Source organism: Novosphingobium acidiphilum DSM 19966, assembly GCF_000429005.1.
Taxonomy (GTDB): Bacteria; Pseudomonadota; Alphaproteobacteria; order Sphingomonadales; family Sphingomonadaceae; genus Novosphingobium; species Novosphingobium acidiphilum.
In genome coordinates, this window is record NZ_AUBA01000008.1 from 56,600 (window position 1) to 111,217 (window position 54,618).

Annotated in this window: 59 protein-coding genes and 1 pseudogene (2 of these 60 only partly in view); 29 read left to right on the top strand and 31 right to left on the bottom strand. The window is 64.2% G+C overall.

What is annotated here, in order from left to right:
* The 5 genes from tilS to G404_RS20060 all read right to left on the bottom strand — a co-directional run.
* Positions 1–354: the 5' portion of a tRNA lysidine(34) synthetase TilS gene (gene tilS / locus G404_RS0108780; protein WP_245584460.1), read on the bottom strand. Its footprint begins 510 nt before the window's first position; 354 of the gene's 864 nt are visible here — the first part of the coding sequence; its start codon is at positions 352–354; its stop codon lies off the left edge, out of view.
* 73 nt (positions 355–427) lie between these two features.
* Positions 428–1,447, bottom strand: a complete 1,020-nt coding sequence (locus G404_RS0108785) for a tetratricopeptide repeat protein (RefSeq protein WP_051280447.1) — start codon at positions 1,445–1,447, stop codon at positions 428–430.
* An 87-nt stretch (positions 1,448–1,534) separates the two neighbouring features.
* Positions 1,535–2,584 carry a helix-turn-helix domain-containing protein gene (locus G404_RS0108790; RefSeq protein ID WP_084601186.1) on the bottom strand — a complete coding sequence of 350 codons (1,050 nt, stop codon included), beginning with the start codon at positions 2,582–2,584 and terminating at the stop codon, positions 1,535–1,537.
* Between the two features lie 123 nt (positions 2,585–2,707).
* Entirely contained in the window at positions 2,708–4,987 is a 2,280-nt protein-coding gene (gene ptsP / locus G404_RS0108795; protein WP_028640751.1) for a phosphoenolpyruvate--protein phosphotransferase, read from the bottom strand.
* A 187-nt stretch (positions 4,988–5,174) separates the two neighbouring features.
* The gene (locus G404_RS20060; RefSeq protein WP_084601188.1) at positions 5,175–5,333 is read right to left on the bottom strand and encodes a YdcH family protein; all 159 of its coding nucleotides are present in this window, start codon (positions 5,331–5,333) and stop codon (positions 5,175–5,177) included.
* Positions 5,334–5,593: 260 nt separating this feature from the next.
* Here G404_RS20060 and G404_RS0108810 point away from each other — a divergent pair, with 260 nt between their 5' ends.
* The 4 genes from G404_RS0108810 (at position 5,594) to nadA (ending at position 8,443) form a co-directional block, all read left to right on the top strand.
* On the top strand, positions 5,594–5,791 hold the full coding sequence (locus tag G404_RS0108810; RefSeq protein ID WP_028640752.1) for a YdcH family protein: 198 nt from the start codon (positions 5,594–5,596) through the stop codon (positions 5,789–5,791).
* 115 nt (positions 5,792–5,906) lie between these two features.
* Positions 5,907–6,410 (top strand): DUF1465 family protein, encoded by a 504-nt coding sequence (locus tag G404_RS0108815; protein ID WP_036520867.1) that lies wholly within the window; start codon positions 5,907–5,909, stop codon positions 6,408–6,410.
* A gap of 65 nt (positions 6,411–6,475) precedes the next feature.
* Positions 6,476–7,417, top strand: a complete 942-nt coding sequence (locus G404_RS0108820) for an MBL fold metallo-hydrolase (protein ID WP_051280449.1) — start codon at positions 6,476–6,478, stop codon at positions 7,415–7,417.
* 39 nt (positions 7,418–7,456) lie between these two features.
* A complete protein-coding gene (gene nadA, locus G404_RS0108825) occupies positions 7,457–8,443 on the top strand; it encodes a quinolinate synthase NadA (RefSeq protein ID WP_028640755.1) in 987 nt (328 codons plus the stop codon).
* On the opposite strand, the gene G404_RS0108830 is transcribed toward nadA, so the two are convergent.
* Complete coding sequence (locus tag G404_RS0108830; RefSeq protein WP_245584461.1) at positions 8,440–9,294, bottom strand: DMT family transporter; 855 nt, start codon at positions 9,292–9,294, stop codon at positions 8,440–8,442. The two genes, nadA and G404_RS0108830, sit on opposite strands and share 4 nt — an antisense overlap.
* Before the next feature lie 143 nt (positions 9,295–9,437).
* On the opposite strand from G404_RS0108830, the gene G404_RS0108835 reads away from it, so the two are divergent.
* Positions 9,438–10,541, top strand: coding sequence for an alkene reductase (locus tag G404_RS0108835; RefSeq protein WP_028640757.1), 1,104 nt, complete (start codon positions 9,438–9,440; stop codon positions 10,539–10,541).
* Between the two features lie 51 nt (positions 10,542–10,592).
* Entirely contained in the window at positions 10,593–11,471 is an 879-nt protein-coding gene (locus G404_RS0108840) for an HpcH/HpaI aldolase/citrate lyase family protein (RefSeq protein WP_028640758.1), read from the top strand.
* Positions 11,472–11,474: 3 nt separating this feature from the next.
* Here the strand turns inward: G404_RS0108840 and G404_RS18610 are convergent, their stop codons facing one another.
* Together G404_RS18610 and lipB are read right to left on the bottom strand one after the other, a co-directional pair.
* The gene (locus tag G404_RS18610; protein ID WP_156906249.1) at positions 11,475–11,801 is read right to left on the bottom strand and encodes a hypothetical protein; all 327 of its coding nucleotides are present in this window, start codon (positions 11,799–11,801) and stop codon (positions 11,475–11,477) included.
* Positions 11,792–12,457 (bottom strand): lipoyl(octanoyl) transferase LipB, encoded by a 666-nt coding sequence (gene lipB / locus G404_RS0108850; RefSeq protein WP_156906250.1) that lies wholly within the window; start codon positions 12,455–12,457, stop codon positions 11,792–11,794. Before lipB ends, G404_RS18610 begins: the two co-directional genes overlap by 10 nt.
* Before the next feature lie 200 nt (positions 12,458–12,657).
* Between lipB and G404_RS18615 the strand changes: the two genes are divergently transcribed.
* Positions 12,658–13,485: a hypothetical protein gene (locus G404_RS18615; protein WP_245584462.1), complete on the top strand. Its 828-nt coding sequence runs from the start codon at positions 12,658–12,660 to the stop codon at positions 13,483–13,485.
* Here G404_RS18615 and G404_RS0108860 read toward each other — a convergent pair.
* Positions 13,463–14,089: a class I SAM-dependent methyltransferase gene (locus G404_RS0108860; RefSeq protein ID WP_028640760.1), complete on the bottom strand. Its 627-nt coding sequence runs from the start codon at positions 14,087–14,089 to the stop codon at positions 13,463–13,465. The genes G404_RS18615 and G404_RS0108860 overlap by 23 nt on opposite strands.
* 162 nt (positions 14,090–14,251) lie before the next feature.
* Between G404_RS0108860 and G404_RS0108865 the strand changes: the two genes are divergently transcribed.
* Positions 14,252–15,583, top strand: a complete 1,332-nt coding sequence (locus tag G404_RS0108865; RefSeq protein ID WP_245584463.1) for an MFS transporter — start codon at positions 14,252–14,254, stop codon at positions 15,581–15,583.
* On the opposite strand, the gene G404_RS18620 is transcribed toward G404_RS0108865, so the two are convergent.
* On the bottom strand, positions 15,558–16,487 hold the full coding sequence (locus G404_RS18620) for a CDP-alcohol phosphatidyltransferase family protein (protein WP_036520870.1): 930 nt from the start codon (positions 16,485–16,487) through the stop codon (positions 15,558–15,560). The genes G404_RS0108865 and G404_RS18620 overlap by 26 nt on opposite strands.
* Before the next feature lie 323 nt (positions 16,488–16,810).
* Between G404_RS18620 and G404_RS0108875 the strand changes: the two genes are divergently transcribed.
* Both G404_RS0108875 and G404_RS0108880 read left to right on the top strand, forming a co-directional pair.
* Complete coding sequence (locus G404_RS0108875) at positions 16,811–17,911, top strand: inositol-3-phosphate synthase (RefSeq protein ID WP_028640762.1); 1,101 nt, start codon at positions 16,811–16,813, stop codon at positions 17,909–17,911.
* An 87-nt stretch (positions 17,912–17,998) separates the two neighbouring features.
* The gene (locus tag G404_RS0108880) at positions 17,999–18,763 is read left to right on the top strand and encodes a phosphocholine cytidylyltransferase family protein (RefSeq protein ID WP_028640763.1); all 765 of its coding nucleotides are present in this window, start codon (positions 17,999–18,001) and stop codon (positions 18,761–18,763) included.
* Here the strand turns inward: G404_RS0108880 and G404_RS0108885 are convergent.
* Both G404_RS0108885 and G404_RS18625 read right to left on the bottom strand, forming a co-directional pair.
* A complete protein-coding gene (locus G404_RS0108885) occupies positions 18,760–19,698 on the bottom strand; it encodes a 2-hydroxyacid dehydrogenase (RefSeq protein ID WP_028640764.1) in 939 nt (312 codons plus the stop codon). The two genes, G404_RS0108880 and G404_RS0108885, sit on opposite strands and share 4 nt — an antisense overlap.
* 7 nt (positions 19,699–19,705) lie before the next feature.
* Entirely contained in the window at positions 19,706–20,290 is a 585-nt protein-coding gene (locus G404_RS18625) for a DUF2141 domain-containing protein (RefSeq protein WP_245584464.1), read from the bottom strand.
* A 275-nt stretch (positions 20,291–20,565) separates the two neighbouring features.
* On the opposite strand from G404_RS18625, the gene rpe reads away from it, so the two are divergent.
* The 5 genes and pseudogenes from rpe (at position 20,566) to G404_RS18635 (ending at position 25,622) form a co-directional block, all read left to right on the top strand.
* A complete protein-coding gene (rpe, locus tag G404_RS0108895) occupies positions 20,566–21,258 on the top strand; it encodes a ribulose-phosphate 3-epimerase (RefSeq protein ID WP_036520942.1) in 693 nt (230 codons plus the stop codon).
* 137 nt (positions 21,259–21,395) lie between these two features.
* On the top strand, positions 21,396–23,183 hold the full coding sequence (locus tag G404_RS0108900) for a heparinase II/III family protein (RefSeq protein WP_084601206.1): 1,788 nt from the start codon (positions 21,396–21,398) through the stop codon (positions 23,181–23,183).
* Between the two features lie 24 nt (positions 23,184–23,207).
* Positions 23,208–24,797, top strand: a complete 1,590-nt coding sequence (gene purH / locus G404_RS0108905) for a bifunctional phosphoribosylaminoimidazolecarboxamide formyltransferase/IMP cyclohydrolase (RefSeq protein ID WP_028640767.1) — start codon at positions 23,208–23,210, stop codon at positions 24,795–24,797.
* Positions 24,798–24,802: 5 nt separating this feature from the next.
* Positions 24,803–25,087: pseudogene (locus tag G404_RS20980) on the top strand (acyl-CoA thioesterase domain-containing protein); the annotation flags it as partial.
* A 112-nt stretch (positions 25,088–25,199) separates the two neighbouring features.
* Positions 25,200–25,622, top strand: a complete 423-nt coding sequence (locus G404_RS18635) for a thioesterase family protein (RefSeq protein ID WP_028640769.1) — start codon at positions 25,200–25,202, stop codon at positions 25,620–25,622.
* Here the strand turns inward: G404_RS18635 and G404_RS20845 are convergent.
* From G404_RS20845 to G404_RS18640, 9 genes are all read right to left on the bottom strand, one after another.
* A complete protein-coding gene (locus G404_RS20845; RefSeq protein WP_028640770.1) occupies positions 25,619–26,272 on the bottom strand; it encodes a cell wall hydrolase in 654 nt (217 codons plus the stop codon). The two genes, G404_RS18635 and G404_RS20845, sit on opposite strands and share 4 nt — an antisense overlap.
* A gap of 213 nt (positions 26,273–26,485) precedes the next feature.
* The gene (locus G404_RS0108925; protein WP_028640771.1) at positions 26,486–26,821 is read right to left on the bottom strand and encodes a DUF1491 family protein; all 336 of its coding nucleotides are present in this window, start codon (positions 26,819–26,821) and stop codon (positions 26,486–26,488) included.
* Positions 26,822–26,829: 8 nt separating this feature from the next.
* Entirely contained in the window at positions 26,830–27,291 is a 462-nt protein-coding gene (locus tag G404_RS0108930; RefSeq protein WP_028640772.1) for a PTS sugar transporter subunit IIA, read from the bottom strand.
* 183 nt (positions 27,292–27,474) lie between these two features.
* Positions 27,475–28,074, bottom strand: coding sequence for a ribosome hibernation-promoting factor, HPF/YfiA family (gene hpf, locus G404_RS0108935; protein WP_028640773.1), 600 nt, complete (start codon positions 28,072–28,074; stop codon positions 27,475–27,477).
* Positions 28,075–28,107: 33 nt separating this feature from the next.
* The gene (gene dnaQ / locus G404_RS0108940; RefSeq protein ID WP_028640774.1) at positions 28,108–28,815 is read right to left on the bottom strand and encodes a DNA polymerase III subunit epsilon; all 708 of its coding nucleotides are present in this window, start codon (positions 28,813–28,815) and stop codon (positions 28,108–28,110) included.
* Positions 28,816–28,946: 131 nt separating this feature from the next.
* Positions 28,947–29,546, bottom strand: a complete 600-nt coding sequence (gene coaE, locus G404_RS0108945) for a dephospho-CoA kinase (protein ID WP_028640775.1) — start codon at positions 29,544–29,546, stop codon at positions 28,947–28,949.
* Positions 29,543–30,421: a shikimate dehydrogenase gene (gene aroE, locus G404_RS0108950; protein ID WP_028640776.1), complete on the bottom strand. Its 879-nt coding sequence runs from the start codon at positions 30,419–30,421 to the stop codon at positions 29,543–29,545. Before aroE ends, coaE begins: the two co-directional genes overlap by 4 nt.
* Positions 30,418–31,026 carry a Maf family protein gene (locus G404_RS0108955; RefSeq protein WP_036520948.1) on the bottom strand — a complete coding sequence of 203 codons (609 nt, stop codon included), beginning with the start codon at positions 31,024–31,026 and terminating at the stop codon, positions 30,418–30,420. Before G404_RS0108955 ends, aroE begins: the two co-directional genes overlap by 4 nt.
* Positions 31,027–31,028: 2 nt before the next feature.
* Positions 31,029–31,916 (bottom strand): pyruvate, water dikinase regulatory protein, encoded by an 888-nt coding sequence (locus G404_RS18640; protein ID WP_084601210.1) that lies wholly within the window; start codon positions 31,914–31,916, stop codon positions 31,029–31,031.
* A gap of 353 nt (positions 31,917–32,269) precedes the next feature.
* Between G404_RS18640 and hemE the strand changes: the two genes are divergently transcribed.
* A complete protein-coding gene (gene hemE, locus G404_RS0108965; RefSeq protein ID WP_028640778.1) occupies positions 32,270–33,298 on the top strand; it encodes a uroporphyrinogen decarboxylase in 1,029 nt (342 codons plus the stop codon).
* Position 33,299: 1 nt separating this feature from the next.
* Here hemE and G404_RS0108970 read toward each other — a convergent pair whose 3' ends face one another.
* Positions 33,300–34,781: a hypothetical protein gene (locus tag G404_RS0108970; RefSeq protein WP_084601190.1), complete on the bottom strand. Its 1,482-nt coding sequence runs from the start codon at positions 34,779–34,781 to the stop codon at positions 33,300–33,302.
* Positions 34,782–35,089: 308 nt separating this feature from the next.
* On the opposite strand from G404_RS0108970, the gene G404_RS0108975 reads away from it, so the two are divergent.
* Both G404_RS0108975 and rho read left to right on the top strand, forming a co-directional pair.
* Positions 35,090–35,533, top strand: a complete 444-nt coding sequence (locus tag G404_RS0108975) for a CopD family protein (RefSeq protein ID WP_036520876.1) — start codon at positions 35,090–35,092, stop codon at positions 35,531–35,533.
* 160 nt (positions 35,534–35,693) lie between these two features.
* Positions 35,694–36,950, top strand: a complete 1,257-nt coding sequence (rho, locus tag G404_RS0108980; RefSeq protein WP_028640781.1) for a transcription termination factor Rho — start codon at positions 35,694–35,696, stop codon at positions 36,948–36,950.
* Positions 36,951–37,008: 58 nt separating this feature from the next.
* On the opposite strand, the gene G404_RS0108985 is transcribed toward rho, so the two are convergent.
* A complete protein-coding gene (locus tag G404_RS0108985; RefSeq protein ID WP_028640782.1) occupies positions 37,009–37,395 on the bottom strand; it encodes a nuclear transport factor 2 family protein in 387 nt (128 codons plus the stop codon).
* Positions 37,396–37,471: 76 nt separating this feature from the next.
* Positions 37,472–38,167 carry a dienelactone hydrolase family protein gene (locus tag G404_RS0108990; RefSeq protein WP_028640783.1) on the bottom strand — a complete coding sequence of 232 codons (696 nt, stop codon included), beginning with the start codon at positions 38,165–38,167 and terminating at the stop codon, positions 37,472–37,474.
* A 115-nt stretch (positions 38,168–38,282) separates the two neighbouring features.
* Here G404_RS0108990 and G404_RS0108995 point away from each other — a divergent pair, with 115 nt between their 5' ends.
* The 7 genes from G404_RS0108995 (at position 38,283) to G404_RS0109025 (ending at position 45,458) form a co-directional block, all read left to right on the top strand.
* Positions 38,283–38,537 carry a DUF6489 family protein gene (locus tag G404_RS0108995; RefSeq protein WP_028640784.1) on the top strand — a complete coding sequence of 85 codons (255 nt, stop codon included), beginning with the start codon at positions 38,283–38,285 and terminating at the stop codon, positions 38,535–38,537.
* A 52-nt stretch (positions 38,538–38,589) separates the two neighbouring features.
* Positions 38,590–39,876 carry a tRNA uridine-5-carboxymethylaminomethyl(34) synthesis GTPase MnmE gene (gene mnmE, locus G404_RS0109000; RefSeq protein WP_211230759.1) on the top strand — a complete coding sequence of 429 codons (1,287 nt, stop codon included), beginning with the start codon at positions 38,590–38,592 and terminating at the stop codon, positions 39,874–39,876.
* 65 nt (positions 39,877–39,941) lie between these two features.
* Positions 39,942–41,786 (top strand): tRNA uridine-5-carboxymethylaminomethyl(34) synthesis enzyme MnmG, encoded by a 1,845-nt coding sequence (gene mnmG / locus G404_RS0109005; RefSeq protein WP_028640786.1) that lies wholly within the window; start codon positions 39,942–39,944, stop codon positions 41,784–41,786.
* Positions 41,783–42,442 (top strand): 16S rRNA (guanine(527)-N(7))-methyltransferase RsmG, encoded by a 660-nt coding sequence (gene rsmG / locus G404_RS18645; RefSeq protein ID WP_051280429.1) that lies wholly within the window; start codon positions 41,783–41,785, stop codon positions 42,440–42,442. Before mnmG ends, rsmG begins: the two co-directional genes overlap by 4 nt.
* A 2-nt stretch (positions 42,443–42,444) precedes the next feature.
* Positions 42,445–43,221 carry a ParA family protein gene (locus G404_RS0109015; protein ID WP_028640787.1) on the top strand — a complete coding sequence of 259 codons (777 nt, stop codon included), beginning with the start codon at positions 42,445–42,447 and terminating at the stop codon, positions 43,219–43,221.
* The gene (locus tag G404_RS0109020) at positions 43,218–44,195 is read left to right on the top strand and encodes a ParB/RepB/Spo0J family partition protein (protein WP_028640788.1); all 978 of its coding nucleotides are present in this window, start codon (positions 43,218–43,220) and stop codon (positions 44,193–44,195) included. Before G404_RS0109015 ends, G404_RS0109020 begins: the two co-directional genes overlap by 4 nt.
* Positions 44,196–44,303: 108 nt before the next feature.
* Entirely contained in the window at positions 44,304–45,458 is a 1,155-nt protein-coding gene (locus G404_RS0109025; RefSeq protein ID WP_028640789.1) for an acyl-CoA dehydrogenase family protein, read from the top strand.
* Positions 45,459–45,497: 39 nt separating this feature from the next.
* Here the strand turns inward: G404_RS0109025 and G404_RS0109030 are convergent, their stop codons facing one another.
* Positions 45,498–45,983, bottom strand: coding sequence for an Lrp/AsnC family transcriptional regulator (locus G404_RS0109030; protein WP_028640790.1), 486 nt, complete (start codon positions 45,981–45,983; stop codon positions 45,498–45,500).
* Positions 45,984–46,088: 105 nt separating this feature from the next.
* On the opposite strand from G404_RS0109030, the gene G404_RS20340 reads away from it, so the two are divergent.
* The gene (locus G404_RS20340; protein ID WP_156906251.1) at positions 46,089–46,283 is read left to right on the top strand and encodes a hypothetical protein; all 195 of its coding nucleotides are present in this window, start codon (positions 46,089–46,091) and stop codon (positions 46,281–46,283) included.
* Positions 46,280–47,194: an EamA family transporter gene (locus G404_RS18650; RefSeq protein WP_245584466.1), complete on the top strand. Its 915-nt coding sequence runs from the start codon at positions 46,280–46,282 to the stop codon at positions 47,192–47,194. Before G404_RS20340 ends, G404_RS18650 begins: the two co-directional genes overlap by 4 nt.
* 19 nt (positions 47,195–47,213) lie before the next feature.
* Here the strand turns inward: G404_RS18650 and G404_RS18655 are convergent, their stop codons facing one another.
* Positions 47,214–47,600, bottom strand: a complete 387-nt coding sequence (locus G404_RS18655; protein ID WP_156906252.1) for a hypothetical protein — start codon at positions 47,598–47,600, stop codon at positions 47,214–47,216.
* A gap of 196 nt (positions 47,601–47,796) precedes the next feature.
* Positions 47,797–48,288, bottom strand: a complete 492-nt coding sequence (locus tag G404_RS0109050) for a GAF domain-containing protein (protein ID WP_028640791.1) — start codon at positions 48,286–48,288, stop codon at positions 47,797–47,799.
* Between the two features lie 72 nt (positions 48,289–48,360).
* On the opposite strand from G404_RS0109050, the gene G404_RS18660 reads away from it, so the two are divergent.
* Complete coding sequence (locus tag G404_RS18660) at positions 48,361–49,824, top strand: PQQ-dependent sugar dehydrogenase (protein ID WP_084601193.1); 1,464 nt, start codon at positions 48,361–48,363, stop codon at positions 49,822–49,824.
* A gap of 3 nt (positions 49,825–49,827) precedes the next feature.
* On the opposite strand, the gene G404_RS0109060 is transcribed toward G404_RS18660, so the two are convergent.
* Complete coding sequence (locus tag G404_RS0109060) at positions 49,828–50,649, bottom strand: ATP-binding protein (RefSeq protein WP_028640792.1); 822 nt, start codon at positions 50,647–50,649, stop codon at positions 49,828–49,830.
* 9 nt (positions 50,650–50,658) lie between these two features.
* Positions 50,659–52,380 carry an acyl-CoA dehydrogenase family protein gene (locus tag G404_RS0109065; RefSeq protein WP_028640793.1) on the bottom strand — a complete coding sequence of 574 codons (1,722 nt, stop codon included), beginning with the start codon at positions 52,378–52,380 and terminating at the stop codon, positions 50,659–50,661.
* A 110-nt stretch (positions 52,381–52,490) separates the two neighbouring features.
* On the opposite strand from G404_RS0109065, the gene G404_RS0109070 reads away from it, so the two are divergent.
* Complete coding sequence (locus G404_RS0109070; protein ID WP_036520880.1) at positions 52,491–53,447, top strand: L-threonylcarbamoyladenylate synthase; 957 nt, start codon at positions 52,491–52,493, stop codon at positions 53,445–53,447.
* A 30-nt stretch (positions 53,448–53,477) separates the two neighbouring features.
* Here the strand turns inward: G404_RS0109070 and G404_RS0109075 are convergent, their stop codons facing one another.
* Positions 53,478–54,212: a GIN domain-containing protein gene (locus G404_RS0109075; RefSeq protein WP_084601195.1), complete on the bottom strand. Its 735-nt coding sequence runs from the start codon at positions 54,210–54,212 to the stop codon at positions 53,478–53,480.
* 128 nt (positions 54,213–54,340) lie between these two features.
* Positions 54,341–54,618, bottom strand: the 3' portion of a protein-coding gene (locus G404_RS0109080) for a CarD family transcriptional regulator (RefSeq protein ID WP_028640796.1). Its footprint extends 247 nt past the window's final position; 278 of the gene's 525 nt are visible here — the last part of the coding sequence; its start codon lies off the right edge, out of view — the gene reads right to left on this strand; the stop codon is at positions 54,341–54,343.

Below are 54,618 nucleotides of genomic sequence, written 5' to 3' on the forward strand. Positions count from 1 at the left end.
CAGCCCTGCCCCGCGGTTCATCCGCATGATCAGTGTTTCGGCCTGGTCGTCGGCATGATGCGCCGTAACCAGCGCGCCAAGCCCGCGGTTATGCGCCCAGTACTCCAGGGCGCGATAGCGCGCGTTCCGCGCCCTTTCCTGCACCGCAGTGCCCGCGGCCAGCGTCAAGGTCAGCGTGGCGTGGGCAACACCGCGCGCGGAACAAAGCTGCGCGACCAGGGCGGCTTCGGCTGCGCTTTGCCGACGCAGGCCATGATCGACCGTGGCCACCGCGATTTGCGCGGGGCCAAGGACATCGCAGGCCAGCACCAGCAGGGCGATGCTGTCGGGACCGCCCGAAACCGCCAGGCCCACCGGTCCGGATCCTGGCCAAACCTGCGCCCAGTCGGCGGCGAACCGCGCGGCGGCCGGGTTCAGCGCGCGCACATCAATGGCAGGTTACCGTCTTGATCACGGCTTCGTACTGGCCTTTCAGACGGCCTTCGGCTTCGCCTGGATAGTCCTGGTGAAACTGCGCCAGCACATCGCACGCGCGCTTGACCAGTTTGTCCCGGCTTAGCGCGATGCCCAGATAAAGCAGGCTGTCGGGCGCACGGTCAGCCGTCTTGTCGGCCAGATAGTTTTGCAGAAACACCGGTTCTGCAGACCGCAACCGGTTGTCATCGAGATAGGCGCGCCCAAGCAGATTGCGGGCATAGCTGATGCGTTTGTGCTTGGGATATTGCTGGACGAAATCGACCAGCACGGCCTCTGCCTCGGGCAGAAATTTGGCCTCCCACAGGCGATAGCCATAGGTATAGGCATCCTCGCCCTTGTCGTCGGTCGACGGGCGCACGATCGCGGCCACGGCCGCGGCACGGTCTGCAGCGCCAGGCGACGAGGGCGCCGCTGTGGCATCGATCGCCTTGGCCGGCGTCTTCGCCGCACCTTTGCCCGGTTTGGCTGGCGCAGGGTCGGGCACGATGTCGGGCACAGGCGTCGGCGTTGCGTTTGGGGGGGGCGCAGCCGCGGCCGCCTGGGTGGTTTCAACCGCGTCGATCCGCGATTCAAGCTTGGCCAGACGGTTCTGGCCATCTTCGCTCGACGCGGTCAACGCCTTCAGCTGCGCCTCGACCGCGTCCATCCGGGCCATCAGATCACCCAGTGCTGCACCGTTGCCGGTTGGCGCAACCGCAGCGGCTGCGGCCCCGCCGGGGGTGATCTCGGGCGCAAATACCTTGCCCGCGCCATCGGGAAATACCTTGCGCTGCACAGCGCGCAATTCGCCCTCGATGCGGCGCAAACGCGCCTCGGTCGTTTCAGGCGCGGGTGTCTCGGCGTGGGCGACGACCGGCATTATCCCGATCGGCGTGGCACAGGCCGCGATCAGGGCGGGCAGCAGCACCCGCACGAGCGAGCGTGAAGGGCCGCGCGCGATGCTGTCACGAAGCGGCAAAAGGCTGGACATGGACACTCCCGGTGGATCGATGATCGGATCGAACGAACCGGGCCATTTTGGCGCAGCCACACCGCGAAGTCGAGTGTGGTTGCAATCTTACTGTGGGCCGCCGGTCGTGGTCGGGGCTGGCATAGGGGCGGACGGTCCGTTCGGTTCGGCCGCAGAAGGCACCGCTAGCGGGGCAAGGCCGATCGGATCGGATGATTGCGCATGCACCGTGCGATGGCGTGGCGCGACCGGCACGGTCGTTGCGGGCAGGCGGGCGGCACCCGCATCCGTCGCCGTGGGCGGCGTTGCCGGTGCCTGTGGCCGCGCCAGCAAGGCCTGCGCCGTCACCGCCAGATCGCGCACCATGCCGCGATGATCGGACAGCGGCGCCACGACCCGACCGCCGACGGAGACAGTCAGCGCTTCAGGACGACCGGTCCACACCTTGGGCTCGAACGCATCGGCGGGAACGGTATAGCTTTCCCCCTTGGCGAGCACCTTTTGCATCAGTTGCTGGCCGTGGCCGTCGTAGAATTTGACCCACACGTTATCGTCGCGCGCCGTAAATACCACCGGGCCATTGGCCACAGGTGGCGGGGCAGCGGGTTTTTGCGCAGCTGGCGCGACGGGCGCCGGATCGGGCAGCGCCAGCGATGGCAGGTCGGCGGCGGGCGCGTAATAGCTGCGCCAGAACACGCCCCCGGCAGCGATCACCGCCAGGAACAGTGCCAACGCCAGCCAGGTCAACAGGCGCGATGGCGTCTTGGCCGGATCTTCAACGTCAAACTGGTGCACCATCCGGGTTGCCGGGTTGGGCACATCGGCGTCAAGTTCGTTGCGGGCAAGCCTGGCCAGATCCGCCTCATCCAGCCCGACGACCCGGGCGTAGCTGCGGACAAAGCCAAGCACATAGGGCCGCCCCGGCAATGCGGCGAGATCGCCGCGATCAAGCGCAGTGATGTGGCGTTCGGTGATGCGGGTGCGGGCGGCGATATCCGCGGTGGTCAGGCCCAATGCTTCGCGCGCGGCACGCAGCCGCGCACTGGCTGTCGCCGGCGTGATGATCGCGACCGTCGCGCCGACCGGTTCATGCAAAGCCGGGCCCTGATGGTCGTCGTGATCGCCGATTCTGGCTACGGCGTCGCGCGCGTGGTCCATTATTTTTTGCAACCCTTGGAATTGTGGGAATCCCTTACGCAGGCTTGGTTGCATTACGAAGAATGTCAACGGGATTCGCGACACAAAGGCGCCTGATTGCGCTGTTTCGTGCCCTGACAGTGGTTAATCGCAATCGATTGCCCGCGCCGCGGCCCATTCGGTCAGGACGGCACGCATGTTTTCGGGCGGTGCCTTCAACCAGCCGGCCATGGCCCCGCGGATTTCGCCAAGATCGACTTTGCTGACCAGTTCCTTGATCGGCCCCACCGCCGCAGGTGTGATCGACAGCCGCGTGATACCCAGACCCAGCAGAGCCAGCGCCTCGAGCCTGCGCCCGCCCATTTCGCCGCACACGGTGATATCGGTGCCAAACGGCGCGACCGTCGTCACCACCCGATGCAGGAACCGCAGGATCGCCGGGGACACCCAGTCATAGCGTTCGGCCAGCTTGGGATGCCCGCGATCGGCGGCAAACAGGAACTGGGTCAGATCGTTGGTGCCGATCGACAGGAACGACAGGCGCGGTGCCAGCACGTCAAGCCATTCGGCAATCGCGGGCACCTCGACCATCGCGCCATAGCGAATCGCCTCGGGCAAAAGCTTTTTCTGCCGCTTCAAAAAGGCCAGCTGGCTTTCGAACACCGCCTTTGCCGCATCAAATTCCCACGGTTCGGTGACCATCGGGAACATCACGTTCAAGGTGCGGCCGCCGGCGGCTTCGAGCAGAGCGCGCGCCTGCACTTTCAACAGCCCGTCGCGTTCCAGCGCAACGCGCAGCGCGCGCCAGCCCATCGCCGGGTTTTCTTCCAGCGCGGCATTGTCCTGCCGCAGATAGGGCAGAACTTTGTCCCCGCCGATATCGACCGTGCGAAACACCACCGGACGATCGCCGGCCACATCCAGCACATCGCGATAAAGCCTGGTCTGGCGTTCACGCGCGGGCAGCGTGGCCGACACCAGAAACTGGAATTCGGTGCGGAACAATCCGATGCCGTCGGCCCCGGTCATGTTTAGCAGCGGCATGTCATCGCGCAGCCCTGCGTTGATCATCACCGTCACCCGGTGGCCGTCGCGCGACACCGGTTCCACATCGCGCATCGCGGCATAATGCGCCTGGCGCTGCCGGCTGCGGATAAAGCGCGCCTCGAACGCCTCGATCATGGTGGGCGAAGGACGCACATCGACCACGCCGTTATCGCCGTCGATCAGCAGGTGATCGCCATCGCGCAGCTTTCCGCGCAGGCCGCGCAGCCGTCCGATCACAGGAATGCCCATGGCCCGCGCCACGATCACCACATGCGCGGTCAACGAACCTTCTTCGAGAATCACACCTTTCAACCGGCGGCGGTCGTATTCCAGCAGTTCGGCCGGGCCCAGATTGCGCGCGACCAGAATCGCATCGCCCTTGAGGCCTGCGCTGGCGGCTGTGCCCAACTGGCCCGATACGGTACGCAGCAGCCGGTTCGACAGATCCTCAAGATCGTGCATGCGATCTGCCAGCAAGGGATCGTCGATCTTGCGCATGCGCATGCGGGTGCGCTGCTGCACGCGCTCGATCGCCGCCTCTGCGGTCAGGCCCGAATCGATCGCTTCGTTGATCCGTCGGCCCCAGCCTTCGTCATAGGCAAACATCTTGTAGGTCTGGAGCACCTCTTCGTGCTCTCCTCCCACGCCGAATTCGGCCTGGTTGGCCATGCGGTCGATCTGTTCGCGCATCTTGTCGAACGCCAGATAGACCCGCTGGCGCTCGGCTTCGATATCGTCGGCCACGACCTGTTCGATGTTGACCCGCGGCTGGTGGAACACCGCCGTACCCGACGCGATGCCTTTGACCAGGGCCATGCCCTGCAACCGCTGGGGCTCTGTGCTCAGCGCGCCCGAACCCAGAAAATCGTCTTCGTCGATCAACCCGGCATTGGCGATCAGTTCCGACAGCACCATTGCCACGGTCTGCAACGCCTCGATCTCGACCTCTTCATAACGGCGCGGTTCGACATGCTGGACTGCAACCACACCCACCGCGCGTTCGCGCCGCACAATCGGCACCCCGGCAAACGAATGAAAGCGTTCTTCACCGGTTTCGGGCCGAAACGCGAAATCGGGATGAGCGGTGGCTTCGGCCAGGTTGAGCGTTTCGATATTGGCGGCAATCGTGCCGACCAGACCTTCGCCCACAGCCATGCGCGTCACGTGGACCGCCTGCTGGTTCAGGCCGCGCGTGGCAAACAGTTCCAGCATGCCTTCGCGCAGCAGATAGATCGAACAGACTTCGCTGTTGAGATTTTCGCCGATGACCTCGACGACATGGTTCAGCTTGGCCTGCGCGCCGCTGCGCGATGCCATAATTTCATGCAGCGAGGTCAGAATTGCCCTCGCGGCGGTCGTGGCGTTCTGCATGGCCATCGTGATGGCCTAGAGCATCGTGCGAAAAAGTGGAAACCGGTTTTTTTCGGTGGCCGGGAACGGATCGCAAAAAACCGGATCGCAAACAAACGCGTGTGATCGCACCACGCCGTTTTGGCGAAGCCCGGCGCATGGTGCGCCGGGTGGGTTGATCGGTTCTGGTGCAATCAGCGGGCGGTCTGCCGCATCAATGCAATTGCGACAGCGCCTCCTTGATCTTCAGCTTGCGGCGTTTCAATTCCATCAGCAGCACTTCATCGGGCGATGGTCTGGCCCGTTCTTCGGCAATGCGGCGCTCAAGTCCGTCATGCTTGTTTCGCAAAGCGTTGAAGTGCGTGGATTCCATCCGATGCCTCCTTCGTGGGGAAAAGGTGGCCGGGGCCCGCCGGGGTATCCGGCCGGGTGCCGGTCGCTCCTGCTGCTGCGACTCGATCCAGTGGACAAACCGGTCAGCGGGCGCGTTGTCATGGTCCCACATTCGCCGTATCTTGCAAGCGGTGTCGCGTCGGTACGCAATCTTTTCAGGCCAGGTTGCAAGGTTCTGCCAAGACCGTAGTTTATGCCGACCGTTGGCGTGGAATGTGGGCATCGAGGAGATTGTCTGGGGTGACCGAAGACGAAATGCGCAAGCGGTTGACCGCACTGCGAATGGAACATCGCGACCTCGATGCGGCGATCGAGGCGCTGAGCACGGCAGGATCGACCGATCAGTTACAGATTGCCCGGCTGAAGAAACGCAAATTGCGGCTGAAGGATCAGATCAGCATGATCGAAGACCATCTCATTCCGGATATCATCGCGTAATTTAAGGATTTTTCTCCATCTCGCCGACAAATGCGGCGTGCCAATCCGATACACGCGCCGATCGCCCCGTCATCGCGGGTTGAGCCGTTACGTCACTGGCCGCTATGCGGTCGCCATGACCGGGGTGACGACGATCAATCCGCGCATTGTCGAAGCGCTGTATATCGAGGCACTTGTGCTGTCGGATGCTGCGCGCAGCCGGTTTGACCAGTTGCGCGCACAGGCCGGGTTGCAGCAACGCGCGCCACGCGCCGGCCAATGCGATCACCGCGTGCGCCCCGATGATGTCGAGGTGATGTGCGAAGCGCTGCGCACGACCACGCGCGTGATGCATTGCCTGGCCTGGCTGCTGAACCACCGCGCCTGGTTCGCGGGCGAAATCAGCGCGGTGCAATTGCGTCGTCATGGCCGCCTGATCCGCCATTTTCCCGCGAGCGATCCGCAAATCGTGCGCCGCCTGCCCCACGACCTGGTCGATCTGGTGGATGAAAGCGAGCGCCTGTATGCGCGGATCCAGCGGCTGGAATCGGCCTGGCGCGCCGAACAGCCCGCCCACGCCGGCACGGTCGAACGGCTGCACATCCGCCTGGCAGCGACCAACACCCTGCGCCACGCATAACAACACACATAACAATCCGCGCGTGGCAAGTTGCGCTGCGCAACTTGCGTCCCCATCATGGGATGATGACACAGTCGCCCCCGATCGAGAATCCCCACGACCCCGGCACCTGGCCCACCGGGCGGTCGGTGCCCATGGAGCCGCTGGTGCGACGCGTGCTGGCGCCCAATGCATCGCCCTATACCTTTACCGGCACGCAGACCTATCTGGTGGGCGCGGGCGATGACGTTGCGGTCATCGATCCCGGGCCGGCCGACAGCGGCGTGGCGGGCCATGCCGACACACGCGGCGATGGCCATGTCGAGGCGATTCTGGCCGCAATCGGCCCGGCGCGGCTGACCGCGATCATGTGCACCCACACCCACCGCGATCACAGCCCCGCTTCGCGCGCGTTGCACGCGGCAACCGGCGCGCCGATCGTCGGCTGTGCCCCGCTGATGCTCGATGACGACGGGCCGCGCGCCGACGCCGCTTTCGATCCCGATTATCGCCCCGACCGCGTGCTGACCCATGGCGAACGAATCAGTGGTCAGGGCTGGACCATCGAGGCGGTGGCGACCCCGGGACATACCAGCAACCATCTGTGCTATGCGCTGGTGGAAAGCGGTGCGTTGTTCACCGGTGATCATGTCATGGGCTGGTCGACCAGTGTGGTATCGCCCCCCGATGGCGATATGGCTGCCTATATGGCCAGCCTGTCGCTGCTGCAGGATCGGCCTGACCGGGTCTATTATCCGGCGCATGGCCCCCGGATCGACAATCCGCGCCAGTTTGTGCGCGGGATGATCGGCCATCGCCGCCAGCGCGAACGGCAGATCGTGACCCGGCTGGAAACCGGGCCGCATACCATCCCCGATCTGGTTGCAGGCATGTACAAGGGGCTCGATCCGCGCCTGCTGGGTGCGGCAGGGCGGTCGGTGCTGGCGCATCTGGTCGATCTGGAACGCCAGGGGCGTGTCCTGGCCGAAGGTGAACGCTGGCTTGCCCCCGAAGCCCCGCACGCCTAGATCGCGCTCGATTGCTCTTTTACGACAGGACTTCCCGCCATGACGGCCCAGACTTCCCTGCTTGCCGGCCTCGATCTTCGCGCCGAAATCGACCGACTGCGCAAGGAACGCAATGCGGTCATCCTGGCGCATTATTACCAGCGTCCGGAAATCCAGGATCTGGCCGATTATATCGGCGATTCGCTGGAACTGTCGCGCAAGGCGGCGGCCACCGATGCCGATGTGATCGCATTTTGCGGCGTGCGCTTCATGGCCGAAACCGCCAAGATCCTCAGCCCCGACAAGACTGTGATCCTGCCCGATATGGATGCCGGGTGCAGCCTTGAGGATTCATGCCAGCCCGATCAGTTCCGCGCCTTTCGCGACGCGCATCCCGATCACATCGCGCTGACCTACATCAACTGTTCGACCGAGGTGAAGGCTCTGTCCGACGTCATCGTCACCAGTTCCAGCGCCGAGACGATCCTGGCCAAGATCCCGCCCGAACAGAAAATCATCTTTGGCCCCGACCGGCACCTGGGCGGCTATCTCAATCGCAAGTTCGGGCGCGACATGCTGCTGTGGCCCGGTGTGTGCATCGTGCACGAAGCGTTCAGCGAGACCGAACTGCTGAAGCTGAAAGCGCAATATCCCGACGCGCCGGTGGCCGCGCATCCGGAATGCCCCCCGCACATCATCGATCATGCCGATTATGTCGGATCGACCACGGGTATCCTGAATTATGCCAAGGCGACCCCGGCCCGGACCCTGATCGTGGCAACCGAACCGCACATCATTCACCAGATGCAACTGGCCATGCCCGACAAGCTGTTCATCGGCGCGCCGGGTGCCGACGGCAACTGCAACTGCAACATCTGTCCGTATATGGCATTGAACACGCTGGAAAAACTATATCTGGCGCTGCGCGATCTGACCCCGGTGGTGCATATCGAGGAAGGCTTGCGCCTGCAGGCCAAGAAAAGCCTGGATGCGATGCTCGCCATGGCATCGGGCACCGTCGGCCAAGGCGACCTGGGCGCGCGTTAACGGCGCAATCGGGCAAGCACCAGGGCGCTGGACACCAGAACCATGCCGATGGCATCCAGCGCCGTCGGCTGTTCGTGGAACGCGATCACGCCCACCAGCACCGAAATGGCCGGCTGGGTCAGCAGCGCCAACCCGATCACCAGCGGCGAAAACCGCGTGAGCGAAGCCACCAGCAAACCCTGTCCGACAACCTGGCTGCACAAGGCCAGCGCCAGCACCGGCCACCACACCTGCGGCATGACCGGCTCGCCCAGATAAAGCGCGGTGGCCAGCATGACCGGCGCCGCAAAAACCCCGGTATGGAACACCAGTGCCCAGCTGCCGACGCGGTCCTGCACCGGGCGCAGACAAAGGAAATAGGCAAAATAGAATGTGCCGGCCAGGATGCACAGCAGATCGCCCACCAGCGTGTCGGTGGCGATTTCCAACGATCGGCCAAGCAGGATCATCGCCCCGATCAGCGCGCAGGCCATCGCCGTCAGTTCGTTCATCCGCGGGCGCCGTCGAGCGACCACCAGCCCCCACAGCATCAGGAATATGCTGCCGACATTGCCGAACAGCGTGGCATTGCCCAGCCGGGTGTGGCCGATGCCCAGATGCCATGACGCCAGGTCCAGCCCGAACACCACGCCCGCCAAAACCAGCATCAGCATCACCGGCGCGGGTTGGCCGAATACCCGCTGGCCGCCGCGCCGGGCCAGCCACATCAGCAGTGGCAGCGGCAGGATCAACCGCCAGAATCCCGCCGAGACCGGGCCGCAATCGGCCATGCGCACGAACACCGGGCCAAATGCCATCGCCATATTGCCCAGCAGCAACGCGGCCAGCCAGCGGCCGGGCGTGGCTGGCAAAGCTGCACTTTGCGGTGCCAAGGTTTTTTGTGCAGATCCTGCGGTTGTCATAAGCGGGGCGATTGCCTAGCATAGGTTGCAAATGGAAACGGTTATCGCCCGTGCGATGATCGCTCCTTTCCCATCCAGCAAAAGGCATGTCCATGGTTGATTCGTTGTTCCAGCCGATCCATCTCGGCGCCATCGAGGCGCCCAATCGCATCGTCATGGCCCCGCTGACTCGCGGCCGCGCAGGCGCCGACGGCGTGCCCACGCCGATCATGGCGACCTATTACAGCCAGCGCGCCAGCGCCGGGCTGATCATCAGCGAAGCGACCGGCATCAGCCGCGAAGGTGCGGGCTGGCCCAGCGCCCCCGGCCTGTGGACCGACGCCCAGACCGAAGCGTGGAAGCCGGTGATCGAGGCCGTGCACCAGGCCGGCGGGCGCATCGTTGCGCAATTGTGGCACATGGGCCGCATCGTGCACCCCTATTACCTGGGTGGTGAACCACCGGTGTCGGCATCGGCCACACGCGCGCCGGGTCATGCCCACACGCCCGAGGGAACCAAGGACTTTGAAACGGCGCGTCCGCTTCGGCTTGACGAGATGCCCCGGCTGATCGACGATTATGGCCTGGCCGCTGAAAACGCCAAAAAGGCCGGGTTCGACGGGGTCCAGTTGCACGCCGCCAACGGCTATCTGATCGACCAGTTCCTGCGCAACGGCACCAATCTGCGCGATGACAGCTATGGCGGATCGGTCGAAAACCGCGCGCGCCTGCTGGGCGAAGTGACCGAACGGCTGGTGTCGATCTGGGGCGCCGGCCATGTGTCGGTGCGTCTGTCGCCCAACGGCGATTCGCAAGGCACCGATGACAGCGATCCGGCGGCGATCTTCGCCGAAGCCGCCCGCGTGCTGCAGGCGCTGAACATCGGATTTCTCGAACTGCGCCAGCCGGGCTCGAACGGCACCTTTGGCCGCACCGACGTGCCGCAGCAGGATGCCTTGATCCGGTCGATCTACAAAGGCCCGCTGGTGCTCAACAGCGATTACACCGCCGATGAGGCCGCCGCCGATGTTGCCTCGGGCCGGGCCGATGCCATCAGTTTTGGCCGTCCGTTCATCTCGAACCCCGATCTGGTCGAACGTATCCGGATCGGCGCGCCGTTCGCACCCAATGTCGGCGTGCCGCAGACGTGGTATTTCCCGGGCGAAGCCGGGTATATCGACTATCCGACGCTGGCCGAGGCCGCTACGGACGCCTGACACGGGCTGGCCCGCCGTCACGCGCGGCGGGCCGCTTGCAGGAGGCTTGAAATGACGTCACCCCCGCGGTCCTGGCTGTTCATTCCTGGTGACAGCGAACGCAAGCTGGCCAAGGCGCCCGAAACCGGCGCGCATGCCCTGATCATCGATCTTGAAGACGCCGTGTCCGCCGACCGCAAAGCCGTGGGTCGGGCGATGACCGCGGCGTGGCTGGACAAAGCGGCAGGACAGGTTCCCGAACAACAGATCTGGGTGCGGATCAACGCGGTCGAAACCGGGTTGTGGCGCGAAGATCTGGCCGCGATCGTCGCCGCAGCGCCAGCCGGAATCATGGTGCCCAAGGCCGCAGGGCCCGACCAGATCGCGCTGATCGGCCACGAGCTTGATGCGCTTGAGCGCATGCATGGCGTTTCGCCCAGACACACCCGCATTGTGGCACTGGTCAGCGAAACGCCGCGCGCGGCCGTGACGATCCCGGCCTATGCCGATGCCGAATTGCCGCGTCTGGCCGGGCTGACCTGGGGCGCAGAGGATCTGGGTGCGGCGTTGGGCGCGACACGCAAGCGCGATTCGCGTGGCCGCTGGACCGATGCGTTCCGCCTGGTGCGCGCGCAGACCCTGCTGGTTGCGCATGCCGCCGGGTGCTGGGCCATCGACACGCTTCATGCCGATTTTCGCGACGAGAGCGGCTTGGCACAGATCGCCGCAGACGCTGCCGCCGACGGATTTGCCGGCATGCTGGCCATACACCCCGCGCAAGTTGCGGTGATCAACGGTGCCTTTGCCCCGGACGAAACAAGCCTGGCCGAAGCGCGCGCGATCGTTGCTGCGTTTGCTGCAAATCCGGGATCCGGCACTTTGCAGATCGACGGAAAGATGGTGGACCAGCCGCATTTGCGCGCAGCCAGGGCGCTGTTGGGCCTCGATTAGCGGCTAGTTGGCTGTTGCGGGTGCGTCGGGCTGGGCCGGGGCTGGTGCTGCGGTGTCGGCGGCATCATCGCTGGCGGTGTCGACGGCAAGCCCCTTCGGAGGCGGGGGCGGTGCCAGCAGCGGCTGCGACTGCGTTCGATCGACATTCAGCATCGAATCGCTGATCGTGCCCGGCAGCACTTGTGCGCCCGCCGCCTTGCCCGCAGGTGGCTCCGCACCTTTGCCACAGGCGCCAAGCAGCACCAGCGCAGTGCAAGCCAGAAACCGGAACCGGCGGGCGGGAAAAAGCGTGAACTGCGGCATGAACAGCATTCCGGGCATCAGGGACAAGGCGCATCCAGCTGCGCCAGAAAGGCATCGAGCCGGGCGAGCAGGGCCTTATCCCACGTCTGCGCGTCAACCTCCAGCCCCAGATCGGCCAGACTTGTCACGCCATGGTCGGCTATGCCGCACGGCACGATGCCACCGAAATGCGCAAGATCGGGCGACAGGTTGACCGAAAACCCGTGCATCGTCACCCAGCGGCGGATGCGGATGCCGATTGCGCCGATCTTGGCCTCGGCTCCAGCGGGCCCCCGCGTCCAGATGCCGACGCGGCCCGGCGCACGCCACGATTCGACCCCGAAATCGCCCAGCGTGTCAATCACCCAGCCTTCGACAGCATGAACAAAACCGCGCACGTCGCGTGCCCGATCGCGCAGATCGAGCAGGATATAGCCGATGCGTTGGCCGGGGCCGTGATAGGTATAGCGCCCGCCGCGTCCCGCCTCGACCACGTCAAAGCGCGCATCGAGCAGGTCTTCACGCAGGGCACTTGTGCCTGCGGTGTAGACCGGCGGGTGTTCCAGCAGCCAGACCAGTTCGCGCGCGGCGCCTTCGGCAATCGCGGTGTTGCGCTCGGTCATCGCCGCCAGCGCCTCGCGATAGGGCACGCGGGCGCTTTCGATGCGGATTTCGATATCCCGATCGGGCAACGGCAGGATCATCGCTCCGCTTTGGCGGCGCGCTGTCGCTGGTGCAAGCACGCTTTCACGAAAACCGGTTTCCACGGGCCGCTTCGATGGCCTGGGCGGTGTGGACCAATTCGGCAGCCCCACGGCTGGGGTGGCCCTGTAAAAGGTCCCGGCGGCGTTGCGGAATTGGTCCACGCCGCCTAGAGATGGCGTGAAGAGCGAGGTGTCGAAACGTGGTTACCCTGGACAGCAGCGCCGCATGGCAAACCGCACGCCGTATTGTGTCGGCCAATCGCGATGTGCTTTTGGCGATTGCCGGCGTGTTTTTCCTGATGCCGCAGCTGGTCAACGCGCTGTTGCCCATGCCCCAGGTCATGCCGGGCATGACACCCGAACAGATCGGCGAAGCCTTCACCGGGTTCTACACGAGCAGGCCTTTGCTGTTTCCCGTGTTGCTGCTGCTGACTTTGCCGGGGCTGGTCGGGCACCTGACCATGCTGACGGTGCTGCTTGACCGCGATCGCCCGACAGTGGGTGGCGCGATCCGCACCGGGTTTCAATTTTTGCCCAGCTATCTTGCGGTGCAATTCCTGATCGCGCTGGCCCTGTTTGTCATGCTAGTGCTGGTCACGGGCGTTTTGTCGCTGCTGTTCATTCCGCCGGCCATCGCGTCGGCCATTGCCATCGTCGGGGCGATCTATCCGCTGCTGCGCCTGGTCATGGTCGGGCCTGAAATGATCGTGCGCAAGGTGCCCAATCCGTTTCGTGCGATCGGCTTTGGCCTGGGACGCACGCGCGGCCATTTTACCAGCCTGTTGCTGTTCTTCATGCCCGCGGTTGCGATCTTCGTCGTCATTTTCGGCCTGGTGCTGATCTTTGTGAATCCGCTGCTGGCGCTGGTCGTGCATGGCGAATCGCTGCGTCTGATCAGCGAAGCGATCGCGGCGGTGCTGACCGCAATCGGACAGACGTATTATGCGGCGATCGTCGCATCGACCTATAACCAGCTCGGCCCGGTGGGCGGGCTTGGTGACGCGATCAGCCCTTCCAACCCCAGCTGATCACGCAAGGCGGCAGGTTCACGGGTTCAAAACCCCTGTCGATCCGTTCGAAATAGCCTGCCATCATCTGCCGTGCATGCGTGGTGTATTGATAGACCAGAAACGCCCCGCCCGGGCGCAGCACCCGCCGGGTTGCTGCCATGATTGCAGGGCCGACACCAGGGGGCAGCGTGCTGAACGGCAGGCCCGACAGGACATGGTCGGCATGATCGAAACCGTGCGCCGCGACAATATCCACCACATCTGCGGCCGACCCCAGGACCGCGCTGAACCGCGAATCGCGGATCGTTGCCTGAAGATAGGCAATGAAATCGGGATTGGTGTCGATCACGATCAACACGCCATCGCGCCGCAGCCGTTCGAGCACCGGACGGCAAAATGTGCCGACGCCCGGCCCATATTCGACAAACACCCGGCAATTGCCCCAATCGACCGGTGACAGCACCCGCCGGATCGTGCGCTGCGATGACGGCACCAGCGCGCCAACCATCGCCGGGTGCTGGACAAAGCCTTTCAGAAACAGCGCCATCGGCCCCAGCAACGCGCGCGCCTTGCGCTTGATCCGGGCGGGTAGGGGTTCGTGGGCGAACTGGACTGGCGACATTTTTATTATCACCTTTTGATATGGGGTCATGCCTTCAGGTTTTGCTCGGTCGCAAAAACCGCCCCCCATTGCAAGCCCCACCACGCGATTGCATGACGCGGCCAACCATCCTACCGGGCTTTGCGGTTTCCAACGACACCAATAAAGGAGCGATTGCGCGCAATGAGCGGGGCGGGTGCGGTTGAAGACGGCGCGCAAAGCGTGCCGGCCGGGCGGATGGCGCTGCTGTTTGCGGTCATGCTGATTACGGCGGCGGGCAACACCGCGATGCAGTCGGTGATGCCTTCGATCGGCACGCATCTGGGCATTGCCGATGTCTGGGTCAGCCTGGCCTATTCCTGGTCGGCGCTGTTGTGGATGCTGCTCGCGCCGTTCTGGGCGCGCAGATCCGACCGGCTTGGCCGCAAATCGATGATGTCGTTGGGTCTGGGGGGGTTTGCGCTGTCGTTTGCCTTGTGCGGCACGGCACTGCTGGCGGGATTGCGCGGCATGATCGGCGGGATGACCGCCATCGTGCTGTTTGCGCTGGCGCGTTCGTTGTACGGCACGTTCGGGTCGGCAGCGCCGCCTGCGGTCCAGGCCTATGTCGCCAGCCGCACCGGGCGCGGCGAACGCACCAAGGCGCTGTCGCTGATCGCATCAAGTTTTGGCCTGGGCACGGCACTGGGGCCGGCACTGGCGCCATTGCTGATCCTGCCGGGCGTCGGCCTGATCGGGCCGTTCATGGCATTTACGCTGGGGGCCCTGGGGGTGCTGGTGGTCCTGCGCTTGCGGCTGCCCGATGATACGCCGCACGAGGGCGATCCCGAAAGCCATCCGCCACGCGCGCCCACCCGCACGATCGGCGAACAGGGCGATGGCTGGCATGAAGGCGGCGACGATGCCGACGCTTGTGAAACCGGGCGCCTGCGCTGGGGCGATCCGCGCATCCGGCACTGGCTGCTGGCCGGCATTCTTGGCGGGCAGGCGCAATCGATCATGCTGGGCGTGATCGGGTTTCTTTTGCTCGACCGGCTGGGCCTGCGCCACCAGCCTGACGCCGCCGCAGGGCCGATCGGCCTGGTGCTGATGTGCGGAGCGATCGCCATGCTTCTGGCGCAATGGGGGCTGATCCCGATGTTGTCGCTGGGGCCGCGCATGTCGACGATGCTCGGCATGGGTCTGGTGCTGGCAGGCGTGGTACCGGTGGCGCTGGGCACCAATCTGCATGCCATTGCCACGGGTTTTGCGATCTGCTCGGTCGGATTCGGCCTGTTCCGCCCCGGTTTCACCTCGGGCGCAAGTCTGGCCGTCAGCCTTGGCGAACAGGGCCAGTCTGCGGGAATTGTCGCGGCGGTCAACGGATCGGCCTATATCGTGTCACCGGCGATCGGCGTGTGGTTGTACAACCATTCGCACTGGATGGTCTGGGTGCTGATCGAGGCACTGGTGCTGAGTGTGCTGGTCCTGTTCCTGACCGACCGCAAGGCTACGCGGCAAGCCCCAGTTCCTTGACCACGCGCATCGCGGCGGCGTTTTCGCGACGCACCGCGATCACCAGCAGCACGTTCAGCACCAGCGACTGATAGACGAAGTACCACAGCGGGCTGCCGATCAGCATGGCAATGCCCAGGGTGATCGCGCGCGGATTCGGGCTGAGATACCACAGCATCGACAGCAGCGGGCGTTGTTGGCGCTGCACTTGCGCGCGCACCCGGGCCAGCCGCGTGCCGTCGCCTGCGCGATCTTCGGCAATCGCGGCGGTCACTTCGGTATCGATGGTCAGGGCATGCGGGCTCATCCCCGAAGCCAGCCGCAGATAGCCTGCGACAAACCCGCGCAGGATCCACGCCACGCCGCGCTGGTCCTTGAACAGCTGCCCGTCGGCCTGCGTTGCGTTCTTCAGCCAGGGTACGCCATAGGTCCAATATTGATAGAACCGCCGCTGCACTTCGACGAAATTGGCCTGCGCCACGTGGCTGGCCCCTGCCGCGAGCGCCCAGAACCATGCCCAGCCCCAGCCAAGCGCGGGTGCGAGCACGATCACCAGCAGCACATACAGCACGATATGGCTGGCATAGTCGCAGATCCCGTCGATCAGTTCGCCCAGCGGGCTGCTGCGCCCGGTCAGCCGCGCCAGATCGCCGTCCGCGCCATCGACAACGTGCCAGGTCATATGCAGCAGCATGCCCAGCAGTGGCGCCCAGGGCCATACCAGGCCCCAGACCGGAGCGCGCCAATAGACCACGCCCGCCGCCACCACGAACAATCCGCCCGCCACCGAAACCATGTTGGGCGTAACCGGGGTTGGCGCCAGCGCGCGCGCCAGCCGCCACGCCAACGGGTGGTAAAGATGGTGATTGAGCGAATCCTGCAGTTCGCGCGCGCGGCGCGGCCGTTCGCGGGGGGCTGTCGCCATCGGGTTTCCGTTCATTCTGCGCCGGCCGGGCCAGCAAAACTGGGTGCATCGGCTTGTGGCAAAATCAGCGTGACAAAACAAACCCGCAGACGACGCTACGGTGCATGAATCCCCGATCATGCCCCGGATCGGCGCAATGGTGCGGAGTCGCACCCGGACATGGCCGCGCCAGAGCCGCCACACCGCCCCGCGAAAGCGTCGATGTTTCCACGGTTTGCTTGACAAACGGGGGATTCCGCTTGCATTCGGGCATGATTTCGCAAACTAAGGCACTTTGGTGACAGCCATCCCGAAGTGGTGCCTGTCGAAGAGGACGTGCTTACATGAAGCCAATCAAGGTCGCGGTGATCGGCGTGGGAAACTGCGCCAGCTCGCTTGTCCAAGGGGTTTATTTCTATCGTCAGAACAATTCGGCCGGGGGTCTGATTCACGACCGCATCGGCGGATATGGGGCCGGTGACGTCGAATTCGTGCTGGGCGTCGATGTCGACGCACGCAAAGTGGGCAAGGACATCGGCGAAGCCATCTTTGCCGGGCCGAACTGCACCGCCGTGTTTCACGCCGATGTGCCCCAGACTGGTTCGAAGGTGATCATGGGCCGCATCCTTGACGGGGTGGCCGAACACATGACCGGTATGGGCGATCGCGGGTTCATCCTGGCCGACGCGCCCGAAGCCACGCACGACAGCATGGTCGCCGCGCTGAAGGCATCGGGCACCGAAGTGCTGTTGAACTTCCTGCCCGTCGGATCGCAGACTGCGACCGAATTCTACATGGAAGCAGCACTCGAAGCCGGTGTGGCGGTGGTCAACTGCATGCCGGTGTTCATCGCCAGCACCCCTGAATGGGAAGCCCGTTTTCGCGCCAAGCGCCTGCCGATCGTCGGTGACGACATCAAGGCGCAAATTGGTGCAACCATCGTCCATCGCGTGCTGTCGAGCCTGTTTGGCGCACGCGGCGTAACGGTGGAAAAGACCTATCAGCTCAACACCGGCGGCAATACCGATTTCATGAACATGCTCGACCGCCAGCGGCTGGGCAGCAAGAAGGAATCGAAGACCGAAGCGGTGCAGGCCATGCTGGCACAGCGTCTGGCCGACGAGAACATCCACGTCGGCCCGTCGGACTACGTGCCGTGGCAGAAGGACAACAAGCTGTGCTTCCTGCGCCTTGAAGGCACGCAGTGGGGCAATGTGCCGATGAACCTGGAATTGCGTCTGTCGGTTGAAGACAGCCCCAATTCGGCGGCCTGCGTGATGGATGCCATCCGCTGCTGCAAGGTTGCGCTGGAACGCGGCGAAGGCGGTGCGCTGGTTGGCCCTTCGGCCTATTTCTGCAAGCATCCGCCCCAGCAGTTCAGCGATGATATCGCCGCACAACTGGTCGAGGAATACATTACCGAACCGGCCCTCGCGGCCGAGTAATCCGGTTGAATCCAGACGATCGGGGCGGTGTCGGCATACGCTGACACCGCCTTTTTCGTCTGGGTCAAAATTAGGGGGGACATCCTGATGGATGCGCTGATCATTGCGGCCGGCTATGGCAGCCGCCTGGCATCGATTTCGCCGTCGAAACCGCTGACACCGGTGTGCGATGTGCCGATCATCGAACTGTCGATCCGGCAGGCGATGCTGGCCGGCGTGTCGCGCGTGGTGGTTGTCACCGGCCACGAAGCGGCCCGCCTGGAACTGTTCCTGGCCGATCTGTCGTTGCGGCTGGGCATAGCCATTGTGCCGGTGCGCCTGAACGACTGGTCAACACCCAACGGTCATTCGGTGATCGCCGGCGCCACACGGTGCGACGGCAATTACCTGCTGATGATGGCCGATCACCTGTTCGATGTGGAAATTCTGGCACGGCTGATCACCGAGGCAAAAGACGATTGCGGGCTGTTGCTCGCGATCGACCGGCGCATCGACAGCCCGCTGATCGATCCCGAGGATGCGACCTGGGTCAAAATCGACGACCACGGGCTGATCCGCGATATCGGCAAGACGATCAGCCCCTATGACGCGGTCGATTGCGGGGCGTTTCTGGCCACGCCCGAACTGGCCCCGGCGATCCGTGCGGCCATCGCCTCGGGCAAGGCGGGATCGCTGTCCGAAGGGGTGCAGGTCCTGGCGCAGTACAACCGCGCGGCCACGCTCGACATCGAGGATGCCTGGTGGATCGACATCGACGATCCGCATTATCATGCCCTCGCCGAGAAAACCGCGATGTGGCACTTTGCCCAGGCGCTGGCGGTGACCGGGGTGGTCGACGCCGATCAGCGTTAACGCGTTTCGGCCACCGGGGTCAGCGCGGCGCCCGTGGCAAACCAGGCTGCCAGATTGTCGACCATCATCTGACCCATCGCCTGGCGCGTGATCTGCGAAGCGGAACCGATGTGCGGCAGCAGCACCGCGTTGTCGCAGGCCAGCAAGGCCGCAGGCACATGCGGTTCGTCTTCGAACACATCCAGCCCCGCGGCCAGGATCGTGCGGTGTTGCAGGGCGGTGATCAGCGCTGTTTCATCAACCACGGTTCCACGTGAAACGTTGATCAGCACACCTTGGCGCCCAAGCGCCGACAGCACGCGCGCATCGATCAGTTGCCGCGTGGCCGCACCGCCCGGCACGATCACGATCAGCACGTCGCAGGCCTGGGCCAAAGCTTCGACAGACGCATACCGTGGCCAGGCAACATCGGGCTGGTCGCTGCGGCCATGCCAGGCGATTTCGACGGCAAAGGCATCCAGCCTGCGGGCAACAGCCTTGCCGATCCCGCCCAGTCCGACAATGCCGACGCGCCGGCCGCGCAGCGAGGGCGACAACGCAAATGCACCCTGCACCCAGCGTCCTTCGCGCACAAAGCGTTCCGCGGCAGGAATGCGGCGCAACGTGGCCAGCAGAAGGCCGAGTGTCAGATCGGCCACCTCTTCATCAAGCACGCCGGCCGTGTTGGTGACGACGATGCCGCGCGCTACGGCCAACGCGATATCGATGTTGTCGTAACCGACGCCGAAGTTGGCAATGATCTCCAGCGCCGGCAACCGCGCCAACTGCGCCGCGCCGACAGGCCCCGCCAGCGTGCTGGCGGCCATGCCGCGCACCCGGGCCAGCACCGCATCGGGCACGCCCTGCCACAGCCGGTGCACGGTGAATGCCGCATCCAGCGCCGCCATCGTCACCTCGGGAAAAGGTGCTGCGACCAGGACGTCGGGCGCGTTCACCGCCGGATCATTCGGGATATTTCAGGTGGATTGTCGTCGCCAGATTGGTGCGCGGGATCGAGATACGCACCGAACGGAATGTCGGAAGGCTGGCGATCGTGGGCGGATTGTTGGAAAATCCGAAACCTTCGGTCGGAATGCCGAGCACGCCCGAACGGTTGATGGTGCCCGACATGTCTTCGTCATGATAGACCGCCAGCGCATAGACGCCGGTTTGCGGCAGGAACACGCAGAACCGCGTTGCACCCGCCACAGTCGGGGTGCGCACGACATAAAGCGATCCGTTCTTGATCAGAAACCGGTCGGGGTTGTCGGCATAGACCGTGGTCGTCACCTGGCCTTTGCCGTTCCGCACGCCATCGACGTTGATGTACATCCAGACATTGCTGGCCGGTCCGAGGCAAGGGGGCGCAGCCAGCGCGGGGGCTGCGGCAGACCCGATCATCGCGGCAAGACCCAGCGCACAGACACGCCGGAAGCGAACATTGAGCGCAAGGCTGGGACTGGAAAACCGCACGGTGGAACGCATCGCTGTCAGGGCCCGCAAGCTGGAATGGCCCTGATCCATGCGCCAATCGCGGGTTTCGCGCAAGATCGGCCAACCGCGCCAAATTGTCGCAAACCCGGCACAAATGCACCGCACCGACAACCGACGATCGGGCACCTTGTACGCAACCCATAGAAAACGGCGTGTTTTACGACAGAGCGTGTGGAAAACGCGCGCAACACCGCTTGTGGCGGCAGGACCCCATAGCTATCCGCAGATCTGGAGCAGTCCGGGCATCGGCGCGCCGATGGTGCGTGCCCGGCTGACATGACCGCGCCACCCTTGCCACCGTGGCGCATGAAATGGACCGGGTTGCCACAATGACTGTTCCGTCGGGCGAAGCGCCAGCCAGTTCCGCGCCGCTGATTTCACCATCGATCCTGTCTGCGGATTTTGCGCGGTTGGGCGAAGAAATCCGCGCGATCGATGCGGCTGGCGCCGACTGGGTGCATATCGATGTGATGGACGGCCATTTCGTGCCCAACATCACGATCGGCCCCGCGGTGGTCAAGGCGCTGCGCCCGCACACGACCAAGCCGTTTGATGTCCATCTGATGATTTCACCGGTCGACAGTTATCTTGAAGCGTTCGCAGCGGCGGGTGCCGACATCATCACCGTCCATCCCGAGGCGGGGCCGCATATCCACCGCACGGTTCAGGCGATCAAGGCGCTGGGCAAAAAGGCGGGGGTCTCGCTCAATCCCGGAACCCCGGCCAAGATGCTCGATTATCTGATCGACGATATCGATCTGGTGCTGGTGATGAGCGTCAATCCGGGTTTTGGCGGCCAAAGCTTCATTTCCAGCCAATTGCGCAAGATCGAGGCGATCCGGCGGATGATCGACAAATCCGGTCGGCCCATCCTGATCGAAGTCGATGGCGGGGTTGACCACGCCAACGCCGCCGCCTGCGTGGCCGCGGGTGCCGATGTGCTGGTTGCCGGAACCGCAACGTTTCGGGGCGGTCCCGATCGCTATGCGGCCAATATCGCCGCGCTGAAGGCATCGGGCTGAGCCTTATGGATCGCCCCGGCATGACCACCGCCCATCGTTCCGGCGCCGGTGCCGACCGGGGCCAAGTCGACCACGCCGGGATCGATTGGCCCGATGCTGCAACCCGCCGGGCCATCCCGCTTGAAGGCGCAAGCGACATGCATGTCGAACAGCCCGCGCTTTCGTTCGATGCCGATGCGATTGACCCCGGCATGATCGAACCGGGGGTCATCGAACCGAGCCGTGCACTGGCGCTGGCCGATTTTTCACCCCCGCAGGTCAGCACCGGCGAACGCCTGATCCGCATGGCCTATCGCTTTGGCCTGGGTCCGCGCGCGCTCAATCCGTTTGGCAAGCGGGTTGCGCCCCGGCTGACCGCGACTGTTGCCAATCCTCTGCCGGGCGATGCGGCGGCGGGCACGGCGCTGCGCGCCGGGCATTTCCTGCTCCACGGGCTTAAGGCGCCGATCGCCGATATCGAATTTTTCGGGCCGCGCCTGGCACCCCCGCTGGAACGGCTGGTACACGGATTCGGCTGGTTGTCCGATCTTGAGGCCTGTGCTGCGCGGCCCCAGTGCACGGGCGTTGCCGAACGTATTCTGGGCCGTTGGCTGACCGCCAATCCCCGTCCCGATGCCACGCCCGCGTGGGACGTAGGCAATGTCGGGCATCGCGTGCTCAACTGGTTGATCCACGCGCCGTTGATCCTGTCGGGCCAGGATCGGACGTTCCGCAATCGCGCGCTGCGTGCGATGGAAACCACTGTGGCCTGGCTGGACCGCAATGTCGGTCGTGCCGAGGACAAGCTGTCCGAAGTGGCCGGGTGGACCGCGATCAGTGCCGCCGGCCTGTTGCTGGCCGATGGACGTGCACGAAGGCTGTATGGCGAAGCCGGGCTGGTGCATGCGCTGGGCGATCTGGTGGGTGACGATGGCGGCGTGCTGTCGCGCAATCCGCGCTGCCAGATCGAGGCAATCGAACTGCTGGTGCGCCTGCGCGCCTGTTACGGGGCGGTGCGCGCCGAGCCGCCGCCGCAGATCGACACGATTCTGGCGCTGCTGGTGCCCCCCTTGCTGGCGGTGCTGCACGGTGATGGGGCGCTGGCCGCATGGCAGGGCGCGCATGCCATTCCCGCCGCGCGGATTGACGGTCTGATCCGCGCCACCGGGGTGCGCACCCGGCCTTTGCGCGATGCCCGCCAATGGGGCTATCAGCGCGTGGCCGCGCGGCGTTCGATTCTGTTGTTCGACGCGGCACCGCCACCCGTGGCGCGCCATGCGCGCGACGGCTGCGCGTCGACGCTGGCGTTCGAATTCAGCCACGGGCCGGACCGGATCATCGTCAATTGCGGCGGCGGTGCCTGCGCCGGCGGGTTGATCCCGGTGCGCCTGGCACAAGGTCTGCGGGCAACCGCCGCGCATTCCACCCTGACCATCGATGATTTCAATTCCACCGCGGTTCTGATCAACGGCAAGCTGGGCACCGGCGTCTCCGAAGTCGACATCGATCGTCGCATGTTGAACGGTGACGGCCCCGGCAGTGGAGCCACCCGGCTTGAAGCGAGCCACAACGGCTATGTTTCGCGCTATGGCCTGACCCACCGGCGCATCCTGATCGCGCGCGACGACGGCAGCGAGCTGCGCGGCGAAGATTGCCTGGTGCCAACCGGCCGCAAGGGTAAACGTGGCATGATCGGTGTCGCCTTGCGCTTTCACCTGGGCCCGCATATCGAACTGGCGCAGGGTCGTGATGGCCTTGGCGTGACACTTGCGCTGCCCGATGGCAGCCTGTGGCAATTCCGGTCGGGCCGCGATCCGATCGCGATCGAGGAAAGCCTGTGGGCCGATGGCCAGGGCCGCCCGGTGGGCACGCGCCAGCTGGTCATCGCGGCCAAAGTTCCACGCAGCGGAGAAACATTCTCCTGGCTGCTCAAAAAGATGCGCTAAGCGTAACAATTCAGGGAAACGCGTGTGAACACCATCAAAATCGGCCGGGCGCTGCTGTCAGTGTCCGACAAGAGCGGGCTGGTCGAACTGGGCCAGGCATTGGACGCATACGGAGTCGAGCTGGTTTCAACAGGCGGCACGGCCAAGGCCCTGCGCGAAGCGGGTCTGACGGTACGCGACATTTCCGAACTGACCGGCTTTCCCGAAATGATGGATGGCCGGGTCAAGACGCTGCACCCCGTCGTTCACGGCGGATTGCTGGCAGTGCGCGACAATGCCGAACATGTGGCCGCGATGCAGGCCCACGCGATCGGCGCGATCGATCTGGTGGTGGTCAATCTCTACCCGTTCGAGGCGACGGTTGCGCGCGGTGCCGGCCGTGATGAAACGATTGAAAATATCGACATCGGTGGCCCCTCGATGGTGCGATCTGCGGCCAAGAACCATGCCTTTGTGACGATCGTTACCGATCCTGCCGACTATGCCACACTGATCGATGAACTGGCGCAAACCGGGGGGGCAACCACGCTGCCGTTCCGCCGCCAGCTTGCCGCCAAGGCCTATGCCGCCACGGCGGCATATGATGCCGCGATTGCCGGATGGTTTGCGCGCGTCGATCAGGGCCAGCATTTCCCCGCCACGCTGGCACAGGCGCACCATCTGGTCACGACCTTGCGATATGGCGAAAACCCGCATCAGAGTGCAGCACTTTATGTGCCGCGCGGCACCGATGTGATCGGCCTGCCGCAGGCCGAACAGATCCAGGGCAAGGAACTGTCGTACAACAATTACAACGATGCCAACGCCGCGCTGGAACTGATTGCCGAATTCACCGATGCCGGCCCGACCGTGGTGATCGTCAAGCATGCCAACCCCTGCGGCGTGGCCACGGCACCCACGCTGCTGGCAGCATGGCAGGCCGCACTGGCGTGCGATGCGGTTTCTGCTTTCGGCGGGATCGTTGCCACCAATGTGCCGCTTGACGGCCCCACGGCCGAAGCAATCGGCGCGATCTTTACCGAAGTCGTTGTGGCCCCGGGTGCAGACGACGCCGCGCGGGCGATCTTTGCGCGCAAGAAAAACCTGCGCCTGCTGATCATCCCCGGCCTGCCACAGGCCAGCCGCGCCGGGTTGATCACGGTGCCCATCGCCGGTGGTCTGCTGGTGCAGGATCGCGACAATGGCCGGCTTGATCCGGCCAATCTGAAAGTGGTGACCAAGCGGGCCCCCGACCCGCGCGAACTGGCCGACGCGCTGTTTGCCTGGACCGTGGCCAAGCATGTCAAATCGAACGCCATCGTCTATGCCCGCGATGGCGTTACCGCAGGCATCGGCGCGGGGCAGATGAACCGCCGCGATTCGTCGCGGATTGCTGCTGCCAAGGCGGAAGAAGCCGCGCAGACCCATGGCTGGGATGCGCCGCGCACCGTGGGTGCGGCGGTTGCCTCTGACGCCTTTTTTCCGTTTGCCGATGGCCTGATGGCCGCAGTCGAGGCGGGTGCGACCTGTGTCATTCAGCCGGGCGGATCGATCCGCGACGAGGATGTGATCAAGGCTGCCGATGATGCGGGCCTGGCCATGGTCTTCACCGGCATGCGCCATTTCCGCCACTAGGTTCCATGGCCGACCACTTCTTTGACGCCGCAGGCGACAGCTTTGTGCCCACGCCGGCCGCGCGCGGTTACTGGGTGCCGGGCACACTGAGTGGCGCGGCAGCGGCGTCGCTGCTGGGGTTTGTGATCGAGCGTGATTTTTTCGCGCCCGACTGGGTGCCGGTCCGGCTGTCGGTTGACATGGTGCGCATGCCGCCCTCGGCCCCGCTGACCGTGGAAACCCAGGTCGTCCACGAAAGCGGGCGGCTGCGGCTGATCGAGGCACGGTTGATGGCCGAAGGGCGGCTACAGACCCGGGCGCTATGCCAGATCGTGCGCCGCGGCACCCAGCCGGCCAATCCGGTGTGGCAAAGCCCACGCTGGCCCGCGCCACATCCCGACACAGGCGCACTGGCGCTGGGACATGCGCGCAATCCCGGCAGCCCACGACAGGTTTGTGCGCAGCGCTGCCCCGGTGCAGGTTGCCGCATTGGGCAATCCCCCCGTGCTGGGCACGCTGTCTCCGGCCAGTGCGCGTCAGGCCTGGCTCAGGGTCGACATGCAGATCGTGGCCGGCCACCCGCTCAGCCCGTTCCTGATGCTGGTCACCACAGCCGATTTTGCCAGCCCGCTGACGCATAGCAGTGAATTCGGCATCGATTTCGTCAACACCGATTTCACGGTGCATCTGCACCGCATGCCACACGGAGCCTGGCTGGGTTACGAACTGACCGGCCACAGTTCCGCAGACGGCGTGGCCGTGGGGCAGGCCGCAATCCATGATCTGGAAGGGCCGCTGGGCGTGATCGTCGTATCGGCCATCGCCAACAGCAAACGCGAAAACTAGCGATAGAATACGTGATTTTCGATCCGGGCGACCTGGGTCCGGCCGCCCATCGGGCCGATCCGTGCGGCATGGAAGAACAGCGCGCCTTCGGCTGGGCTTTTCCATGCGCCGCGATGCGCGATCATCGCGATCCTGACCGCGTTTTGCCACAGGCGGTTGGCGCGATTGATCGCCGGCATCGTGCCGTGGTGAATGAACGAAAACTGCGAAGGCTGGTACACCACGCCGCAATACGATGCGGGAAACCGGCCCGAGGCGGTGCGCGCAACGATCACGCGTGCCACAGCCAGCTGCCCGGCCAGGCTTTCGCTGCGGGCTTCGAAATAGATTGCACCAGCCATGCACTCGATTTCGGGTGAGATGGTTGCCGGCAGCGCGATCGTGTCGACCAATTGGTGCAACGACGCCGCGTTCATGGTCGGCGCTTCGGCTGCGGTCCCCGCGGCGGGGTCGACGTGCGCATCGGTCAAGGGTTGAACCGTGATGTCGCCGGGCAAGGCCGACCGGGCTGGGTCGATCGGCGCCTGGGCTTCGCTGGCCTGAATCTGCTGGTCCTGGGTATGGGCATGCGCAACGCACGTGCCAGACACCGCAAAGGTCAATGCGAGTGCCAGGTTGAACCCGGCATTCAGGCGAACGAAACGAACCACGCTTTATCCAAAATCGGCGGTGAACTTCGGACCGGGGTTTGCTGCAAGCGCTGCGGATCGCGAGATCTGCGGTTCTTGGCCAAAGGCCGGGTCGTCTGCCCCCCGTCTGCGTGCCAGTGCAAGGGGCCAGAATACCGCTTGTCACCGCCTGCGCATCAGAAGAGCGCCCGGGTTATGCGCCGGCCCTGTCGAGTCAACCCACGTGGGGGTGAGTCAGGCGGCGTTCAGGATGGACCGTTCCACGTCCGCGACAGTCAGTTCGACTATCCACACGTCGGGATCCTGGCGCTTGCGCCGATCGAGATAGTCGTCGAAGTCTGTTGGCGCCTGCGGGTCTTGCGCGCGCACCGCCATCCAGCGCCGCGGACCGGCCGGATCGGGCAGGCGTTCGTACAATGTGCCGATCCCTTGACGATCAACCGCCACCACCAGGATCGTGCCGGCATCCGCCTCGCCCTTGTGCAGGACCATGGCAAATCCGCCCGCGGCCTGCGTCCGGCGCACAAGGGCCGATACCTCAAGCCCGGCAGGCAGTCGCGGTGTGTCCATGCTGCCGGTCAGGCGGCGTCGCGGTCGATGACGTTGACCAGTTGCGCATAGATCGAATCGGCATCGGGTGCCGCCATCAGGCGCGCATGCATCCGATCGTCGCGCATCATGCGCGAAATCCCCGCCAGCGCCTGCAAATGCACGGCCCCTGCCTGGTCGGGTGACAACAGGCCGAACACGCAATCCACCAGCATACCGTCGGCAGCGGCAAATTCCACCGGGCGTTCAAGCCTGAGAAACGCGGCAACCGGGCGCGACAGACCGGCAATGCGCGCGTGGGGTATTGCCACGCCGCGCCCGAACCCGGTGCTGCCCAGCGCTTCGCGTTCGAGCACGCGTTCAAGCACGTGGGCGTGATCCAGCGCATAGACGCCCGCAAAACAGTCCGCGAGCACCGACAGGATCTGTGCTTTGGACTCTGCGCGGATCACCCGCACCGCCTGTTGATCGATCGAAAAAAGCGCGCTCATCGCCGGTATGATACCATTTGTCTGGTAAAGGCCCCGTCACGTGAGGCGCGCCATGCGCCTGATTGGGCCAACACGCAAGGGTCGATTGGCGTAGAGCGCCATTTGCGCGCCCGATCCGCAAGCCCAGATGGCCTGGTCCCAACCTGCAACCATGCGGGTCTGGACCAGGCCGAGGGTGCCGTCCTATTGTCCCGGTTCGACCCAGCCAATCGATCCATCGCCCCGGCGGTAGACCATGTTGTGCACCCCCGTGCCCGCGTTCTTGAACAACAACGCATTGGTGTTGCGCAGATCGAGCATCATCACCGCATCGGATACTGTGGCGGTGGGCACGTCGACGCGCGTTTCGGCGATCACCAGCGGCGCATCGGCCGGTTCCTCGTCAAGACCGGGGTCGGCAAACAGCGTATACGTCGCATCTTCGGCACCGCCTGCAAAACCGGTGAAATTGGCATCATCCTGGCGTTTGGCATGCTGCGAATTTTCGTGCCGGTCCTTGATCCGTCGCTTGTAGCGACTGAGTTGCCGGTCGATTTTTTCCGCCGACTGGTCAAGCGCCTGGTGGGCGTCCTGCGCAATCGAGCTGCCTTTGAGGATCAGGCCCTGCGCCACATGGGTGACGATATCGCAACGAAAACCGCCATGCGGAGCCTTGCCCAGCGTAACGTGCGAGGACAGCGCGCGCGAGAAGTACTTGTCGACTATCACCGCCAGCCGCTGCTGGGCATGCGCCTCGAAAGCGGCGCCGGTGTCGACCTGGTGTCCCGAAACGCGAATATCCATGGTTCTTCTCCTATATTCCCCCAGCCCCGCGGTTTAACCGCGGGTCCACAAGGGGTCTGCGAAGCCCGCCATGAATTCGCCATGGCGGGCCAGTTCGGCATCGCTCGGCCGATGGGGCCGCGCGGGGCGAAACGGACGAGTGGCTGATGGGGTTCCTTGCCCAAGCGCCGGGGCATCGCCGGCGGTGGCGCCCACAGCCGGGGCATCGGCGGCCAGTTCAAGCCCGATCTGGCGCCCACCCATCAGTTCGACATAAAGCTGGGCCAGCAATTCGGCGTCGAGCAGCGCGCCATGCCTGGTGCGGTGGCTGCGATCGATGCCATAGCGCGAACACAGCGCATCGAGGCTGAGTTTTGCCCCGGGATGCTTGCGGCGGGCAATTGCAATCGTGTCGACCATGCGGTCGAGCGACACCGCCTGCATCCCGCAGGCGGCAAGCTCGGCATTGAGAAAGCCGAAATCGAATGCCGCATTGTGCGCGACCAGCGGCGCATCGCCCAGAAACGTGATAAGGTCAGCGGCGTGTTCAACAAATTTGGGCTTGCCGGTCAGGAACGCGATCGACAGGCCGTGCACCGCCTCGGCCTCGGCCGGCATGTCGCGTTCGGGGTCGAAATAGGCGTGGAAGACCTGGCCCGTCGGCACACGGTGGATCATTTCGATACAGCCGATTTCCACCAGCCGGTGCCCACCCTTGGGATCAAACCCTGTTGTCTCGGTGTCAAAAACGATCTCGCGCATTCATCGGACGATGGACCCGTGCGCGAGCGCTGACAAGGCGTCCGATCAAATTTGTGCAATCGGCGCAAAAGGAAATTTTGCCGCGCAATCAGCGATATACGTATTTTCCGCTGAGGCGGTTGCGCAATTTTTCAGTCGGCGCGCCGGCGCAGCCCGTTGACCAGCGCGGCGACCGTCCGTTCGGTCTCTGCCAGCGGGCAACCGGTGTCGATCACATGGTCGGCCCGCGCCCGCTTGTCGGCATCGGGCACCTGCAGCGCCAGGATCTGGTCGAACTTTTCCTCGGTCATGCCGGGCCGCGCCAGAACCCGCGCCCGCTGCATCGCCGCCGGCGCCGACACCACCGCCACTGCATCAAGGCCCGCGCCATGGCCTTTTTCATACAGCAGCGGGATATCGAACACGATCAGCGGCGCATCGGCGTGTTCGGCCAGAAACGCCTCGCGCATGGCGCCCACGGCAGGGTGCATGATCGCCTCGAGCCGGGCCAGCGCGTCGCGATCGCCGAACACCCGCGCGCCAAGCGCCTGGCGCGACACACCGTCGGGCCCGGTGGTGCCGGGAAACGCGGCCTCGATCGCGCCAAGCAGCGGACTGCCGGGTGCCTGCAAACTGTGTACCGCGGCGTCGGCATCGAACACCGGCACGCCCAGCGCGCGCAGCATGCGCGCCACCGCCGATTTGCCCATGCCGATCGATCCGGTCAGCCCCAGCACGAACGGCCTGGTCATGCGGTCAGCCGGGCGCGCAAATCGTTGTCGGCAGTGCCGCGCGGCGGGACCGCGCCGAAAAAGCGCCGAAACGCATGATCGGCCTGACCGATCAGCATCGACAGGCCATCAACGGTGGCAAACCCGGCCGCGCGCGCGGCCTGAAGAAACCGCGTATCGAGCGGGCTGGTGACAATATCGTAAAACACCGATCCCGGCGGGGCGTGGGTCAGGTCGAAATCGGGTGGGGCATGGCCGGCCATGCCCAGCGACGTGGCATTGACGATCAGGTCGAAACACCCGGCGCGGTCATCGAAGGCGAAATCGGTTGCCGCCGCAAAGTGCCGCAGATCGATCGCGTGGTGTTCGCCCGCCGGATCGAGTTCATCGAGCAGCGCGCGCGCCTTGCCCGGATCGCGCCCGGCCAGTACGATCACCATGCCGTGGCCCGCAAGCGCGGTGACAATAGCGCGCGCAGCGCCGCCTGTGCCCAGAACACGCGCCATGCGAAACAGGTGCGGCTGGGCCAGGGCGGTGCGCAAGGGTTCGAGAAACCCCGGAACATCGGTGTTATAGCCGACCAGTTCGCCGTGTTCGGGTACGATGGTGTTCACTGCGCCGACCTGGCCGGCCAACGGATCAAGCCGGTCGAGCAGCGGGATCACCGCCTGTTTGTGCGGCATTGTCACATTGCAGCCCCGCCAATGCGGATCATTGCGGCGGGCAGCAACGAACGCGGCAAGATCGGCAGGGGCAACGTGCGTGGCGCGGTACGACGCTGCCAGCCCCAGACGTTCGAGCCAGAAGCCGTGAATGGCAGGCGATTTCGACTGTCGAATCGGATCGCCGATCACCTCGGCGTAGTCCTGGGCATAGTCCTGGACCGCCGCGGTCATTCTGCCAATGCGCCCAGTTTGCGCAGCGCACCCAGCAGCGCCAGCAGCGGCATGCCGAGCACGGTGAAATGACTGCCCTCGATCGTTTCGAACAGTTGCACGCCGCGCGCCTCGATACGGAACACACCGACACAGGCCGCAACCGCGGGCCATTCGCTGTGGAGATAGCTGTCGATAAAGCTGTCGGTAAGTGTTCTGACTTTCAAGCGGGCGGTTTCGACGTGGCGCCACACCACCACCCCGTCGCGCGCCAGCACCGCCGCAGACGACAGCGCCATGGTCTGGCCCGAAAAGAACCGCAGGTGTTCTGCCGCATTGGCGCGCGTTGCCGGCTTGTCGAATTGCCGGCCCGCAACTTCAACCAGCGAATCACCGCCCAGCACGAGCCGGCCGGGCATTGCCATCGACACCGCCAAAGCCTTGGCCTCGGCCAGGATCGTGGCAACATCGGCGCCCGGCACGCCGATCAGTTCGCGTTTCAGTTCGGTTTCGTCCACCCCCGCGCTGCGGGTTTCGAACGGCACCCCGGCCTCGGTCAGCATGGCCCGGCGCGACGCGCTTTGCGACGCAAGGACAAGATGTGCGGTGTCACCCGTTGTGGCCATGATCATTGCGCCGAACCGTTGCGCCCGGCTTCAAGCCAGCCATCATCATCACGCGCGATGTCCATGCCGTGCGCGGCGCGCACGTTGTGGCGTTCGTTGTACAGGTTGATCACGGCGGCTGCGGTCTCCTCGATCGAACGGCGGCTGACATCGATCACCGGCCAGCCGTTGTCGGCAAACATGCGCCGGGCAAATTGGACTTCGCGCGCCACGTGATCGTTATCGACATAGCTGGTTTCCGGCGCCTGGTTCAGCGACAGCAGGCGATTGCGGCGCACCTGGATCAGCCGTTCGGGGCTGGTGGTCAGGCCCACGATCAGCGGCCGGCGCACGGCAAACAGCGATACAGGCGGCGGGCTTTCCACCACGATCGGGATATTGGCCACACGATATCCCCGATTGGCGAGATAGATCGCGGTGGGCGTCTTGGAACTGCGCGATACGCCTGCCAGGATGATGTCGGCCTGTTCCCAGTTTTCCCAGCCGATGCCGTCATCATGGGCGATGGTAAACTGGATCGCCTCGACGCGGCGAAAATAGGCCTCGTCCATGGCGTGCTGGCGCCCGGGACGACCACGCGCCTCCTGCCCCAGCAGCGTGCCCAGCGCATCGGTCACCGTGTCGAGCGCCGAAATGCTGCGCAGGCCAAGCGCGGTGCACCGCTGTTCAAGCCGGTCGCGGATCTCGGCGCTGACCAGCGTAAACAGCACCAGTCCGGGGTTGGCCGCGATCTCGGTCATGATCCGGTCGAGATGCTGCTGCGAACGCACCATCGGCCAGAAGTGGCGCACGACCTCGGCGCTTTCATACTGGGCCAGCGCCGCCTTCGCGATCATTTCCAGCGTCTCGCCGGTGGAATCCGACAAAAGATGAAGGTGAAGACGCTGCATGGGCCCCTGATAATGGCAATCCGGGACAAGCCGGGATGAATCTGTGGACAGAGCGCGGATAAACCACGGGATGAATGCGCCGACAAGCGCAAGCCGGCGATCCGTCCCCATGATCCCGATCGTCCGGGCCATTTTCGCCACAGGATGGCCGCATTTGCCCACATGCTGTGGACAACGGGCACAAGTTTTCCTTGCCACCGGGTTCGCACAGAGTCGCATGGCCGAAATTTTTGTGGGCACGGTGGATCAATTGGGGCAGACCGCGACAATCCCCGGTATCCACAGGGCCAACAGACTCCTACATCCAGATTCAAATAAGACTCTTTTGTTGATTGAGAACGGACGCGAACACGATGCCAGGTCCTTTGCTTGATACGCTTTTGGGTGCAAATATCGCCAGACGCCCGATCTGGCTTATGCGGCAGGCGGGGCGATATCTGCCCGAATACCGCGCCTTGCGGGCCGACAAGGGCGGTTTTCTCGAACTTGTTTACGACAGCCCCGCGGCCACGGAAATCACGCTTCAGCCGATCCGCCGGTTTGGTTTTGACGGGGCAATCCTGTTCAGCGACATTCTGATCGTGCCTTATGCGATGGGCCAGAATCTGGAATTTCTGGCAGGCGAAGGCCCGCGCATGTCACCCCGGCTGGTGGATACCGCGCTCAGCGCGCTCAGCGCCGTGCCACAGCGGCTTGATGCGATCTATGCCACGGTGGCAGGGGTGCGTGCCGCATTGGCCCCTGAAACCACGCTGCTGGGCTTTGCCGGCAGCCCCTGGACGATCGCAACGTACATGGTCGCAGGCGAAGGCAGCCGTGATCAGCACGAGACGCGCGCGATGGCGTATCGCGATCCGGTTGCGTTTCAGGCGATCATCGACGCCATTGTCGATGTCACGATCGAATATCTGTGCGGCCAGATCGTTGCCGGGGCAGAAGCGGTGCAATTGTTCGATTCATGGGCAGGCAGCCTGGCTCCGCGTGAATTCGAACGCTGGGTGATTGCGCCCAATGCGCGGATCGTCGCTGCTCTGGCCGATCGCCATCCGGATGTGCCGGTTATTGGCTTTCCAAAGGGGGCCGGTGAAAAACTGCCGGCTTATGCGCGTGAAACCGGCGTGGCCGCAGTCGGCATCGATGAAACGATCGATCCGGTGCGGGCAGCACACGCGTTGCCCGAAGGCCTGCCGGTGCAGGGCAATCTTGATCCTTTGCTGTTGCTGGCCGGTGGTGATGCCCTTGACCAGGGCGCACGCGCGGTGCTCGACGCTTTTGCCGGGCGCCCGCATGTATTCAACCTGGGCCACGGGATCGGCCAGTTTACCCCGATCGATCATGTCGAACGGTTGCTGGCAGTCGTGCGCGAATGGCGGCCCGCCTGACTCAGCGCACAGGCGGCGTGATCAGCACCCAGCCCAGGTCACGCCGCACCATTTGTCCGGATTCAACCCGATAGCCTTGCGCCCGCAGCGCGGCGATGACGGTTGTCGCAGAAGGATGCAGATTGGCCGCATGTTCGGTCCAGAACAGGTTCGGGCAGGTGGCTGACAGCGCCCGTGACCCGGCCCCGCTCAGCGCAAACCCGTGCCTGCGCGCCATCATGGCATAGGCAAACGGCAGCACATCGCGATTGTCGCGCGGTGCGGAATTCAGCACTTCGCCGTTCCAGTGCAGATCGGCAAAGACACGGGTATCGGCGCATTGGTGCACCTGTCGCGCAATGATCGTGGTTGTGCCGTTCCAGCTCCACTGGCGCACCGTGCCGGCAAGGTTCACCAGCAGTATCGGTGCGGTTGCCAGCAGCAGTACGGCATCGACCGTGCGCTGCACGCGAAGCGGCAATCGTTGCACAGCATGTGCCGCCGTGATTGCCACAACCATGGCCACGATCGGGTCCAGCGCCACAAGATAGCGGGTGATCAGCATCGGGCGGTGCAGGTGGGCCACGATCAGCAGCGCCAGCGCCAAGACCGTTCCTGCCACGAATGTCACGATCAGCGTCAGGGGCTCGCGGTAACGGGTGTGGCCCCGCCAGGCCCCGATCCCGATCATCATCGTGCCGGCAATCGCACAAAGCGCCAGCAGCGGATTGGCGGTGGTGGCGCCGGACAGTTCCTGTTCGATGGCCCAGCGCGCCGCATCCGGACCGGGTGGTATCCAGAAAGTGGTGGTGTTGGCGACGATTGTCGTCATTTGCGCCGCCATGAACAGCGCAAAGGGCACCAGCACGATCGCAGCGATTGTTGCCAGGCGCCACGCTTCGGGCCGGCGGCGCACCAGGATGAGCTGGGTGATTGTCGCGCCGACCAGACCCAGCACGATGACCGTGGTGACCAGGTGCACGGTGAACGCCAGCATCAGGACCACGCCCAGCATGATCGGGCGCGGTTGTGCGCCACCTTTGCGCAAACATTGCGCCAGCAATGGCAGCACCAGCGCGGTCAGCACCAGCGACAGGAAATAGGATCGCAGCTGGTCGATCCGATCGAGCGCGGTAAACAATGCGGCCAGTGCCAGTGCATAATACCATGCCATCGCGCGAAACCACGGATCGCTGCGCGCCACACGAAGCGCTGCCACCAGCGCGATGCCCAGTATCGCACAATTGACCGTACGCAGCAGTTCGACAGTATGGCCAAGACCCAGCGTTTCGAGCAGGCGCGCCCAGAGCCAGGCCAGCGCATAAAACACCGGCGGGTGGTTGTCGCGCATCCAGGCAGGGGCCAGTGTTGCCACCGACACATCGGGCCGCACCATGTAAAACGAATAGAATTCGTCATACCACGGTCCGCGCCCGATGATCGCAAAGCCGGCGGCCGTGACAAACAGCAGCAGCAGGATGACAAAGCCTGCGCGCGGACGCATGATCAGCGGCGAGAAGGCATGGTGTGCGCCGATGATTTTGGCCCCCGATGATGTGGTAGAACGATGCGGACCAGACTGCGGATTTGCAAGGCCAAGATGCGGTTCGTCGATGCGCCTGCAGCGCTCGTCGTTGCAGAACGGTACAAGTTCGTCGTGCGGCCCTATCAATGCGACCGGTGCGGCGCATTTCATCTGACCGGACGGCGCAAGGGCAAACGCATTCCCCGCCCGGCTCGCAAGGATCCTCCCGCAATGCCTGTTGCCAAAGCTGCGCCCTTCCGGCAGCGCACGTCAGAGACTATGGAACCATGATGCAGGTGCTCGCGATGCTCTATCTCTGGCTCAAGGCCGGCCATGTCATCTTTGTCGTATTCTGGATGGCAGGCTTGTTCATGCTGCCAAGATTTTTCATTTATCATCAAGAGCTTGCACCAAGTTCGCCGGAAAATGCGCTGTGGGTCGACCGTGAAGCGCGACTGTTGAAGATTATTCTGTGGCCATCGCTGATCGCGGTGTGGGCATTCGGCCTGGTGCTAGCGGTCAATGGTGGCTGGTTCACCCAAGGCTGGTTCCATGCCAAGCTGGCGGCCGTGGTGATCCTGACGGGCTATCACGTGTGGATGGCCGACTATGCCCGCAATCTTGCCGTCGGGCGCCGCAAGCTGACCGGCAAGCGTCTGCGTCTGCTGAACGAAGTGCCCGGCGTGGCCGCGGCGATCATCATCGTGCTGGTAATCGTCAAGCCGTTCTGAGGCCGCTTGCGTCGTGCTTGATTGACGGCGCGCGCCGGCCCGGATATGGGCGTTGGGCTACCCGGATTTTCCGCTCGCGAACCGTCACGGTTTGCACATGGTCCGCTTTCCCCAAGCCCTATGACCATCCGGCCTGCACACCCCTTTGCTGGAACGACCCATGCATCTGAAAGAATTGAAAAAAACTCCTCCCGCTGCACTGGTGGCAATGGCCGAAGAGCTTGGCGTCGAAGGCGCCAGCACGATGCGTCGCCAGGATCTGATGTTCGCCATTCTCAAGGAAATGGCCGAAGACGGCGAAGAAATCCTGGGCATCGGCACGATCGAAGTGCTGCCCGACGGTTTCGGTTTTCTGCGCAGCCCCGAAGCGAACTATCTGGCGGGGCCCGATGACATCTATGTCTCGCCCAACCAGGTTCGCAAATGGGGCCTGCGCACCGGCGACACGGTCGAAGGTGAAATCCGCGCGCCCAAGGACGGTGAACGCTATTTTGCCATCACCCGGCTGATCAAGGTCAACTTCGATGATCCCGAGGCAGTGCGTCACCGGGTCAATTTCGACAACCTGACCCCGCTCTATCCCAACGAACGCCTGCGGCTCGATACGCTTGACCCCACGGTCAAGGACAAGTCGGCACGCGTGATCGATCTGGTCAGCCCGCAGGGCAAGGGCCAGCGCGCGTTGATCGTGGCACCGCCGCGCACCGGCAAGACCGTGCTGCTGCAGAACATGGCGAAAGCGATCACCGACAACCACCCCGAAGTGTTCCTGATCGTGCTGCTGATCGACGAACGCCCGGAAGAAGTGACCGACATGCAGCGGTCGGTGAAGGGCGAGGTGATTTCCTCGACCTTTGACGAACCGGCCACACGCCACGTGCAGGTTGCCGAAATGGTGATCGAAAAGGCCAAGCGCCTGGTTGAACACAAACGCGATGTTGTGATCCTGCTGGATTCGATTACGCGCCTGGGCCGGGCCTACAACACCGTGGTGCCAAGTTCGGGCAAAGTGCTGACCGGCGGTGTCGACGCCAACGCGCTGCAACGACCCAAGCGGTTTTTCGGCGCAGCGCGCAACATCGAGGAAGGCGGTTCGCTGTCGATCATCGCCACGGCGCTGATCGATACCGGCAGCCGCATGGACGAAGTGATCTTTGAAGAATTCAAGGGCACCGGCAACTCGGAAATCGTGCTCGACCGCAAGGTGGCCGACAAGCGCATCTTCCCCGCGCTCGACGTGGGCAAAAGCGGCACGCGCAAGGAAGAATTGCTGGTGGCGCGCGATCAGCTGTCCAAGATGTGGGTACTGCGCCGCATCCTCATGCAGATGGGCACGGTCGATGCGATGGAATTCCTGCTCGACAAGATGAAGGATTCCAAGACCAACGAAGACTTCTTCGCGACCATGAACCAGTAAGGTCGATTGGCGCAATCAACCGGGGGGCGGCGCGGGAAACCGCGCCGCCCTTTTGCCGTCAGGCCTGTTTTTCAAGCGCTGCGGCCATCATGTCCCACAGCTTGTTGATCGCCTTCAAGGGTCGCACCATGACCTTGAAATCGATAATCCGGCCTTCCAGATCAAAGCGGATCAGATCGATCCCGTTGATGACGATGCCATCGACTTCGGCCACGAATTCCAGCAGCGCTTCGGGCCCGTCGACCAGTTCGCGAACATAGCGAAACGTGTCGTTGCCCAGAACCTGGCCCGCTGCTGTCAGATAGGACAGCACTTTGGCTTTGCCCGCCTGGGGGGTGTGGACGACGGGTGAATGAAACACCGCATCATCCGCGATCAGTTCGGCCAGCAGATCAAGATCGTTGCCCAGCATATAGCGGTGCCATGCGGCGAGGCCGAGTTGCATGCGCTGTCTCCTTGCATGTCCGTCTGTCGCGGTTGCCACGGCCGGCGGCATGGATTTGCCGCAAGCCACGCCCTTTTTACGCAAGATTGGCGGCAAGGAAATCCCTGGTGCGCTGATCGGCCAGATTGGCCGCAGCGTCGTCGCGGCGGTTGCCGTGTTCTGCGGCAAAGCCATGATCGAGACCGTCGTAATCCCACACGGTGACCAGCGGATTGGGATCGAGCCCGGCATGGATTGCGGCCTGTGCCTGTGGCCCGACAAAATGATCGGCGGTGGGGATATGCAGCGCCAGCGGCCTGGTGATGCGGGGTGCTTCGTCAAGCATGGTGTCGATCATGACGCCGTAATAGCCGACCGACGCATCGATCGTGGTGCGCGTTGCGGCCATATAGGCCAGCCGGCCACCCAGGCAAAAACCCACCAGCCCGGTCTTGGCAATGCCTTGTCCCCTGGTCCAGGCCAGCACCGCCTTGATGTCGTCCACACCAAGATCGGCGTTGAATTGCTGAAAATAGCCAAAGGCCTGCTGCATCTGTTCTGGCACATCGGGATCGAGTTCAACACCCGGGGCAAAACGCCAGAAAATGTCGGGTGCTACTGCCAGATAGCCAAGCGCGGCCCAGCCATCGACTTTGCTGCGGATGCCCGCGTTCACGCCGAAGATTTCAGGAATGACGATTACGGCTGCGGTGGCGGCACTGTCGGGTTGCGCGACATAGGCGGGAATTTCGCCCTGATCTTCGGTTGCGCTGATCGTGATCATGCTACCCATGCGGTTGATCCTTTCGCAGGTTGGTTTGGTCGATCGCCTGGTTGGTGGGTGACGTGGACTTTGCCAGGCATGCGTGACAGTCTTGTATCGATGCGCATGGTTGGGAGAAAGCACCATGAAAGTGAATGTCGAGGTTGATTGCACGCCCGATGAGGCACGGCGATTTCTGGGCTTGCCCGATGTGGCTAAGGCGCAAGAGGCCTATGTGGATGCCGTCGTCAAGGCGATGAAGGGTGAAAATTCGCTCGATCAGCTTAATGGCTATGTCCGCCAGCTTGCGCCGATGGGCGAAATCGGGCTGAAGCTGTTTCAGCAGTTCGTTGAACAGGGCAGCGGCGCCTTCAAGCCGAAAGGCTCGGGCCACGAGTAAAGCAAATAATTGAAATGTATAATTATTCCTTTGTATTTGGTCGGGCGTGAGCATGGATACGGTGTTTGCGCTCAGTTCGGGCCAGTTGCCCGCCGCGGTGGGTGTCATGCGGATCAGCGGGCCGATGGCAGGACCGGTGTTGCACCAGCTTTGCACCCGGATCCCGCCTGCGCGCCACGCGGCGCTTCGCCGGCTTCACGATCCGCGTGACGGTGCGGAACTCGATCGCGCGCTGGTCTTGTGGTTTCCCGGTCCCGCCAGTGCGACGGGCGAGGATTGCGTTGAATTGCATCTGCACGGCGGTCGCGCTGTTGCCGATGCGGTTGCAGGCACACTGACCGCGTTGGGTCTGCGCATGGCCGAGCCGGGCGAGTTCACCCGCCGCGCCTTTGCCAACGGACGCCTCGATCTGGCCGAAGTCGAAGGCCTGGCCGATCTTCTGGCAGCCGAGACCGAATTGCAGCGCCGCAGCGCGCAGGCCATGGCGGGTGGCGTGCTGTCGCGTGCGGCTGACGCGTGGCGCACCGAGGTGCTGGCGCTGTCGGCCCGGCTTGAAGCATCGCTCGATTTTGCCGATGAAGGCGATGTCGATGAAGCTGTTCTGCCCGCCGGGTTTGCCGATGGCTGCGGGGAATTGGCCGACGCAATAGGGCAATGGCTGGATCGCCCGCGGGCAGAGCCTTTGCGCGAAGGGTTCCGCGTGGTGCTGGCCGGGCCGCCCAATGCGGGCAAATCGACGCTGTTCAACGCGCTGATCGAAAGCGACGCGGCGATCATCTCGGCAGAACCGGGCACAACGCGCGATGTCCTGGTTGCGGCGGTTGCGCTGGGGGGTGTGCCGTTCAGTTTTGTCGATACCGCGGGCCTGCGTGATGAAGGCGCGGGCACCATCGAAGCGCTGGGCATTGCGCGCGCACGCGCTGCGGCCGAACGGGCCGATCTGGTGTTGTGGCTTGGCCCGCAAGGGCAAGGACCGACCGACCGTCCGCTATGGGAAATTGCCGCGCAATCCGATCGCGGCGACGGCGCCGCAAAGGATGCGAACGCCTATCGTGTCTCGGCAATGACCGGCGATGGGGTGGCACAGCTGCGGCAAGCGCTGATCTGTGCCGCGCGCAACGCCATGCCCGCGCCAGGACAGGCGGCGCTCAACCAACGGCAGGCGCGCTGTCTTTACGCAGTGCACCAGGCTTTGGTGTCTGCGACTCAGGAATCCGATCCGCTGTTGGCGGCGGAATGCCTGCGTCTGGCGCGGCGTGGTCTCGATGGATTGGTGGGGCGTGCCGACACCGAGGCCATGCTCGACGCGCTGTTTGGGCGGTTCTGCATCGGCAAGTGATGTTCCACGTGGAACATTCTCGCTGCGTTTTGACCTGAGCGCGCGAATCCGATAACGCGAACCCCATGCAGCAATTTGATGTCATTGTGGTTGGCGGCGGGCATGCCGGCGTCGAGGCGGCGGCGGTTGCTGCGCGCATGGGCGCACGCACGGCGTTGGTCTCGTTTGATCCTGCCATGATCGGTGCAATGAGCTGCAACCCGGCGATAGGCGGGCTGGGCAAAGGGCATCTCGTTCGTGAGGTCGATGCCTTTGATGGCGTTATTGCGCGGGCCGCCGATGCCGGAGCGATCCATTATCGCATGCTCAACCGATCTAAGGGCAGCGCGGTGCAGGGGCCGCGGGTTCAGGCCGATCGGCGCCGTTTCCGGGCGGCGGTGCAGGACACACTTGCGCGGCTAGAGGATTTGACGATTGTCGGCGGCGAGGCAGCGGCATTGCGCCTGGATGGTGGACGCATCTGCGGCATTGACCTGGCCGACGGCACGGCTTTGGCGGCGCCGGCGGTGGTGTTGTGCACCGGCACGTTTCTGGGCGGCAAACTTTACCGCGGCGAGGAACGGATGGAGGGTGGCCGCATTGGCGAGCACGCCGCACACCGTCTGGCCCAGCAGCTGCGCGGTGCCAATCTGCCGATGGCCCGGCTCAAGACCGGTACGCCGCCGCGGCTGGATGGGCGGACGATCGATTGGGCGCGATTGCCCGAACAACCCAGCGATGCAGAGCCGTGGACGATGTCGCCGCTGACCCGCGGCCGGCCGTTACCGCAGGTGTTCTGCGCAATCGCGCGGACCAACGCGCGCACGCACGACATCATTCGCGCCGGGCTGGATCGGTCGCCGCTGTTTACCGGCGCGATCGATGCGCAGGGTCCACGCTATTGTCCTTCGATCGAGGACAAGATCCATCGCTTTGGCGATCGCGACGGGCACCAGATATTTCTGGAGCCCGAAAGCCTGGATGATGCGACGGTCTATCCCAACGGCGTGTCGACCTCGTTGCCGACCGACGTGCAGATCGCAATGATGCGCAGCATCGAGGGACTGGAGGGTGTCGAAATCTCGGTTCCCGGATATGCCGTCGAATATGACCATATCGATCCGCGCGCGCTGCGCAGCAGTCTTGAGGTCAGGGCAATCCCCGGGCTGTATTGCGCCGGGCAGATCAATGGCACCACCGGATATGAAGAGGCGGCGGCACAAGGGCTGGTCGCCGGCATGCATGCAGCGGGGCACGTGCTGGGTCGCCAGGCGCCCGCGCTTGATCGTGCCAACAGCTATATCGCGGTGATGATCGACGATCTGACGTTGCACGGGGTGAGCGAGCCTTACCGGATGCTGACCGCGCGGGCGGAATACCGGCTGCGTTTGCGCGCCAACAATGCGTCGACCCGGCTTACGCCCCTGGCATTGGCGATGGGGTGTGTCGGGGCCGAGCGGCGTGACTGGTTTGCCCGACGCCAGCAGGATCGCGCCAAGATCGACGCCGCGCTGGCAAACGAGGTGTCTGCCAACGATCTGGCGCAGGCTGGCCTGGCCGCGCGCGCCGATGGCACACGACGACCGCTTACCGAATGGTTGCGATTTCCGGGCTTTTCGCTGGATGCACTGCGACCATGGGTGGGCGAAGATGCCATCGACCCGCTGCTGGCGGAAGAGATCGAAGAGGATGCGGGCTACGCGCCGTATCTTGTGCGGCAAGAGGCAGAACTGCGTGATCTGCGTGCCAGCGAGTCGGTTCCTCTGGGGGACCGGTTTCCGTTTGCCGAGGTGCCCGGGCTGTCACGCGAAATGGTTGAGCGGCTGAGTGCTGCACGCCCCGAAACGCTGGCGGCTGCGGGGCGTGTGGCGGGCATCACGCCTGCGGCGCTGGCCAGCCTGCTGGTGCATGCGCGGCGGCACGCGGCATGACCGACATCATCACCAGTGAGGCCGCGGCGCGGGCGTGGTTGACCGACCGTCTTGGTGCCGATGCGCAAGCGATGGCGCGGCTTGGTCAGCTGGCCGCCATGCTGGCCGAGGAAAATCAGCATCAGAACCTCGTTGCACGCGCCAGCCTTGACCAGATCTGGCAACGCCACATAGTCGACAGCGCGCAGCTTTTGCATGTTTCACGTGGAACATCGGGGACGGGGAACTGGCTCGATCTGGGGACCGGGGCGGGCTTCCCGGGTCTGGTGATCGCGGCGTTGCAACCCTCGCGGACTGTGACGCTGGTCGATTCGCGTCGCTTGCGCACCGAGTGGCTGGTGCGGGCGGCGGCGGCGATGGAGCTTGATTCGGTCAAGGTGGTGCTGGCGCGTGTGGAGGATTTGCCTTCGCGTCCGCATGCGGTGATATCTGCGCGGGCCTTTGCGCCGTTGCCACGGCTCCTTGCGCTATCCGCACGTTTTTCCACACCGCAGACACTTTGGTTGTTGCCGAAGGGGGCCAAGGCCCGGCATGAACTGGCTGAGCTTGACGAGCGTTGGCGCCATACGTTCCACGTGGAACAATCGCTGACCGATTCGGCGGCCGGGGTGCTTGTCGGGCATCTGCTTGCTTCACCGGACAGGAAGGGCGCGTGACCATGATCACGATTGCGATTGCCAACCAGAAAGGGGGCGTGGGCAAGACCACGACCGCGATCAATGTGGCCACGGCTTTGGCTGCAACCGGATCGAAAGTGCTGTTGGTCGATCTCGATCCGCAGGGCAATGCGTCGACCGGGCTGGGCATCAGCTCGGCCGAGCGCGAGCGCTCGTCATACGATATGTTGATCGACCAGGCGCCGGTCGGCGAATGCCTGATGGCAACGCGGATACCCGGTCTTGATCTCGTGCCCGCTACGGTCGATTTGTCGGGCGCCGAAGTCGAACTGGTCAGCGTTGACGATCGCACCGGTCGGCTGCGCCGATCGCTGTCGCATGATGCTGGGCATGATATCTGTCTGATCGATTGCCCGCCGTCGCTGGGGCTGTTGACGCTGAACGCACTGACCGCTGCCGATACCTTGCTGGTGCCGTTGCAGTGCGAGTTTTTTGCACTCGAAGGGTTGAGCCAGCTGTTGCAAACCGTCGAACGGGTGCAGGAACGCTTCAATGCGGATCTGGGTATACTGGGCGTGGTACTGACCATGTTTGACCGGCGCAACCGCCTGACCGATCAGGTGTCCGACGATGTGCGGTCATGCCTGAACGACCTGGTGTTCGAAGCAGTTATCCCGCGCAATGTGCGTTTGTCCGAGGCACCCAGCCATGGCCTTCCGGCGCTGATCTACGACCATGCCTGCGCCGGGTCGCAGGCCTATATGCGGCTGGCACGTGAAATCATCGCGCGTCTGCCCAAACAGAGGAAAGCGGCATGAGTACCGATTCCCCCGCCGCAACCAAGCCGGCCACGCAACGTCGCGCGGCACTCGGCCGCGGGCTGGGCGCCTTGCTGGGTGAAACCCGCCGTGAAGAAGCCGTGGTGCGGCAGAACAGCGGCACGACGGAAACAGCTGCGGGCGAAGCCGTGGTTGGTGCGGTGCGCGCCGAGAGCGGGCTGATGCTGCTGCCCGTGTCGCAGATCGAGCCGCACCCGGACCAGCCGCGGCGTCATTTTGATGAAGCTGCACTGTCAGAGCTGGCCGCGTCGATCGCTGCACGTGGCGTGATCCAGCCGGTGGTGGTGCGCCCGATCGGCGCCAACCGTTATCAACTGGTTGCGGGTGAACGCCGCTGGCGCGCCTCACAACGCGCGCGCGTGCACGAAATTCCCGCCATCGTGCGACAGCTTGATGAAAGCGAAGTGACCGCGCTGGCACTGATCGAAAATCTTCAGCGCGAAGATCTCAATCCCGTCGAAGAGGCGCGCGCCTATCAGAAACTGGCCGAACGCGATGGCATGACGCAGCAAGACATCGCCAATTTCGTCGACAAATCGCGCAGCCATGTCGCCAATATCATGCGCCTGCTCGGCCTGCCCGAAGAGGTTCTGGGCCTGGTCGAACGCAATGAACTGTCGATGGGCCACGCCCGCGCGCTGGCCACTTTGCCCGATCCGGCGGCAGCCGCGCGCGACGTGGTCGCCAAAGGGTTGTCGGTGCGTGACACCGAAAAACTGGCCAAGCGCCTTGCCCGCCCCGAAAGCGTCGGCCCACGCCGCGCGCGCGCCGAACGGTCGCCCGGTGAATCCGCGGATATCGCCGCCGTGCAGGCGCACCTCGAGGAATTTCTGGGTCTGAAGGTCACGATCCATGCCGACGCCGATCCGCGGACGGGGGCTGTGACCATCCGCTACAAGACGCTCGACCAGCTTGATCTGATCTGTCAGCGCCTGACCGGCGGGGCGATCTGACCTGTCCCGAGGGGCCACGACTTAATCGATCGATTAATTTCAGTTGACCCTGCCGACAGGCGTGCTTTACTTCGGCGCAAAGCAACCAGAAACCGGAGAGCTGTGCCGATGTCGCTCGATCTGATCCCGCGTACCGCCTATAACGACGATCACGAGGCGTTTCGCCACACCGTCCGCCGTTTCCTGCAGGAAGAAATAGAACCCAACGGCGCACAATGGGCCGAAGACGGCATCGTGCCCAAGTCGATCTGGCCCAAAGCGGGCGAACTGGGCATGCTTTGCCCCACTGTGCCCGAGGCGTATGGCGGGCTGGGGCTCGATTTCGGCTATAACGCGATCGTTGACGAAGAAAGCGCCTATTACGGCCGCGTCGCCACCGGGTTTTCGTTGCAGTCCGACATCGTCGTCAATTATCTGGTAACCTACGGCTCTGAAGAGCAGAAGCGCCACTGGCTGCCCAAGATGGTGTCGGGCGAAGTCGTGACGGCGATCGCCATGACCGAGCCGGGCACCGGCTCGGATTTGCAGGGCATGCGCACCACCGCGAAAAAGGACGGCAACCACTATGTGATCAACGGGTCGAAGACCTACATCACCAATGGTCAGAACGCCGACCTGATCCTGGTGTGCTGCAAGACCGACACCGATGTTCAGCCCGCGTGGAAGGGCGTGTCGATCGTGCTGGTCGAAGGCAATCGCGAAGGTTTTGAACGCGGCCGCAATCTTGACAAGATCGGCCAGGACGAAGCCGATACTTCGGAACTGTTTTTCAACGACGTGCGCGTGCCGATCACCAATTGCCTGGGCGAAGAGGGCAAGGGTTTTGTCTATCTGATGAGCGAATTGCCGCAGGAACGCCTGTCGATCGCGGTCAGTGCGCAGGCCTCGGCGCAGCGCGCATTCGATGACACGGTTGCCTTTACGCGTGATCGCAAGGCGTTTGGCAAGCCGATCCTGGATTTCCAGAACACCCGTTTCACGCTGGCCGATCTCAAGACCAAGCTGCAAGTGGGCTGGGCACACCTCGACTGGGCACTGGCGCGGCATCTGAAGCGTGAACTTACCCCCGAAGAAGGCGCAGCAGCCAAGCTGTGGCACACCGAATTGCAGTGGGAAGTGATGGACAAGTGCCTGCAATTGCATGGCGGCGCAGGATATATGAACGAATATGCGATCGCCCGGGCGTGGCGCGGTGCGCGGGTTACGCGCATTTTCGGCGGCACCAACGAAATCATGAAGGAACTCATCGGCCGCAAGCTGTGATTCAGTGACGAGACGGGGGTTCGCGTTGGACCCCCGTTGTCATTCAAGCAGCAGCGGCCTGCGCCACCCATCGTCCTCGACAATGCTGCGAATCGTGATCAGCGTCTTGAACGCATAAACCCCCTGGTCCTCGCCCAACGCGCGGCGGGTAAATCGGTCATATTCCTGCATCGATCCGACCTGCACTTTCAGTACGAAATCATCATCGCCGGTTACATCCCACGCCGCGGTGACTTCGCGGTGGCTGGAAATCGCACGCGCAAATGCATCCATCGTGCTGGCCCCGGCCTGCTTCATCTTGACCAGCACGTGCATGGTCAGCGCCGATCCGGTCAGCGCCGGGTCGATCACCGCGCGGTCTGCGATGATCACGCCGGTCTGGCGCAATCGCCGCAATCGCCGCAACACGGCCGAAACCGACAGCCCGACTTTGTCCGCCAGGATTCGCGCCGGTTGCAGGTTGTCGCGACGCGCCTCTTCGATCAGACGGCGGTCGAAATCGTCAAGATCGACGTTTTTTCGCATGGTGGCAGATATAATGCGAAAAATGATCATCGATCCACCCATTTTTGGCGCCATTGGTCCGCCAAAGCACGCTAGTTGCTGGCCGTGCCCAAGGCGAGATCAGCAATGGTCCGCCAGCGCCATGATCCGGCGCCCGACAGGAGAACCACGATGAACCGCCATGCGCGCCCGGCCGGGTTTCCGGCCCGTCTGCTTGTGCTTGCCCGCGAAGCGTTTGAGGCAAGCGTTGCCATCCATTATGATGCACCGTGGAAACGCGCGGTCCCCGACCGCAGCGTTACGGATATGCCCGCATCTTGAACCCGGCCGCCGCACAGATCCTGCCCGCCAGGGGCACGCTTCGCCTGGTCCCCTATGCCGCGCTGCTGGGGGCGATGCTGCTGTTCACGGTTGGCACGTCGTTTGCCAAGCAGTTGTTTGCCGATGTCGGCGCCGAGGGCACCGCGTTCTATCGTGCCGGTTTTTCGGCGGTGGTGCTGGTGGCGCTGTGGCGGCCATGGCGCCGTGCCTGGACCCGGCGCGAACTGGCTGACATGGCGCTTTACGGGGCCTCGCTCGGGGCGATGAACCTGTCGTTTTACAAGGCGTTGGCGACATTGCCGCTGGGCGTGGCCATGGCGATCGAATTCCTGGGGCCGTTGTGCGTGGCGCTGGTGCACGCGCGGCGTCTGGCGCATTTCGCGTGGATCGGTCTGGCGGTGGTGGGGCTTGGCCTGTTGCTGCCGATCGCCGGGTCGGTGCGCATGCTTGATCCGACCGGCGTTGGCTTTGCCTTGCTGGCCGCGCTGTTCTGGGCATTGTATATCGTGTTTGGCCAGCGTGGCGGGCATGTCCATCCAGGCCATGCGGTTGCGGTGGGTATGACCACCGCGGCGTTGGTGATTGCACCGTTTGGCATAGCCCGCGCTGGGCTGCGGCTGTTCGATCCGCGCCTGATGGCGCTGGGCTTTGGTGCAGGGATCGTATCAAGCGCGTTGCCGTTTTCGCTTGAACGCCTGGCCTTGCGCGGGATCCCCCACCGCACATTCGGTATCATGGTCGCCGCAGAGCCTGCCGTTGGCGCGATCGCCGGGATGATCATGCTGGGCGAAATGCTCAGTGTGCGTCAGGGCATCGCCATTGCCTGCGTGATCGCGGCAGGCGCGGGATCGGTGCTGTGGAACGATGCAGACGGCCATGCCCTGACCGATGACCCGCTGCGCGGATCATGAGGCGCAGGCACGCCAAATCTCAATTGATGATGTGCCGCCGCGCGCGCCGCACCCGTGGGCGCCACGCCGGCAGGTATTCAGTGGTTACGGTACGGGTTTCGACACAAGGTGCCTGTGCCGCCTGCGGCATGGCCGGGGCCACCATGTAACCGACCACCGGATAGCCGGGCGCTGCATAAGGCACGGTTGGAACCATCATCGGTGCAGTGCCTGGCGCAGGGGGGGTGACAGGCAGATATTGCGGGCCCGGAGGGGGCGGGGGATAGCCGCCTGGATGCGATGCATCTGGCGCAAGGCCGGGGCCCGGAATCCATTGACCGCTCCACCGGCCATCCTGCCACACCCCCTGCCACACCCAGCCCTGCGGGATGATGCCGGCTTGTGACGCATCATCGGCGCGGGCCATTGCAGCTGTGCCAAGCGTGCAGGATGACAGCGCGATCAGCGTAATTCGGGCGCAGTGGGCAAACAAACGCATCGACAATCCCCGGGGCATGGCGTGCCCGCAAAAATCGCAAGCACGCACGTTAACCCCGAATTTACCATTCAAAGGCGTGGGGCCCAAGCGACCTTGTGCCCATGTCCCACAACGGATCAGATTGTCAGATACGCCCGGCGATCGCCGCCGCGAGCGCTTCAATCCCCGCTGCATCGTCGGTATCGAAGCGGGCGGGCAGCGGGCTGTCGAGATCGATCACCGCCACCACCTGGCCATCGCGGATGACCGGTACGACCAGTTCCGAACGGCTGTCGGCATCGCAGGCGATATGGCCCGGAAAGGCATGAACATCGGCCACGCATTGTGTCTGCCGGGTGGCCGCAGCGGTGCCGCAGACGCCCTGACCGATCGTGATGCGGATGCACGCCGGCTTGCCGATAAAAGGGCCCAGCACCAGTTCATCGGGATTGCCGGGAATCACGCGATAGAATCCCGCCCAATTGAGGTCGGACAGGAACGTTGCAATCAGCGCGGCGCAATTGGCCATATTGGCAACAGCGTCGGGCTCTGCGTCGGTCAGGGCCAGCGCAGCTGCAACCAGTTCGCGATAGATTTCGGGCTTGTGCGCGCCGGCACCGGGGGCAAAGTCAAACATGCACCGGCCCATAATCCAATCGTATCGCCATGGCCATTGCGGGATTTGCTGCCACCGCCTAGATTTGGCGTCATGACCATGCTCAAGAAGACGCTTATCGGCCTGGGCGCCGTACTCGTGGTAACCGGCGGCTTTGCCGCATGGGTGATGCAGGGGGATGTGGCACAAATCCCGTTTGTGCAGACCACCGGCCCGCACCCCAAGCTGACCGAGCCACGCCCGCAGACCTTTCCCACTGTCGGCGTAGCCCGGCCGATCGGGTGGAAGCCGGGCGAATCGCCCGTGGCCGCCGCGGGGCTGGCCGTCAGTCGTTTTGCCGATGGGTTGAATCACCCGCGCACGCTGTACGTTCTGCCCAATGGGGATGTGCTGACTGCCGAAACCAATGCGCCGCCCGCCAGTGCGCAGACCGGTTTGACCGGTCTGATCGCGCGCTATCTGTTCCGCGCAGCCGGAGCCGGCGGACCGTCGCCCAACACGCTGGTGCTGCTTCGCGACAGCAAGGGCACCGGCACCGCCGACCAGCGCTTTGCCATGACCAACCCCGCGCTCAATTCGCCGTTTGGCATGGTGTGGCGCGAAGGGCGCATTTATGTCGCCAACAATGATGCGGTGGTGTCCTGGCCGTTCCAGCCGGGCCAGACCAGCCTGGTGGGCAAGCCCGACAAGCTGATGGATCTGCCTGCTGGCGGTGAACATTGGGCGCGCAATCTGGTGCTGACCCCCGATGGCAGCCGGATGTATGTCTCGGTGGGGTCTGCCACCAATATCGCCGATGACGGGATCGAGCACGAGCAGGGCCGGGCCGCGATCTACGAATATGATTTCGCCAAGCATTCTGCGCGGCAATATGCCGGCGGTATGCGCAACCCCAACGGGATGGATTTCAATCCGCGTACCGGGGAATTGTGGACCGTGGTCAACGAGCGCGACATGCTGGGGTCAGATCTCGTGCCCGATTATCTGACCAACGTGCCGCTTGGCGCCGAATATGGCTGGCCCTGGGTCTACTGGAAGAAAAACCCCGACTGGCGGGTGCAGACGCCTATGCCGCAGGACATGATGGATTACGTGCGCAAGCCTGAATATGCGCTGGGCGCGCACGTCGCCCCGCTTGGCCTGGCGTTCGCACAGGGCGGAAATCTGATGGGCCCGCGGTTTGCCAGCGGCGCATTCATTGCGCGACATGGATCGTGGAATCGCAAGCCGTTGGCCGGCTATGACGTGGTGTTTGTCGGATTTGACGATCGCGGCAATGCATTGCCGGTGCCACCGGTGCCTGTGCTGACCGGATTTCTGGCGCAGGAGGATCACACCCATGGCCGTCCGGTCTGGGTCGGCTTTGCCCATGACGGCGCCCTGCTGGTCAGCGATGATGTCGGCGGCGTGATCTGGCGCGTCGTGGCACCGGGTGCTAGGCCCGCCGCCGCAATCGTGCCGATCCCCAGCCACGAGGCACCGCCCCCGCCAAAGGCTCCGCTGCATTACACCATCAAGCGGGATGACAGTTCCGACCTCAACACGCCGCAGCAATAAGGCCTATAGAACACGCCCCACGCGCCCGGCCAGTTCGGTAACATAGTGCCAGGCCACCCGGCCCGATCGCGCCCCGCGCCGTTTGGACCATTCCAGCGCGTCGGCTGGATCGAAGGGCAGGCCATGGTGGGCGGCATAGCCGGTGATGATCGCCAGGTAATCGTCCTGCGAACAATTGTGAAAGCCAAGGCTCAGGCCGAAGCGGTCGGCCAGAGCCAACTGGTCATCGACGGCATCGCGCGGATTGATCGGATCGTCCTGTTCGCGCATGTGCCGTTCGACGATCGCGCGGCGATTTGACGTCACCGCCAGGCGCACGTTGACGGGGCGAGCCTCGACCCCGCCTTCCAGCCAGGATCGCAGTTTGCGCGGGCCTGCGCTGTCGCCATCGTCAAAGCCAAGATCATCGATGAACACCAGAAAGTTGCGCTGGGCCCCGCGCAGCGCGCCAAACAGCGTGGCCAGCCCTTCGTCGGCATTGGCCTGGACCAGTGCAATCCGGCCGGGCTGAACCTCTGCAGCCGCCGCCACGCTTGCGCGCAGCAGCGCCGATTTGCCCATGCCGCGTGCGCCCCACAGCAGCATGTCGTGTGCTGCCGAGCCCGCGGCCAGCCGCGCGACATTGGCCACCACCGCCGCCTTTTGCGCGTCGATCCCCTTGATCAGGTCAAGCGGGGGCGCCTCGATTGCCGCAACAGCGCGCGCATGATTGCCCATCCAGACATAGGCGGGGTGGCTGTGCCAATCGGTCGGTGCCGCAGCCGGCGGCGCAATCCGGTCGAGCGCATCGGCAATGCGCCCCAGCAGGTCAGACGGATCTGTCATGCTGCCAGTTCACCCGACCAGTGCGGCGGTATCAAGATCGTACAGCAATCCCGCCCCGGCCATGGCGGAAGCCCCCAGGCCGCGCGCCTCTGGCGCGATGGTGCGGTTGAAAAATCGGGTTACGGCCGCTTTTTCCTGGGAACCGGTCGCATGGACCTGCCGCACCAGCTGCCACCCCGCCACGGCCACGGCGCACATTGTGGTGAACGGCACCGAACCCGCCAGCTTGTCGTCCAGGCTGGCATCGCCACTGGCCATCCAGCTGGCCACGGCGGCGGCATCGCGCGCCAGCGCGGCCAGTTCGGGGCTTTCGGCGCAATCGGACAGGATGTCGGCCAGCAGCGCCTGAATCACGCCGCCGTTGTCCATGCCCAGCTTGCGCGTGACAAAGTCGGCGGCCTGAATGCCGTTGGTGCCTTCATAGATCGGGGCGATGCGGGCATCGCGATAGAACTGCGCGGCGCCGGTTTCCTCGACAAAGCCCATGCCGCCGTGGATCTGGATACCCAGGCTGGCGACTTCGCAACCGATGTCGGTGCCCCAGGCCTTGAGCAGCGGCACCAGCGCCTCGGCCCGCGCGGCGGCGGCCGTATCACCCAATGCGCCGCGGTCGACCTGCCCGGCCGTGTAATACAGCAGCGCGCGCGCCGCTTCGGTCATGGCGCGCATGCGCAGCAGCATGCGGCGCACATCGGGGTGCTCGACAATCGCCACCGGGGTCTTGTCGGCGCTGCCGGCGCGGGCCGATTGCACACGGTCGCGGGCATAGGCGCGGGCCTTTTGCAGCGCCGCCTCGGCAATTTGCACACCTTGGCTGCCGACATTGATCCGTGCCGAATTCATCATTGTGAACATCGCGCGCAGGCCGCCGTTTTCGGCGCCCACCATTTCGCCGATGCAATCATCGTTATCGCCAAACACCATCACGCATGTGGGCGAGGCATTGATGCCCAGCTTGTGTTCGATCGAGGCGCAGCGCAGATCGTTGCGCGCGCCTTTGTGGCCGGCGTCGTCGACCAGATATTTGGGCACGACAAACAGCGATATCCCGCGCGAACCGGCCGGCGCCCCGGGCGTGCGCGCCAGCACCAGGTGCACGATGTTGTCGGCCAGATCGTGCTCACCCCAGGTGATATAGATCTTGGTGCCCTTGATGCGGTATTTTCCGGCATGTTCGCCCTCGGTGACGGGCGTGGCCGTCGTGCGCAGCGCACCGACGTCCGATCCGGCCTGCGGCTCGGTCAGGTTCATCGTGCCCGACCATTCACCCGACACCAGCCTGGCCAGATAGCGCGCCTTTTGCATATCGCTGCCGTGGTGATCGAGCGCTTCGATCGCGCCGACGGTCAGGATCGGCAACAGTGCAAAGCCCATGTTGGCCGCGCCCAGCGTTTCCAGCACACACGTGGCAAGCGTGAACGGCAGGCCCTGGCCCCCGTGGTCAACCGGCCCGGCCACGCTGTTCCAGCCCTGTTCGACAAAATCGCGATAGGCGGCTGCAAAGCCGTCGGGCAGATGCACCGTGCCCTGATCCCAGCGCGCGCCGCGGGTATCGCCCGATCGGTTGAGCGGGGCCCATTCGCCCGCCGCCAGTTGGCCGATGCCCTCGGCAATCGCCTCGACCAGATCGGGTGTGGCGGCGGCAAAGCGTTCGCTTTGCGCCAGATGGTCGATCCCTGCGTTGACCCGCATGGCAAGAACCTGATCGGCAGTCGGAGCGGTGAAGGTCATCGTGCAGTATTCCCTGGCAGGCCGTTGGCGCGGGCATGCTTGTGTTATCGTGTCGTGGCCGCAAAAAACGGGTACCCACTTTTTCGCCCGACGCCCTATAGCGAAAGGCGATGCCCGCGACAAAGTCCAACTGCCTTTTGGCGCAAGGTGCGCTGCTGGAGCCGGCGATTGCGCGCGCTGCCGAGGTGATCCGCGCCGGCGGTACGGTCGGCGTACCCACCGAAACCGTCTATGGCCTGGCCGCGCGCGCCGACCGGGATGATGCGGTGGCGGCGATCTATCGCGCCAAGGGCCGGCCCGATTTCAATCCGCTGATCGTCCATGTGGCCGATCGCGCGCAGGCCGCCAGGCTGGCGCATCTGGACGCGGTGGCGCAGATCCTGGTCGACCGGTTCTGGCCCGGACCGCTGACGCTGGTCGTGCCCCGGCGCGATGATGCGCGATTGAGCGCGGCGGTGTCCGCCGGTTTGCCCACGGTCGCGCTGCGGTGTCCCGCGCATCCGGTGATGCGCGCACTGATCGCTGCCACCGGCCTGCCGCTGGCAGCGCCTTCGGCCAATCGCAGCGGTGCGGTCAGTCCGACGCGTGCAGCCCATGTGGTCGCGTCGCTGGGCGATCGGGTCGATCTGGTGCTAGATGGCGGGGACTGTGCGCAAGGGCTGGAATCGACCATCGTCGCGGTCCGTCCGGATGGCGGATGGACGGTGCTGCGGCCAGGGCCGATCACGCATGCCGAGATCGCCGGCCTGCTCGGGACAGACACCGAGATCTCTGCGCGCGGCGGGATTGAGGCGCCGGGCCAACTGGCCAGCCATTATGCCCCGGGCAAGCCGGTGCGCCTGCATGCCGATGCGCCGGCGGCCGATGAGTTCATGATCGGCTTTGGCCCGGTGGCGGGCCATGTTACGCTGTCGGCCACAGGCGATCCGGCAGAGGCGGCGGCACGGCTTTACGCGTGCCTGCACGCCGCGGCGGCAGCAGCGCAGCCGCGCGTCGCGATTGCCGGCGTGCCCGATATCGGGATTGGCGAGGCGATCAATGACAGGTTGCGCCGCTCGGCTGCGTGATTGTCAGAAATATGGCGTCAAAAAAATCGCTCAGGGCTGACAGGTGATCTTGCCCGATCCGGTCACGCTGACATCGCAATGCGCCTTGCCGTGAACGGTGATAACGCCCGATCCCACCACCGTGCCGCTGACTTGCCCGTCGCTGGCCAGCACCCCTGTGCCCGATCCGGCCACATCAAGTGCTGCATCACCCGCCTTGAATTGCGCCAGATCGACATCACCGCTGCCCGCCAGGGTCAGCGTCAGTTTGTCGGCATGGCCGCTGCCCGTGAACGAGCCCGATCCCAACACGTCCAGGCTGAATTGTCCGGCGGCGATTCCGGCGGTGACGACATGGCCCGATCCACCGATGGTAACCCCGACCGAGGCGCCGTTCAGCCGGTCTGACGACATCGTGCCCGAGCCGGCCATGATCAGGTGATCCACCGCAGGGTCGGTGATGGTAATTGTGGCGGTGCCATGGCCGGCATCGGCATTCGGCTTGCGACCGATGCCCAGCTTGCCGTCGTTGAGCACAAAGCGCAGCGCTGCAACCGCGCGTGCATCGCCTTCGACATGCACGCCCAGCGTGTCGCCGTGAACGACATGCACGGTGTCGGGCCCGAGCAGCGTGATTTCACGCGCGGTCTGGCCATTGATCGCAAGTTGGGACAACGGCACGCCGCTATGGCCGTCGATCGATACGTTGGGATCGTCGCAGCCCCCCAGCGCGAACACGCCTGCCGCAGCAACCATCAACCTGAACCGAGTGAGCTTGGTGAGCATAGGGTTTAGACCGGCACCCGCAGCGTTAGGGGGCAATGCGCGCAGGGGTAAGCCACCTTGATCACCAAAGCAAGCGGGCTGCCGGTGGTGCCGGCAGCCCGCTGGTAGACCCTGCCCGACGTGTCGGTTCAGGCGGTTTCGTAATACTTCGGTGCGTGTTCGTTGAGGATCGCCAGGATCTTTTTCAGCGCCGAAGGTTCATCGGTTTTTTCCATCGCGGCCAATTCGCGCGCCAGGCGTGATGATGCCGCTTCAAAGATCTGCCGTTCGGAATACGACTGTTCCGGCTGGTCGTCGGCACGGAACAGATCGCGCGTCACTTCCGCGATCGAAACCAGATCGCCCGAATTGATCTTGGCTTCGTATTCCTGGGCGCGGCGCGACCACATCGTGCGCTTGACCTTGG

What these genes read in the sequence shown, in the direction of transcription:
- G404_RS0108790 (WP_084601186.1), bottom strand. Translation starts at nt 2,584, where the DNA reads ATGGACCACGCGCGCGACGCCGTAGCCAGAATCGGCGATCACGACGAC.
- G404_RS0108990 (WP_028640783.1), bottom strand. Translation starts at nt 38,167, where the DNA reads ATGGGTAGCATGATCACGATCAGCGCAACCGAAGATCAGGGCGAAATT.
- G404_RS0108820 (WP_051280449.1), top strand. Translation starts at nt 6,476, where the DNA reads ATGACACAGTCGCCCCCGATCGAGAATCCCCACGACCCCGGCACCTGG.
- mnmE (WP_211230759.1), top strand. Translation starts at nt 38,590, where the DNA reads ATGGATACGGTGTTTGCGCTCAGTTCGGGCCAGTTGCCCGCCGCGGTG.
- hpf (WP_028640773.1), bottom strand. Translation starts at nt 28,074, where the DNA reads ATGGATATTCGCGTTTCGGGACACCAGGTCGACACCGGCGCCGCTTTC.
- G404_RS20340 (WP_156906251.1), top strand. Translation starts at nt 46,089, where the DNA reads ATGGTCCGCCAGCGCCATGATCCGGCGCCCGACAGGAGAACCACGATG.
- G404_RS0109065 (WP_028640793.1), bottom strand. Translation starts at nt 52,380, where the DNA reads ATGACCTTCACCGCTCCGACTGCCGATCAGGTTCTTGCCATGCGGGTC.
- coaE (WP_028640775.1), bottom strand. Translation starts at nt 29,546, where the DNA reads ATGACCAGGCCGTTCGTGCTGGGGCTGACCGGATCGATCGGCATGGGC.
- G404_RS18655 (WP_156906252.1), bottom strand. Translation starts at nt 47,600, where the DNA reads ATGGCCCGCGCCGATGATGCGTCACAAGCCGGCATCATCCCGCAGGGC.
- dnaQ (WP_028640774.1), bottom strand. Translation starts at nt 28,815, where the DNA reads ATGCGCGAGATCGTTTTTGACACCGAGACAACAGGGTTTGATCCCAAG.
- G404_RS0109060 (WP_028640792.1), bottom strand. Translation starts at nt 50,649, where the DNA reads ATGACAGATCCGTCTGACCTGCTGGGGCGCATTGCCGATGCGCTCGAC.
- rho (WP_028640781.1), top strand. Translation starts at nt 35,694, where the DNA reads ATGCATCTGAAAGAATTGAAAAAAACTCCTCCCGCTGCACTGGTGGCA.
- mnmG (WP_028640786.1), top strand. Translation starts at nt 39,942, where the DNA reads ATGCAGCAATTTGATGTCATTGTGGTTGGCGGCGGGCATGCCGGCGTC.
- G404_RS0108900 (WP_084601206.1), top strand. Translation starts at nt 21,396, where the DNA reads ATGCATGTCGAACAGCCCGCGCTTTCGTTCGATGCCGATGCGATTGAC.
- G404_RS18635 (WP_028640769.1), top strand. Translation starts at nt 25,200, where the DNA reads ATGCGCGCAATCCCGGCAGCCCACGACAGGTTTGTGCGCAGCGCTGCC.
- G404_RS0108865 (WP_245584463.1), top strand. Translation starts at nt 14,252, where the DNA reads ATGAGCGGGGCGGGTGCGGTTGAAGACGGCGCGCAAAGCGTGCCGGCC.
- G404_RS0109015 (WP_028640787.1), top strand. Translation starts at nt 42,445, where the DNA reads ATGATCACGATTGCGATTGCCAACCAGAAAGGGGGCGTGGGCAAGACC.
- G404_RS0109020 (WP_028640788.1), top strand. Translation starts at nt 43,218, where the DNA reads ATGAGTACCGATTCCCCCGCCGCAACCAAGCCGGCCACGCAACGTCGC.
- G404_RS0108880 (WP_028640763.1), top strand. Translation starts at nt 17,999, where the DNA reads ATGGATGCGCTGATCATTGCGGCCGGCTATGGCAGCCGCCTGGCATCG.
- G404_RS0108875 (WP_028640762.1), top strand. Translation starts at nt 16,811, where the DNA reads ATGAAGCCAATCAAGGTCGCGGTGATCGGCGTGGGAAACTGCGCCAGC.
- G404_RS0109025 (WP_028640789.1), top strand. Translation starts at nt 44,304, where the DNA reads ATGTCGCTCGATCTGATCCCGCGTACCGCCTATAACGACGATCACGAG.
- aroE (WP_028640776.1), bottom strand. Translation starts at nt 30,421, where the DNA reads ATGACCGCGGCGGTCCAGGACTATGCCCAGGACTACGCCGAGGTGATC.
- G404_RS0108975 (WP_036520876.1), top strand. Translation starts at nt 35,090, where the DNA reads ATGATGCAGGTGCTCGCGATGCTCTATCTCTGGCTCAAGGCCGGCCAT.
- G404_RS0108925 (WP_028640771.1), bottom strand. Translation starts at nt 26,821, where the DNA reads ATGGACACACCGCGACTGCCTGCCGGGCTTGAGGTATCGGCCCTTGTG.
- G404_RS0109070 (WP_036520880.1), top strand. Translation starts at nt 52,491, where the DNA reads ATGCCCGCGACAAAGTCCAACTGCCTTTTGGCGCAAGGTGCGCTGCTG.
- G404_RS20060 (WP_084601188.1), bottom strand. Translation starts at nt 5,333, where the DNA reads ATGGAATCCACGCACTTCAACGCTTTGCGAAACAAGCATGACGGACTT.
- G404_RS18660 (WP_084601193.1), top strand. Translation starts at nt 48,361, where the DNA reads ATGACCATGCTCAAGAAGACGCTTATCGGCCTGGGCGCCGTACTCGTG.
- G404_RS0109075 (WP_084601195.1), bottom strand. Translation starts at nt 54,212, where the DNA reads ATGCTCACCAAGCTCACTCGGTTCAGGTTGATGGTTGCTGCGGCAGGC.
- G404_RS18620 (WP_036520870.1), bottom strand. Translation starts at nt 16,487, where the DNA reads ATGGCGACAGCCCCCCGCGAACGGCCGCGCCGCGCGCGCGAACTGCAG.
- G404_RS0108815 (WP_036520867.1), top strand. Translation starts at nt 5,907, where the DNA reads ATGACCGGGGTGACGACGATCAATCCGCGCATTGTCGAAGCGCTGTAT.
- G404_RS0108970 (WP_084601190.1), bottom strand. Translation starts at nt 34,781, where the DNA reads ATGCGTCCGCGCGCAGGCTTTGTCATCCTGCTGCTGCTGTTTGTCACG.
- rsmG (WP_051280429.1), top strand. Translation starts at nt 41,783, where the DNA reads ATGACCGACATCATCACCAGTGAGGCCGCGGCGCGGGCGTGGTTGACC.
- lipB (WP_156906250.1), bottom strand. Translation starts at nt 12,457, where the DNA reads ATGATCCTGCCGTTGCCCGATCGGGATATCGAAATCCGCATCGAAAGC.
- G404_RS0108995 (WP_028640784.1), top strand. Translation starts at nt 38,283, where the DNA reads ATGAAAGTGAATGTCGAGGTTGATTGCACGCCCGATGAGGCACGGCGA.
- G404_RS0108860 (WP_028640760.1), bottom strand. Translation starts at nt 14,089, where the DNA reads ATGTCGCCAGTCCAGTTCGCCCACGAACCCCTACCCGCCCGGATCAAG.
- G404_RS0108955 (WP_036520948.1), bottom strand. Translation starts at nt 31,026, where the DNA reads ATGGCCACAACGGGTGACACCGCACATCTTGTCCTTGCGTCGCAAAGC.
- G404_RS18640 (WP_084601210.1), bottom strand. Translation starts at nt 31,916, where the DNA reads ATGCAGCGTCTTCACCTTCATCTTTTGTCGGATTCCACCGGCGAGACG.
- G404_RS0108930 (WP_028640772.1), bottom strand. Translation starts at nt 27,291, where the DNA reads ATGAGCGCGCTTTTTTCGATCGATCAACAGGCGGTGCGGGTGATCCGC.
- G404_RS0108985 (WP_028640782.1), bottom strand. Translation starts at nt 37,395, where the DNA reads ATGCAACTCGGCCTCGCCGCATGGCACCGCTATATGCTGGGCAACGAT.
- rpe (WP_036520942.1), top strand. Translation starts at nt 20,566, where the DNA reads ATGACTGTTCCGTCGGGCGAAGCGCCAGCCAGTTCCGCGCCGCTGATT.
- ptsP (WP_028640751.1), bottom strand. Translation starts at nt 4,987, where the DNA reads ATGGCCATGCAGAACGCCACGACCGCCGCGAGGGCAATTCTGACCTCG.
- hemE (WP_028640778.1), top strand. Translation starts at nt 32,270, where the DNA reads ATGCCAGGTCCTTTGCTTGATACGCTTTTGGGTGCAAATATCGCCAGA.
- G404_RS0108840 (WP_028640758.1), top strand. Translation starts at nt 10,593, where the DNA reads ATGACGTCACCCCCGCGGTCCTGGCTGTTCATTCCTGGTGACAGCGAA.
- G404_RS0108785 (WP_051280447.1), bottom strand. Translation starts at nt 1,447, where the DNA reads ATGTCCAGCCTTTTGCCGCTTCGTGACAGCATCGCGCGCGGCCCTTCA.
- G404_RS0109030 (WP_028640790.1), bottom strand. Translation starts at nt 45,983, where the DNA reads ATGCGAAAAAACGTCGATCTTGACGATTTCGACCGCCGTCTGATCGAA.
- G404_RS0108835 (WP_028640757.1), top strand. Translation starts at nt 9,438, where the DNA reads ATGGTTGATTCGTTGTTCCAGCCGATCCATCTCGGCGCCATCGAGGCG.
- nadA (WP_028640755.1), top strand. Translation starts at nt 7,457, where the DNA reads ATGACGGCCCAGACTTCCCTGCTTGCCGGCCTCGATCTTCGCGCCGAA.
- G404_RS0109050 (WP_028640791.1), bottom strand. Translation starts at nt 48,288, where the DNA reads ATGTTTGACTTTGCCCCCGGTGCCGGCGCGCACAAGCCCGAAATCTAT.